The organism is Streptomyces sp. NPDC002734 (genome assembly GCF_040295685.1).
Lineage (GTDB): Bacteria > Actinomycetota > Actinomycetes > Streptomycetales > Streptomycetaceae > Streptomyces.
The window spans coordinates 1-57,671 of record NZ_JBEOVU010000041.1 but is presented as its reverse complement, the minus strand read 5'-3'; the positions used below and the strand labels follow the sequence as shown (position 1 = coordinate 57,671).

36 protein-coding genes and 2 pseudogenes are annotated in these 57,671 nt (G+C 69.9%); 26 read left to right on the top strand and 12 right to left on the bottom strand.

Annotation, left to right across the window (positions count from 1 at the left end):
- The first annotated feature begins 98 nt into the window (after positions 1–98).
- Positions 99–1,772: a DUF262 domain-containing protein gene (locus ABT026_RS28335; RefSeq protein WP_351118014.1), complete on the top strand. Its 1,674-nt coding sequence runs from the start codon at positions 99–101 to the stop codon at positions 1,770–1,772.
- 76 nt (positions 1,773–1,848) lie between these two features.
- Here ABT026_RS28335 and ABT026_RS28330 read toward each other — a convergent pair whose 3' ends face one another.
- From ABT026_RS28330 to ABT026_RS28315, 4 genes are all read right to left on the bottom strand, one after another.
- Entirely contained in the window at positions 1,849–4,470 is a 2,622-nt protein-coding gene (locus tag ABT026_RS28330) for an ADP-ribosylglycohydrolase family protein (protein ID WP_351118013.1), read from the bottom strand.
- Between the two features lie 323 nt (positions 4,471–4,793).
- Positions 4,794–5,516, bottom strand: coding sequence for a DUF4839 domain-containing protein (locus tag ABT026_RS28325; RefSeq protein WP_351118012.1), 723 nt, complete (start codon positions 5,514–5,516; stop codon positions 4,794–4,796).
- 128 nt (positions 5,517–5,644) lie between these two features.
- Positions 5,645–6,301 carry a hypothetical protein gene (locus tag ABT026_RS28320; RefSeq protein WP_351118011.1) on the bottom strand — a complete coding sequence of 219 codons (657 nt, stop codon included), beginning with the start codon at positions 6,299–6,301 and terminating at the stop codon, positions 5,645–5,647.
- 172 nt (positions 6,302–6,473) lie between these two features.
- Entirely contained in the window at positions 6,474–6,980 is a 507-nt protein-coding gene (locus tag ABT026_RS28315; protein ID WP_351118010.1) for an Rv1352/Rv1906c domain-containing protein, read from the bottom strand.
- 372 nt (positions 6,981–7,352) lie between these two features.
- Here ABT026_RS28315 and ABT026_RS28310 point away from each other — a divergent pair, with 372 nt between their 5' ends.
- Genes ABT026_RS28310 through ABT026_RS28295 form a run of 4 tightly spaced genes read left to right on the top strand, consistent with a single transcriptional unit; the run spans position 7,353 to position 15,556 of the window.
- Entirely contained in the window at positions 7,353–9,491 is a 2,139-nt protein-coding gene (locus ABT026_RS28310) for a hypothetical protein (protein ID WP_351118009.1), read from the top strand.
- Between the two features lie 17 nt (positions 9,492–9,508).
- Positions 9,509–11,131 (top strand): class I SAM-dependent DNA methyltransferase, encoded by a 1,623-nt coding sequence (locus ABT026_RS28305; protein WP_351118008.1) that lies wholly within the window; start codon positions 9,509–9,511, stop codon positions 11,129–11,131.
- Complete coding sequence (locus tag ABT026_RS28300; RefSeq protein WP_351118007.1) at positions 11,124–12,296, top strand: restriction endonuclease subunit S; 1,173 nt, start codon at positions 11,124–11,126, stop codon at positions 12,294–12,296. The genes ABT026_RS28305 and ABT026_RS28300 overlap by 8 nt, the downstream gene beginning before the upstream one ends.
- Complete coding sequence (locus tag ABT026_RS28295; protein WP_351118006.1) at positions 12,293–15,556, top strand: type I restriction endonuclease subunit R; 3,264 nt, start codon at positions 12,293–12,295, stop codon at positions 15,554–15,556. The genes ABT026_RS28300 and ABT026_RS28295 overlap by 4 nt, the downstream gene beginning before the upstream one ends.
- Before the next feature lie 57 nt (positions 15,557–15,613).
- Here the strand turns inward: ABT026_RS28295 and ABT026_RS28290 are convergent, their stop codons facing one another.
- Positions 15,614–15,838, bottom strand: coding sequence for a DUF397 domain-containing protein (locus ABT026_RS28290; protein WP_351118005.1), 225 nt, complete (start codon positions 15,836–15,838; stop codon positions 15,614–15,616).
- The gene (locus ABT026_RS28285) at positions 15,835–16,758 is read right to left on the bottom strand and encodes a helix-turn-helix domain-containing protein (protein ID WP_502968073.1); all 924 of its coding nucleotides are present in this window, start codon (positions 16,756–16,758) and stop codon (positions 15,835–15,837) included. Before ABT026_RS28285 ends, ABT026_RS28290 begins: the two co-directional genes overlap by 4 nt.
- A 138-nt stretch (positions 16,759–16,896) precedes the next feature.
- Here ABT026_RS28285 and ABT026_RS28280 point away from each other — a divergent pair, with 138 nt between their 5' ends.
- The 4 genes from ABT026_RS28280 (at position 16,897) to ABT026_RS28265 (ending at position 21,251) form a co-directional block, all read left to right on the top strand.
- On the top strand, positions 16,897–17,373 hold the full coding sequence (locus ABT026_RS28280) for an ATP-binding protein (protein ID WP_351118004.1): 477 nt from the start codon (positions 16,897–16,899) through the stop codon (positions 17,371–17,373).
- Between the two features lie 380 nt (positions 17,374–17,753).
- Positions 17,754–18,212 (top strand): hypothetical protein, encoded by a 459-nt coding sequence (locus ABT026_RS28275; protein WP_351118003.1) that lies wholly within the window; start codon positions 17,754–17,756, stop codon positions 18,210–18,212.
- 25 nt (positions 18,213–18,237) lie between these two features.
- Entirely contained in the window at positions 18,238–20,541 is a 2,304-nt protein-coding gene (locus ABT026_RS28270) for a hypothetical protein (RefSeq protein WP_351118002.1), read from the top strand.
- A gap of 29 nt (positions 20,542–20,570) precedes the next feature.
- Positions 20,571–21,251, top strand: coding sequence for a hypothetical protein (locus ABT026_RS28265; RefSeq protein ID WP_351118001.1), 681 nt, complete (start codon positions 20,571–20,573; stop codon positions 21,249–21,251).
- 204 nt (positions 21,252–21,455) lie between these two features.
- Here the strand turns inward: ABT026_RS28265 and ABT026_RS28260 are convergent, their stop codons facing one another.
- The gene (locus ABT026_RS28260) at positions 21,456–22,778 is read right to left on the bottom strand and encodes a DNA sulfur modification protein DndB (protein ID WP_351118000.1); all 1,323 of its coding nucleotides are present in this window, start codon (positions 22,776–22,778) and stop codon (positions 21,456–21,458) included.
- A 299-nt stretch (positions 22,779–23,077) separates the two neighbouring features.
- On the opposite strand from ABT026_RS28260, the gene ABT026_RS28255 reads away from it, so the two are divergent.
- From ABT026_RS28255 to ABT026_RS28245, 3 genes are all read left to right on the top strand, one after another.
- The gene (locus ABT026_RS28255; protein ID WP_351117999.1) at positions 23,078–25,504 is read left to right on the top strand and encodes an AAA family ATPase; all 2,427 of its coding nucleotides are present in this window, start codon (positions 23,078–23,080) and stop codon (positions 25,502–25,504) included.
- Positions 25,504–25,980: a hypothetical protein gene (locus ABT026_RS28250; RefSeq protein ID WP_351117998.1), complete on the top strand. Its 477-nt coding sequence runs from the start codon at positions 25,504–25,506 to the stop codon at positions 25,978–25,980. Before ABT026_RS28255 ends, ABT026_RS28250 begins: the two co-directional genes overlap by 1 nt.
- A gap of 241 nt (positions 25,981–26,221) precedes the next feature.
- Positions 26,222–29,557: a type ISP restriction/modification enzyme gene (locus tag ABT026_RS28245; RefSeq protein ID WP_351117997.1), complete on the top strand. Its 3,336-nt coding sequence runs from the start codon at positions 26,222–26,224 to the stop codon at positions 29,555–29,557.
- Between the two features lie 16 nt (positions 29,558–29,573).
- Here ABT026_RS28245 and ABT026_RS28240 read toward each other — a convergent pair whose 3' ends face one another.
- Positions 29,574–29,990: a hypothetical protein gene (locus ABT026_RS28240; RefSeq protein ID WP_351117996.1), complete on the bottom strand. Its 417-nt coding sequence runs from the start codon at positions 29,988–29,990 to the stop codon at positions 29,574–29,576.
- A 319-nt stretch (positions 29,991–30,309) separates the two neighbouring features.
- Between ABT026_RS28240 and ABT026_RS28235 the strand changes: the two genes are divergently transcribed.
- The gene (locus ABT026_RS28235; RefSeq protein WP_351117995.1) at positions 30,310–31,371 is read left to right on the top strand and encodes an EcsC family protein; all 1,062 of its coding nucleotides are present in this window, start codon (positions 30,310–30,312) and stop codon (positions 31,369–31,371) included.
- Positions 31,372–31,724: 353 nt separating this feature from the next.
- Here ABT026_RS28235 and ABT026_RS28230 read toward each other — a convergent pair whose 3' ends face one another.
- Positions 31,725–32,495 (bottom strand): hypothetical protein, encoded by a 771-nt coding sequence (locus ABT026_RS28230; protein ID WP_351117994.1) that lies wholly within the window; start codon positions 32,493–32,495, stop codon positions 31,725–31,727.
- A gap of 451 nt (positions 32,496–32,946) precedes the next feature.
- Between ABT026_RS28230 and ABT026_RS28225 the strand changes: the two genes are divergently transcribed.
- The 4 genes from ABT026_RS28225 (at position 32,947) to ABT026_RS28210 (ending at position 40,396) form a co-directional block, all read left to right on the top strand.
- On the top strand, positions 32,947–35,022 hold the full coding sequence (locus ABT026_RS28225; protein ID WP_351117993.1) for a DUF262 domain-containing protein: 2,076 nt from the start codon (positions 32,947–32,949) through the stop codon (positions 35,020–35,022).
- A 1,260-nt stretch (positions 35,023–36,282) separates the two neighbouring features.
- The gene (locus ABT026_RS28220; protein WP_351117992.1) at positions 36,283–36,519 is read left to right on the top strand and encodes a hypothetical protein; all 237 of its coding nucleotides are present in this window, start codon (positions 36,283–36,285) and stop codon (positions 36,517–36,519) included.
- A 347-nt stretch (positions 36,520–36,866) separates the two neighbouring features.
- Positions 36,867–37,394, top strand: a complete 528-nt coding sequence (locus ABT026_RS28215) for a hypothetical protein (protein WP_351117991.1) — start codon at positions 36,867–36,869, stop codon at positions 37,392–37,394.
- A complete protein-coding gene (locus tag ABT026_RS28210) occupies positions 37,391–40,396 on the top strand; it encodes a M56 family metallopeptidase (protein ID WP_351117990.1) in 3,006 nt (1,001 codons plus the stop codon). Before ABT026_RS28215 ends, ABT026_RS28210 begins: the two co-directional genes overlap by 4 nt.
- Positions 40,397–40,554: 158 nt before the next feature.
- On the opposite strand, the pseudogene ABT026_RS28205 reads toward ABT026_RS28210, so the two are convergent.
- Both ABT026_RS28205 and ABT026_RS28200 read right to left on the bottom strand, forming a co-directional pair.
- Positions 40,555–41,232 (bottom strand): annotated as a pseudogene (locus tag ABT026_RS28205) (IS481 family transposase); the annotation flags it as partial.
- 1,225 nt (positions 41,233–42,457) lie between these two features.
- Positions 42,458–43,816 carry a COG1470 family protein gene (locus tag ABT026_RS28200; protein WP_351117989.1) on the bottom strand — a complete coding sequence of 453 codons (1,359 nt, stop codon included), beginning with the start codon at positions 43,814–43,816 and terminating at the stop codon, positions 42,458–42,460.
- 272 nt (positions 43,817–44,088) lie between these two features.
- Here ABT026_RS28200 and ABT026_RS28195 point away from each other — a divergent pair, with 272 nt between their 5' ends.
- From ABT026_RS28195 to ABT026_RS28180, 4 genes are all read left to right on the top strand, one after another.
- On the top strand, positions 44,089–44,760 hold the full coding sequence (locus ABT026_RS28195) for a helix-turn-helix transcriptional regulator (protein ID WP_351118020.1): 672 nt from the start codon (positions 44,089–44,091) through the stop codon (positions 44,758–44,760).
- A 197-nt stretch (positions 44,761–44,957) separates the two neighbouring features.
- Positions 44,958–48,158 (top strand): hypothetical protein, encoded by a 3,201-nt coding sequence (locus tag ABT026_RS28190; protein WP_351117988.1) that lies wholly within the window; start codon positions 44,958–44,960, stop codon positions 48,156–48,158.
- Positions 48,155–48,862, top strand: a complete 708-nt coding sequence (locus ABT026_RS28185; protein ID WP_351117987.1) for a Pvc16 family protein — start codon at positions 48,155–48,157, stop codon at positions 48,860–48,862. The genes ABT026_RS28190 and ABT026_RS28185 overlap by 4 nt, the downstream gene beginning before the upstream one ends.
- Positions 48,859–51,156: an AAA family ATPase gene (locus ABT026_RS28180; RefSeq protein ID WP_351117986.1), complete on the top strand. Its 2,298-nt coding sequence runs from the start codon at positions 48,859–48,861 to the stop codon at positions 51,154–51,156. Before ABT026_RS28185 ends, ABT026_RS28180 begins: the two co-directional genes overlap by 4 nt.
- Positions 51,157–51,180: 24 nt before the next feature.
- Here ABT026_RS28180 and ABT026_RS32215 read toward each other — a convergent pair whose 3' ends face one another.
- Positions 51,181–53,136 (bottom strand): eCIS core domain-containing protein, encoded by a 1,956-nt coding sequence (locus tag ABT026_RS32215; RefSeq protein WP_502968072.1) that lies wholly within the window; start codon positions 53,134–53,136, stop codon positions 51,181–51,183.
- A gap of 248 nt (positions 53,137–53,384) precedes the next feature.
- On the opposite strand from ABT026_RS32215, the gene ABT026_RS28170 reads away from it, so the two are divergent.
- From ABT026_RS28170 to ABT026_RS28150, 5 genes and pseudogenes are all read left to right on the top strand, one after another.
- The gene (locus ABT026_RS28170) at positions 53,385–54,926 is read left to right on the top strand and encodes a phage tail sheath family protein (protein ID WP_351117985.1); all 1,542 of its coding nucleotides are present in this window, start codon (positions 53,385–53,387) and stop codon (positions 54,924–54,926) included.
- Between the two features lie 47 nt (positions 54,927–54,973).
- The gene (locus ABT026_RS28165) at positions 54,974–55,414 is read left to right on the top strand and encodes a phage tail protein (protein ID WP_108952828.1); all 441 of its coding nucleotides are present in this window, start codon (positions 54,974–54,976) and stop codon (positions 55,412–55,414) included.
- A complete protein-coding gene (locus ABT026_RS28160; protein ID WP_351117984.1) occupies positions 55,411–55,911 on the top strand; it encodes a hypothetical protein in 501 nt (166 codons plus the stop codon). Before ABT026_RS28165 ends, ABT026_RS28160 begins: the two co-directional genes overlap by 4 nt.
- The gene (locus tag ABT026_RS28155) at positions 55,908–56,066 is read left to right on the top strand and encodes a DUF6760 family protein (protein WP_164540787.1); all 159 of its coding nucleotides are present in this window, start codon (positions 55,908–55,910) and stop codon (positions 56,064–56,066) included. Before ABT026_RS28160 ends, ABT026_RS28155 begins: the two co-directional genes overlap by 4 nt.
- A gap of 1,300 nt (positions 56,067–57,366) precedes the next feature.
- Positions 57,367–57,671, top strand: a pseudogene (locus ABT026_RS28150) (hypothetical protein); the annotation flags it as partial.

Here is a 57,671-nt window from a genome sequence, read left to right as displayed (position 1 = left end):
GGAGGACGGCGGTGGCCGACCGCTGGTACTGCAGGATCTTCGGGCAGTTGAGGTGATCGAGTGACGCGAAGCGCCGTTATTCAGACATCATCGACTGTATGCAGAAGCTCGAAGCGCACGAGATGCCCTTGCACAAGGTGTTCAGCAGTGATTACGACTTCCAGATCCCCGATTACCAGCGTCCATACGCATGGCAGGAGGAGCAAGCGGTCCAGCTGCTGACGGACCTACGGGAAGCTCTGGACAGGAGGACGGACGAGCCGTACTTCCTCGGGTCCATCGTGCTCGTCAAGAGCAGTGGAGTCCCGAAGGCTGACGTCATTGACGGCCAGCAGCGCCTCACAACCCTGACGATCATCCTTTCGGTCCTGCGTGACCTCACGGCGGAGCCCGAACTTCGCGACGAGTTGGACCGGTTGGTGATGGAACCTGGTGCCAAGATCCGCGGACTGGCCCCGAGGCCCCGGCTCACCCTGCGCAGTCGCGACGCTGACTTCTTCGAGAAGTTCGTTCAGACCAAGGGCGCGGTGGACACCCTGCTCACTCTGAAGGAGGAGGCCTTGCGCACGGATGCGCAGAAGGCCGTTCTCCGTAACGCCACCGTTCTGCACCACAGTCTCACCGAGCTGAGCGAGGAAAGCCGCCTCGAGCTGGCGCAGATGCTCGCAGGCCGGACCTTCTTGGTTGTCGTCAGCACTCCCGACCTCGAGAGCGCGCACCGCATCTTCAGCGTGATGAACTCCCGCGGCCTGGACCTGTCACCGACGGACATCTTCAAGTCACAGATCATCGGTGATCTTGACGCCGAGGCGTCCGAAGCGTGTGCCATCGTGTGGGAGGACGCAGAGGAGATGCTGGGGCGGGACGGCTTCGCCGAGCTCTTCCTGCACCTACGGATGATTTACGCCAAGAAGCGAGGAGAGCAGGAACTGCTGAAGGAGTTCCCCGAACAGGTGCTCAGCCGCTACCTGCCCGACGGGGCCGAGGTCTTCGTCAACGAGGTGCTACAGCCCTACGCCGAGGCATACGCTCAGATCCGGGAGGCTCGCTATGAAGCCGCCGTCGGCGCCGAGTCGGTGAACGCTTGGTTCAGGAGGCTCCAGCAGCTGGACAACAACGACTGGCGCCCTCCGGCTCTGTGGGCACTGCGTCACCACGACGGTGACGTTGAGTGGCTCAACGCCTTCATGCGTGCCCTGGAGCGGTTGGCCGCCAGTATGTTCGTCCGCCGCGTCTACACGACACCCCGCGTCACACGCTACGCGGAGCTGCTCCGCCAACTCGATGACCGCCAAGGCCTCGACTCCCCGGCTCTCGAGTTGAAGGACGACGAGAAGAGGGATACCAAGGCAAGGCTCGACGGTGATCTCTATCTGGTCGGCAAGATCCGCAAGTACGTCCTGCTCCGTCTCGACGAGTTGCTGGCTCGTGGCCAGGGTGTGACCTACGACCATCCCCTCATCACCGTTGAACACGTCCTGCCGCAGAACCCGAAGGCGAACTCGCAGTGGGTCGAGCTGTTCGACGAGGAGCAGCGTACGCACTGGACACACCGCTTGGGCAACCTCGTACTGCTCAACCGCGCCAAAAATTCAGCGGCGCAGAATTACGATTTCGCCCTCAAGAAGGCCAAGTACTTCACCGGTCGTGGGGGAGTGGTCCCTTTCGCTTTGACCAGCCAGGTACTCCAGCACAGTGAATGGACCCCCGCAGTACTCAAGGCCAGGCAGGACGAACTCATGGGGGTGCTGTCCAAGGAGTGGTGCTTGTGATTTCCGGACAGCTCCCGGGTGCGTCCGGAAGCGTCCTGGCCTCACGTGCTCGACACGGTGATTTTCTGGCGAAAGCTCACCAACCGGGATAGTGCTCGGACCAGTAAGGGTCCCACCCCGAGCTGTACCCGTCGCCGGCGGGCGAGTCGGCGAATTGAGTGAACAGGTCGCCGGCCAACCGATCCAGGGCCCATACGAGTTCGTGGCGGCTGACCAGGTCGACAGGCAGTGCCTCGAAGCCGTGCGCCGCGCCGAGCAGTGCGCCGGTCACGCAGGCGACGGAGTCCCCGTCCGGTGCTCCGGCCGCGAAGCGCAGGGCGGCGGCGACCTGGTCCCGGCCGGAGAAGGAGGCGGCCGCGTAGACGCCCCCGAGCAGGGCCGACGGGGCGGTCGCGTCCGGGGCGAGCTTCGCGAGCCGTCCTGGGTCGGCGGGATGGGCCTCGGTGCTCTGCAGCGCGGTCTCGAGCTGGTCCAGCTCATGGCCGGTCAGGCAGCCGTCGGCCTTGACGAGCCCTCGGATGCCGGCCCACAGCGCTTCCCGCACCCCGCCCCGCTGGTTGTAGGCGGATTCGCCGGCGTGAATCAGACAGTGGCCGACCAGCACGACCGCGTGGACGGTGGCGGACTGGGCCGCCTGGTCCCCGTGGGTCAGACCCGCGATCTCCCGAGCCAGCTCGGCCGACGTACCCAGACCCTTGGCAGCGTGGACGACGGCGACGGGGAGAGTACGGGTGAGCGCGTGACACCCGCGGCTGGCCGTCGGGGCACCATGCTTGATCTTGGACAGCGCCTTTACGGTCGAGGGCGCCGAACCGCGCCGCTCGGCCAACGCGGGCACCTGGGCGAGCCATCCGTCCGGCCACACCTTCTCGCCGTGGGCCCACCGCTTCCGCATCCGGTCGACCTCGAGTCCCTGCAGAGCCATCCACCGACTGTAGGCGTGCCACACCACGGACGGCGGGTGACAGACGCCTCGCATCTCGCCGCGTATCCACGCCCGGATGGTGCCTTCGGCGGTGAAGCAGGCCAGCTGAGTGCTCACACCGGCCCGTAGAGGCCCCTCGTCGGGCAGCTTTCCGCCCGCAGCGCCGAGCGTGTCGCCCAGTGCGAGCCCAAGCATCATTCCGCGGACCCGGGAAGCCGCGTCCTTCCGCCGCACGAACTGCGTGGGCTCCACCGGCTCCAGATCCAGCAGTTCCTGCCGCTGCCCGGGAGCGGTGTCACGCGAGGTGACGGCCCGCTCGGTCGCCGATCGCCCGAGCGCGGCGTATCCGGCGGTCAACTCGTGCACCGCCTCCTGCATCTCCGGGTGGTACGACAGTGTCCAGCCGGCGTGCAGCGCATCGCGCAGGTCGTTCAGCGCGGACGTGGAGTCGGTGCCGGTGGCCAGGCAGCTGTACAGCGCCGCCACGGCCGGCGTACGGCTCTGCCCGGCGAGGCAGTGGAGCAGGACCCGCTTGCCCTCCTCGCGCAGCCGCAACACCTGGCGGGCGGCCTGGTCCAGTACGTAATGGAGGTTGGCGTTCTCTCCCTGGCTGTCCACCAGCCAGACACGAACATGCTCGACGTCGTTGCCGGGCAGCACCGGGTCCGTGCCGACGCGGCACAGCGAGACCACGGCGTCGACGGAGACCGGCTCGGCCCCCTGGGCCAGGGCCAGGTTCCCCAGCACCACCCCGGAATCGTGCGGGTGGGGGACGGCGAAAGCGGTGTGAGCGCCCTCGGGCATCCGCGGCACCGAGGGCCACCCCTGCGAGTCGTCGGCGCCGCCCCTGGCGGTGCGGACCGCGAGCCCGATCAGGTCGGGCGCGGTGAGGCCGGGCCATCCGTTCACGTCCTGCTGCCACTGCAGCGGAATGCCCGAGCAGCCCCAGCGCGCGCCGAGCAGGGCGCCCGCGATTGCCGCGACGGTGTCGGTGTCGTTGCCGGCCCGCACCGCCGTCTCCAGCGCCAGGCCGAAGTGCTGGGCGGGGAAGCTGCCCTTGCCGGGATCCAGCTCCGGCACGGGAGTACGAGTGATCGCCGACCAAGCGGCCTGGAGCGCGTGGACGACCCAGCCGTTGCTGGAGAAGTGGTGCGGCGGATGGGCCTCCGCCTCGTCCAGCCGGAGCGCCCACATCTCACGGCGCTCGGCCGGTATCAGCTCCAGTCCGGCGCGCACGCCGTCGAAGGTGCCCTCCAGCACCGCGGTGCGAATCCCGGAGCACCACAGCACGCACGCGTCGGCACAGTCCGGGTCGGGGTGCGTGAGCGCGCTGACCGCGACGGCGGCCTCGGCCATCGCGGCGGCGTCACCGGGGTGAGTGAGCGCGACGATGCCGGTCCGCATGAGCGAGCCGTTCCCGGCACTGTTCTTGTGGGCGGCGGTGTGGAGACGGGCCGCCTCGAGCAGCGCCTTGCCCGGTGCGCCGGACGCGCCACGGACGGCGCCGAGGACCGCGCGGGTCTGATTGCCGACGTCACTGGCGCCGCCGCGCAGCCACTCCAGGAAGTTGACGGTGATCGCGTCGAGCGCCTCCGGGGTACGCAGGTCCGTTCCCTCGGCCGCGACCTTGGCGATGCAAACCTGCATCTGCGTGTCGTCGGAGTACTCACCCGGCTTGTACGGCCCCAGACCGCCACCGATCATCCGCGGCGGCTGGTCCTCACCGAGCGTCGCCGACCCGAACTCGTACGGCACGCCCAACGCGTCGCCCACGGCAGCACCCAGGAGTACACCGGCGGCCCGGTCTGTGGCTCTGACGTCCAGGCGGGACGGGGGGACATGGGGCATGAGGCTCTCCAACAGGGATGACCGCCGACGGCATTGCGCGTGTGTGTGGTGGCAGCAGTCGACGCGTTGAGCGGCGGGAGGGCCTTCGGAGTCGACGTGGCGTCAGCTTGGCAGCCCTCACGGTTCTCGTCAAGATGACAGTAAGTGGAGGTCGGCGGATGGCTGGACGTGGCGCGCGGTCGCCAGGCCCTCGAGGACGGCGTGTTCCGCAACGGAACGGTCGGCAATGGGATGAGGGCCGGTGTCGGTTACCGGACCTCCGTCGAGACCGGCGACAGGTAGAAGAGGCACTGAGCAGGGTTGAACTCGACCACCTCGGCGACGAAGCGGAACTTGTCGCCGACACCGATGGTGGGCGGGATGTCCTTGCCGGTCAGGTTCAGGTCGCCGGTGTTGACGTTCTCGTACTTGAAGCCGGGGCCGTCCGTTGGATGTGCAATCTCGGCATCAGTGCCCAGGAGGAAGTCGTAGCGGGTCTCGTAGTCACCGTAGGGGGCCATGTGCCTGATCGAGCCGTCGAAGGCGACCCTCTGCCCCTCGTGCTTGGCCGCGAAGTCCACGTTCTCGTCGCCGCACGAGTCTGCTTTCAACAGCGCCGCGAATTCAGGGTTGTTCTGGGCCGTGATCACCTCAGAGGCAGTCGGCTCTGCCGCTGGCGGCGTCGGCGTTGAGGACGGGGCCGGGCTCGCGACCGTGGAATCGGCTGACGCGGCCTCCTCCTCGTCTCCGTCGCCGAGCGCGACGCCGGTGCCGATGACGGCGGCGAGGAGCACGAATGCCGCCGCCCCGGCCCCGATCAGAGACCACGGCAGCGGCTTCTTCGGCCGACGGAAGTTGAGGGTGGTGCGCAAGGTGCCCGGACGCTGCTCGACAAGCTCCCAGCCGTCTTTCTGCATCCGCGAGGTCACCAGACCATCGGTGCCGCGAACTGTCTGCACAGTCCTGTACTCGTACTTGATCTCATCTGCCATGCTGCTCCCCCACCCCTGAAATAGCCGGTCGAACCAACCGCTTCCTGCGTCCCTCGCTGCGGCGACTGCGCGTCCAGCCTCAACGACTTGCTGATCATCCCAGAAGCTGTTGCCGGCGAACTGATCAGTCAGTCGCTGCCGAGGGAGAAGGCGAGACCGCCGGCGCGGAGGTCCTCCTCGGTCTGCGTGAGGCCGCCGCGATGGGATACCTCGACCGTGTAGAACTTCGAGCCCGGCGTGATGTCGTCGACGGTGAACGCGAACTCGCAGCCCGCCTCCGTCTTCTCGCCGAACAGCAGCATGCCCATCGCGACGAGAGTGCCGTCCGCATCCGTGACGGTGACCTGCGTTCCCAGATGGATGTCGTCGTAGCCACCCGTTCCCGAGCAGACGTCCCCGATCTTCACTCCCGCGCCGGCGTTCGTGACGGTGAGCGTGCCGTCGGTGCTGAACGGCGTCGACGTTTCCTCCGCGTCCTTGGCTTTCTCATCCTGGCCGGCCGCCGTAGGAGGGCTGGTCTGCGAGCCCTTGGTGGCAGTTCCCCCTTCGGCCTCACTGGTCCCGGTCAGGGCCACGAGCATCCAGCACAGTCCCACAGCGGCGGCACCCATCCCGGCGCCGACGGCCATGGCGGCGTTTCGCGACAGGCTCGCCCAGCGCGAGACGGGAGCCGGACCCGGCGGTTGCTCCGGCAAGGGGGGCACGGGCGGCAGGGGCTGAGCATCCGGCTGCGGCTCGGGCTCTGGCTGCTGGGGCTCGGGCGCTTGCTGCTCCGGTGCGGACATCTCGAGGGCTTCCTCTCGGGTGCGGGTGGAAAGGGGAGGGAGATTCGGGCGGGAGATTCGGGCGGGAGCGCGTGGCGCGCAGGGGTGGCCCGGTAGTCGGGCGGGCCGCCCCTGCGGCCTTCCGCCGCATCCCCCCACGAGCGCGGCGGAGCTTGTGGCGGCTGCCGGAGCGTCAGCCGACCTTGGTCCACTTCTGGCAGCCGTTGGTCTCGAAGTACTCGCCCTTGTTGAGCGTCACCCGGCCCTGGCCCTGCAGGTTCTGGTTGGCGATGATCGCGTCGAACTCACCGGACGCGTCCTTGTGGCGGGCCCAGTAGCAGTTGTCGACGAAGCCGCTCTTGTCAGGACCGGCCGTCTTGTAGGTGCCGGCCTTCATGTCCTCGCCCACCAGGTACTGCCCGTCCCCCGGAACGCTGGCGGGCGGGCCCGGCTTCTTGCTCGGCTTCGGGGGCTTGGTGGGCTTCGGCTTGGCCGTCTCGGTGACGGTCACGGCCGGCTCCGGCTTCGCGTCAGCCGTTTCGGTCACGGTGACCCGCGGCGCGGGCTTGGCCGCGCTGGCCTTGCCCCTCGAGTCGCTCTCGCCGTCGCTGCCCATCCCTATGCCGATCATCAGGGCGAGGAACGCCGTGCCGCCATGGGTGAACCACTTCTTGCGGGTCGACGGCTTCTTCGGTGGCATCGGCGGCTGCTGCCCTGGCCAACCGGGCGAGGTGTACGGACCCGCCTGCGGCGGCGGTACGGCGCCTGCCCCCGACGTGGTGTGGGTGGACGCCCACTGCGGTCCGTCGGGCGGTGTCGGGAACGTTTGGCTCATCGAGGGAACCCTCCGGGCTGGTGTGGACGCCGTGGCGCTTGGTCCCCACAAGGTGCCTGCGATTCCCGATTGCGGCCTCAGGCTTACCTGATAACCCCTATTATCAGAACCGCTTCGATTGAGCGAAGATCATCACGGTACAGTGCTCACGCCTGCCCGAATCAACCGAGGGGCGGCCCTGATGCCGGGATCTCGAGCCGGCCGGAAAGCGTGCACAGGGGAGGGGGAGCGCCGACAGTGCAGACAGCGCCCGAAGCCATCCTGCCCGAATCGCCGGCCTGGCGGATCACCTACGCCGAGATCGCCGCCCTTGCGCAGGTCAAGCGGCCCGTCCCCACGACCTGGGCCCGCCGCCACGCCGACTTCCCCGAGCCCATCGCCCAGGAGGACGGACGTCCCCTCTTCGACGCCCGTGCCGTCGTCGACTGGCTGACGGCCACCGGCCGCGGCAACACCGACCCCGGCCGCCTACGCGCCGAGCTCGCCCTGCACACCCTCGCCGCCTGGCGCACCCCGGCCCTGCCCGGGCCTGTCCTGATCGGCGCGCTGACCGCCCTGATCTGCCTGCACCAGCAGCTCGACGCCCCGGTCGCCGACGGCCGCCCCTGGCAGAGCCTCCTCGATCGGGCCGCCGACCTCGACCACGAGGACTCCTTCCTCCTCTCCGAACTGCGCGCTCTCCCCGATCCCGAGCACACCGGCCCGGCCCTCGCGGAGCTGGCCGACGAGCTGGTCGAGGCCGCCTACACCCCGCTGCAGGCCTTCGACTGGATCCTCCAGGCCTGCCCCCGTCTCGGCTGCCGCGACCTGAACGCCGACGAACCCGCCCCCACGGTGGTCCGGGCGCTCGCAGCAGTCTCCGGCGTCCCCACCCTCGCCGAGGGCTCCACGATCGCCGTCCCGCATGCCCGGACCGGCGAGCTGCTCGCCGCCCTCCGCGACAAGGCCGCCGATGACGCCGGTCACTTCTACGTTGCCGCCGACCCCGACCCGGACCGCGTCCGGCTCGTCCGACGGCGCATGCTGGTCCGCGACGTGTACGAGTTCCAGCTCGAGGTCGCCCAGGGCGAGTACCTGGACGCCGACGAGGGGGACTGGGGCAGCCCCGACCTCCTCCTGTGCGCCCTGCCCTACGAGGCGGCCGAATCCCGCGACCCCAAGGCCGTCCTGGACCAGGTCCACGCCCTGACCGACTACCTGGACATCGGCGCCACCGCCGTCGTGCTCGGCCCGGCGGACGTCCTCACCGGACCGCTCGACCGTCACGGCGACGCCGACCGCCTGCGCCGGTCCTTCCTGGAGCCCGGCCTCCTCAAGGCCGCGATCAGCCTCCCCGACGGCGTCTTCCCGTCCCGTCCCGGCTACCGCACCGCCGTTTGGGTCCTCGCCCGCGTTGCCAAGGAAGAGCGCACCGGCCTCGTCCTCCTCGCCGACTACTCCGCCCAGCCGCTCACCGAACCGGTCCTCGACCGTCTGGCCGAGGACATCGCCATCTGGCGCGCAGCCGGCTGGAAAGCCGACCCGCGCCACGAGCCCCGGCACGCCGCCATCGTCCGCGCCGCCGACCTCGACGGCCGGCCCGGCACCCCCTTCACCCCGCAGCACCGCACCCGCGCGACCCGGCACACCCGGACCGTCGCCGAACGCCCGGCAGTCATCGCCGACCTCGAGCGCCGTCTCACCGAACTGCACGAGCGTGCGCAGGCCCGTGCCCCGCACCCCGCCGCCCAGGCGGTGATGCGCCCGGAGAGCGACCCGGTCCGCCGCACCACCGTCATGCAACTCCTGCACGCCCGACGCCTCCGCCGCCGCCCGGGCCACCGCTTCGCCGCCGAGCACCTCACCGAGCGCGGCCACTACACGGTGCTGACCCCGGAGGAAGTCCTCGGCACGGCACGCGTCGGCGGCCGCCGGCTCGACCGTGGCGTGCTGCTCACCGCCTACGAGCACGCCCAGTTCACCGAGCCGGGGGACCTCGTCGTCACCGCGCACCCGCGGTTCGGGGTGTACGTCGACATGGAGGGCACCTCCCTGGTCGCCGCCCCGGCCCGCATCCTCCGAGTCCACCCCGACGCGGACCCGCCCGTGCGGCCCCGGGTGCTGGCCGCGCAGCTGCGCGCGGCCGCCGCGGAGCACGCCCGCACCAGCGGGGCGGTGCGCGCGTCCCGCGCCATCGAGGACCTCCTCATCCCCGACCTGAGCGCGGCGGAGGCCGACCTCTACGAGACGGTTCTGGCCCAGATCGAGGGCCGGGCGGCCCTGCTGCGTGAGCAGACCGCCGCCCTCGACGACCTGTCCCGGGTGCTGGCCGCCGGCATGGCCGACGGCACGCTCACCGTTCAGCACCTGCCCGAAGTTTCTGCTGACATCCACTGAAGGAGACGGCCCACCCGATGCCTCCCCGTAAGAAGAAGCCCACCGACCAGGCGGAGCTGTTCACAGCCTCCACCCCCAAGGAGATCCAGGACCTCCTCTGGAAGGCGGCCGACAAGCTCCGCGGCTCCATCGACGCCGCCCAGTACAAGGAGTTCGTCCTCGGCCTGATCTTCCTCAAGTACGTTTCCGACGCCTTCGAGGAGCGCCGCAACCAGCTCGCCAAGGAGCTCACCGAGGAGGGCATCGCCGAGGACCGCCTCGACGACTTCCTCGAAGACCGCGACGAGTACACCGGCGCCCACGTCTTCTGGGTCCCGGAGAACGCCCGCTGGTCCTGGATCGCCACCCACGCCAAGGCGCAGGGCGTCGGCAAGCTCCTTGACGATGCGATGGACGCCATCATGCGGGAGAACGCGTCCCTGACGGGCGTCCTCCCGAAGATCTTCAACCAGGACCGCGTCGACCAGAAGCGCCTCGGTGAGCTCGTCGACCTCATCAGCGACGCGCGCTTCGGCGGCAGCGAGGACAAGCCGGCCCAGGACCTTCTCGGGGAGGTCTACGAGTACTTCCTCGGCAACTTCGCCCGCGCGGAGGGCAAGCGTGGCGGCGAGTTCTACACGCCGAGCTCCGTGGTCCGCCTGATCGTCGAGATCCTCGAGCCTTACGAGGGGCGGGTCTACGACCCGGCCTGCGGCTCGGGCGGCATGTTCATCCAGGCCGCCAAGTTCATCGAGGCCCACCGCGGCCGCGGCCACAAGAGCGACCTCTCCATCTACGGCCAGGAGCTCAACGAGCGCACCTGGCGCCTTGCCAAGATGAACCTCGCCATCCACGGCATCGACGGCAACCTCTCCTCCCGCTGGGGCGACACCTTCGCCGACGACAAGCACGCGGACCTCAAGGCCGACTTCGTCATGGCCAACCCGCCCTTCAACGTCAAGGACTGGCACCGGGACGAGTCCGACCCCAGGTGGAAGTACGGCACCCCGCCGAAGAACAACGCCAACTACGCGTGGCTCCAGCACATGATCTCCAAGCTGGGCGAGAAGGGCACGGCCGGCGTCGTGCTGGCCAACGGCTCCATGAGCTCGCAGTCCAGCGGCGAGGGCGAGATCAGGCAGGCCCTGATCGAGGCTGACCTGGTGGCCTGCATGGTGGCGTTGCCTCCGCAACTCTTCCGTACGACGCAGATTCCGGCGTGCCTGTGGTTCCTCTCCAAGGACAAGTCCCCGCAGGGCCCACGGCGGTTGGACGATCGGCGCGGCGAGATCCTCTTCATCGACGCTCGGGGCATGGGCGAGATGGCCGACCGCACGGAGCGGATCCTTCCGGAGACCGACCTCAGGAAGATCGCGGACACGTACCACGCATGGCGCGGCACGGCGTCGGCACGTGAGGCTGGGCTGTCATACGAGGACACGCCCGGCTTTTGTTACTCGTCCGACCTTGAAAGGGTGCGGGAGCACGGGTATGTGCTGACGCCTGGGCGGTACGTGGGGGCCGTTGAGAGTGAGGGTGAGGATGCGGAAGCCGTGGCAGAGCGGATCAGCAAGCTGACTGCGGAGTTGTACGAACTTTTCGGTCAATCTGATGACTTGCAGCGAACGGTGCGCGAGCAGTTGGGGAGGACCCATGCCTGAGTGGCAGCGCCGCCAGCTTGGTGATCTGTGTACCCGACTCACCGTGGGGCATGTCGGGCCCATGGCTTCCCGTTACAAATCCTCAGGTATCCCCTTCCTGAGATCTCTGAACATCAAGCGCGGCCGGGTTGATCTCTCTGCCGTCAAATATATCGATGAGAAGTTTCATTCCGAGCTGGCTAAATCCCAGATCAAGCCTGGGGATCTCGCTATCGTTCGCACGGGCGAGCCGGGAGTAGCGGCGATAATTCCCGACACATTGCCGGTAGCGAACTGCTCTGACCTGGTGATTGCCACACCAAAACCGGATGTTGACGGACGCTTCCTCTGTTACGCCATCAATGAGACGGCGCAAGATTTCGTGAAGGCGCATACGGTCGGAGCTGTTCAGCAGCACTTCAATGTAAAATCCGCGAAAGTTCTTGAGATCAATCTACCCCCACTGCATACCCAGCGGGCGATCAGTGAACTTCTCGGAGCGCTGGATAACAAAATCGCCGTCAACGAGCGCATCGCCAGGAAGGCCGACGAGCTATCCCGAGAGATATTCCAGCAGGCCTTGCTGGCTTCTCCGGCTAACTTTACGGACTGCGCCTTGTCCGAGGCTGCGGAATTCATTAACGGTCGCGCCTTCACCAAGGATGCCACCGGAACCGGTCGCATGGTGATCAGGATCGCAGAGATCAATAGCGGTCCTGGAGCCTCCACCGTGTATAACGATATCGAAGTTCCGGACAAGCATATCGCGCGACCGGGTGACGTCCTTTTCGCCTGGTCCGGCTCGCTGACGGTGGCCCGGTGGTACCGCCCCGAGGCCATCATTAATCAGCACATTTTCAAGTGCATTCCTAGGGTTGGGTATCCAGACTGGCTCGTAAGCCAGCTCTTGCACGGGAAGATCGATGAATTCCGCGCCATTGCCGCGGGCAAGGCGACCACCATGGGACACATTCAGCGTAAACACCTGGATGATCCCGTCAGTGTCCCTGAGTCCGAAGAACTAGTCTCGCTGGACAGGCAAATCTCCCCTCTCTGGGACAGTGCCCTGCTTGCAGAACGCGAGTCCCTCACCCTCGCCACTCTCCGCGACACCATCCTCCCCCAATTGATGTCCGGCCGACTCCGTGTCAAGACCGCCGAGAAAATTGTCGAGGACGCCACGTGACGACGCACTACGACGGCGGCAGAACCCACCGTCGCCCCACCGAAGCCGACTGGGAACTGCTCGCTCTCGACGAACTCGTTGAGTTGGACTGGCCGAAGGCCCCCGGCAACGAGTTCGCTCCCGGCTCCGGCCACCGGAAGTCCTGGGACGATCTCATCCTCTATCCCGACCTCCATGAGGCCGTCGAGCGCCTGAACCCCGGTCTCCCCGCAGACGTCGTCCGCGAGGCGGTCACGGTCGCGGCAACCCCCGCCTCCCAGGACACCTACGAGGAGAACCGCACCGCCCACCGTCTCCTCACCACCGGCATCCGCTCCGTCACCTACACCGACAACTTCGGCGCCGAGCACACCCCTACCATCCGCCTGGTCGACCTGGCCGACCCGGACGCGAACACCTACCGCGCCCTGAACCAGGTCACCGTCATCGACGGCGAGAAGAACCGCCGCTTCGACGTGGTCCTCTACATCAACGGCCTCCCCCTCGCCGTCCTGGAGCTCAAGCGCGCCGGCGACGAGGACGCGACGCTCCAGACGGCGCACTCCCAGGTGTCCCGCTACGTCGAGGAATTCCCGACCGCGTTCCGTCACAACGCGGTCGTCCTCCTCTCCGACGGCATCACCGCCAAGTACGGCACCCCGTTCACCCCCTACGAGCACTTCGCCCCGTGGAACACCGACGAGTGGGGCGCCCGCGTCGACCCGCTCACCGCGGACGGCTTCGCGGAGTCCGGGCAGAACTTGGCCATCCATGGCCTCTTCACCCAGTCCCGGTTTCTCGAGCTGGTCAGCTCGTTCATCAACTTTGTCCCCTCGAAGCGGATGAAGCGGATCGCGAAGCCGCACCAGTACCACGCCGTCGTCCGCGCCGCCGAAGCCGTCCGTACCGCCGCGGCCAGCGACGGCCGGGCGGGAGTCGTCTGGCACACCCAGGGGTCCGGGAAGTCGGAGGAGATGGTCCTCACCACCACCATGGTGATGAAGGACCCCGCCCTGCTGAACCCGACCGTGGTCGTCGTCACCGACCGCAACGACCTCGACGACCAGCTCTACTCCACCTTCCAGGAGAGCGAGATTCTCCCGGAAGCACCCCGCCAGGTCCTGACCCGCGCCGAACTGAGGGAGGAGCTCGCGGCGAAGAGGACGGGAGGGATCCTCTTCACCACGCTCCAGAAGTTCGGCAAGACGAAGGAGGAGCGGGAGTCGGGCACCGATCACCCGATGCTCTCCGAGCGCCGGAACATCGTCGTGATCGTCGACGAGGCCCACCGCAGCCACTACGACGACCTCAACGGCCTCGCCCGTCACCTGCGCGACGCGCTCCCGCACGCCACGCTGCTCGCCTTCACCGGTACCCCCATCTCGGAGGCCGACCGGAACACCCGCGAGGTCTTCGGCGACTACATCGACGTTTACGACCTCAAGCGGGCCGCCGACGACGGCGCGACCGTGAAGGTCTACCACGAGAGCCGTGTCATCCAGCTCGTGCTGGACCGCGAGATCGACCCGGACAAGATCGACGAAGAGGCCGACCGCATCACCGAGGGCCTCGACGACACCGAACGCCGCAACGTCGAGCAGGCCGTCGCCACCATGAACGCCATGTACGGTGCGCCGGCCCGTATACGGGACCTCGCGGCCGACCTGGTCGAGCACTGGGAGGCCCGCCGCGAGCGGATGAAGCCGTTCGTCGGTGCCTCCGAGACCGGCGGCGCCCCTGGCAAGGCGATGGTGGTCTGCGCGACCCGGGAGATCTGCGTCCGCGTCTACGACGCCCTGCGCGAGCTGCGCCCCGAGTGGCACAGCGACGAGTTCGACAAGGGCGTTATGAAGATCGTCTTCTCCTCGGACACCCGCAAGGACTCTCCCGAGCTCCTCGCCCACGCTCTGCGCGACAGCCGCCGCAAGGCGGTCATCAACCGGGCGAAGAACCCCGAGGACGAGCTCGAGCTGCTCATCGTCAACAACATGCTGCTCACCGGCTTCGACGCCCCGCCGATCCACACCATGTACCTGGACCGGCCGCTCAAGGGCGCCAACCTGATGCAGGCCCTCGCCCGCGTCAACCGCCGCTTCCGCCGCAAGGAGGACGGCCTCCTCGTCGGCTACGCGCCGCTGACCGAGAACCTGCAGAAGGCCATCGCCGAGTACACGGACGCCGACCAGCGTGACCGCACGCTTGGTCAGGACGTCGAGCGGGCCCTGGACGAGCTGCGCAACGAGTACGACATCATCACCGGTATTCTCCGCGGCTTCGGCTGGGAGGCCCTGCTTGACCGGCCCGGCAACAAGGCCTTCGTCGACGCGGCCCTGCGCACCGCGAACTACCTGCGGGACCCGGTCACCCCTGGCAACAACCCCGAGCAGCTCGACGACCCCCGCCAGACGCTGGGGTGCCGCTTCCGCGATCACGCCTATCGGCTCGAGCGGTTCTGGGCACTGGCCGGCAGCTCCAAGGATGTCGGCGACCGCTTCGCGGACCAGCCCGCCTGGAAGCGGCACATCCAGTTCTTCGTCGAGGTCCGCGCCTACATGGCCAAGCTGGACGCCATGGAGCGCGAGGCCCGCGGACTGCCGGTGGCCCGTGACATCGAGCTGTACCTGTCCCAGCTCACGTCCTCGGTCGTCGAGACCAGCGGCGTGACCGACCTCTTCGCCGAGGCCGGCCTCGAGACCGCCGACCTGACCCACCTCAACGATGCGCTCGTCGCTCAGCTGCAGAAGAGCGACACCCCGCACCTCGCGGCTGAAGCGCTCCGGCGCCTCGTCGAACGCAAGATGCGTGAGGTCACCCAGCACAACATCGTTCGGCAGACCAGGTTCTCGGAGCGCCTCCAGGACCTGATGGTCAAGTACATGCGCCAGCAGTACACCAGCGCCGAGCTCATCGCGAAGCTGGTCGAGATGGCCAAGGAGGTCGCCGCCGACGCCCGCCGCGGCGAGAAGTTCGACCCGCCGCTGAACTGGCGCGAGCTCGCCTTCTACGACGCGGTCGCCGACCACGGCACGGCACGTGCCGTGATGGGCGACGAGGTCCTGGCCGGCATCGCCCGCGACCTCGTCACCGAGGTCCGGCGCCAGCTCAAGCCGGACTGGATCGCCCGCGAGTCCGTCCGCGCCCGCCTGCGCAGCACCATCAAGCGGCTCCTGGCCCGCAACAACTACCCGCCGGGCCAGCAGAAGGAGGCCATCGACCTGGTCCTCCGCCAGATGGAGCACTTCGCCAACGAGTGGTCGGTGAAGGGCACGCTGGACAACTGATCCGCAGATGCGAAAGCCTGGCCAACCTGCTCAAGTTGGCCAGGCTTTCGTGACTCGTCAGGTGGGGCAGGAGCTCGTCTCGGCTGAGGCCAGCCCCAGGAAGCCGGCCCAGGCATCGCGCGACACCGTGACCACGGGCCCGCGGGCGGCCTTGGAATCGCGGATGTGCACGGCTGACGTGCCGTCTGCGACTTCTACGCACTGGCCGCCTTCGGCCCCGCTGTAGCTGCTCGTGAACCAACGCAGGTCCGAGGTCGTGATCGAGGACTCATTGGAGCTCATAGTGATCTCAGCAACCCTTCGATGAACGCCAGCGACTCTCGCGGATTGAGTGCTTGCGATCGGATGATCCCATAGCGTGATGCTGCGAGAGCAGCGCGCGGGGGGTCTGATTCCAGGGAACTGGTCCCCTGCGTCTCCGCGTACACGAACTGCTTGCCGTCCTTCCTGACAGCGACGGTGAACGGACCGTCCACGCCGGCGCACTCCGCCGAGGACAGCGGCATCACTTGAAGCTGCACGGTGCGCTCCTGGCCGACCCGCAGCAGGTGTTCCAGTTGCTGTCGCAGGACGTCAGTGCCCCCGTACGGACGCCGCAGGACGGACTCGTCCATCACGAAGCTGAGCAGCGGCGCCGGGTCGCGATCGAGGACCTGCTGGCGAGCCAGGCGTGCCACCACCCGCTGCTCGATGACGTCCTGCTTCAGCGGCGGACGCCGTATCGTGAGCAGCGCGCGCATGTATGCCTCGGTCTGCAGCAGACCGTTGATTACTAGGGTGTCGTAGACCAGGAGTTCCATGGCCTCCTTCTCCAAGGCGGCCATCCCCTGGAAGAAGGTCGGGTACTGCGCCCGTTCCACCTGCTCCTTCCAGAGGCAGAGCAGGCCGTCCGCCCGAAGGACCTCGTCGGCACGCTCGATCGTCCGGGGCGTCGGGATCCTCCTCCCCTGCTCGAAGGCCGCGATGGTGGACGTCGAGTAGCCGAGGCGCTTGCCCAGTTCCTCGCGCTCCATCCCCTCGCGAACGCGCAGCGTCTTCATCGCCCGCCCGAACGCGGTGACAACGCCCTGCCCGGTGTCGCCGTCGGTCTGGCGGCTGACTCCGCTGCCGCTGGCCGGGCCGTCGGCGGACTCCACATCCGTGGTGCCCGCGTCCTCGGTCGTCAGGTCCTCAAGGCCCATGCCCTCCACCTTGTCCACCATCTCCTCCCGTGCCAACGCCCCCGCCCGGAGGCCGTCACGCCGCACAGCGCCTACTCACGCGCACACCCCGCGTACAAGCCGCCCGTGTCACTGCGTCACTACTGGTCACGCTACGCGACGGACGGGAGCGTGGACGGCATGACGACGAAACCCGGCAGCTCCGCCCTTCGTGTCGGCTCGGACGCCGACCAGGCACTCGAGCCCACCCTCGACATGCGTTTCACGTCGACCCCTCGGGGGGCCCGTCTCGCCCGGCGCCTGGCAGCCGTCAGGCTCGACGCCTGCGGCATTCCGTACGGCTCGGACGCCCACGACGCGATCGTTCTGATCGTCGCCGAACTCGCCGCCAACGCCGTACGTCACGGCTGCGTTCCCGGGCGCGACTTCCGCCTGCGCGTCCACGCCCCTGCCAGCAAAACCATCGTCCGCGTCGAGGTGACCGACACCCGCGCCGAATGCCTGCCCCGACGCCCGTCCCCATCACGAGACGCTGACGCGGAGGAGGAGAACGGCCGCGGGCTGATCCTGGTGTCACACCTGGCAAGCGAGTGGGGCTGGCGCCCTCGGCTGAGCGGCCCTGGCAAGACCGTCTGGGCCGACTACGTGATCGCTTGAGTGGCGTGCGTACCCGGAGACTCAAGCCCTTGCACGGCTGTCGAGCAGCACCACGGACTTCACTGCACCAATCGTCCTTTCGCCAGGCTGATCTCCAGCCGCTGCCGCCATCGGTGGTTTCAGACAAGTCTGCGTGGCCAAGGAGCCCGACAGTCCGCGCAAGGAGTGGCGTGCGGACGATCGACCGATGCCCCGTCACCCAGCTCAAAGGACAGCGCTTCACGCACGGCAGTTGCTGCCGGGCAAAGCAGCCCCGAGCGAATCTCGCCACCGGCTACACAAGCGGTGAACGCCCAGCCCGCGTGACTGCTACGACTGATGTGACTGACTGTTCAGGCTGGGCCGGTGCCGGCTAGGTCTCTCGGGGAGGACGTACGGTCGTGGCGTGGGACGAGTGGGCGAAGCTGAAGGCCGAAGCCGCAGCGCGCACGGAGCCGGGGATGCGGCTCAACCAACTGGATGCCCCTGCCGGCGGTGGAGGCGGCACCGGCGGGGAAGACCTGGTCGTTCACGACGATCAGCTGGGAAAGCTCGGCAACATGGCCTTCGAACTGCGCGAGCGCCTGCACCGCGACGGCGACTTCGCCCGCCCTGCCACCTTCCGGGCGTCCGTCGACATGGCCAATGACGGCCTGGACACCGGTTCCGCCCTGACCGAGGTCCACGACGCGTGGAACACCCAGCTCCGCACGCTGCTCGAGGCATGCGCCCACATCTCCAACCACCTGGACTTCTCGCGTACGCAGCACGCCAAGGACGAGGACCACGTGGTGACGGGCATGCGGGACGCGGGCGGCGGGCTGATGTCGGTGTCACGGATCAACGACTACTTCGAATAAGCGCCGGCGAGACGGAGCAACCGACATGGGGGACAAGCTGACCGCGGAAGAGCTGGGCAACCTGCGCCTGGGCACACTGAAGGCCGCGGTGGACGACTGGAAGACCATGCTGCACCGGCTCCAGCTTCTCGCCGACGGCGGCGCAGGTGGAGTGAGCGCGACGGATCTCGCGGCCAGAGCGGAAGCTGCGGAATGGAAGGGCGTCAACGCGGCTGTGTCCCGTGCCTTCGTCACGAAGACCGCTGCTCAGTTCGACGACGCGACAGCCCAGGCAAAGAGCGTGTTGGGCATCCTGAAGGACGTGCACACCCGGCTCGGCAAGCATCAGACGGAGCTGCGTGACCTGACGGATGAGTTGCTGCGTCGCAAGATGATGGTCGCGCCGAGCGGCACGGTCAGTTACGTCGGGCCGTCCAGCCCGGTGGTGGACACGGGAGAGGCTCCCGAGGTCCCTAACCGTGAAGACATCGCCCTGGCGCAGGAGAGGGTCGATCGCATCCTTGGTGACGCCGCGGAGGTGGACCGGATCGCCGCACGTGCGCTGTGTGCCCTCGCAGCCGCCCCGCACGACTTCACCGACAAGGGTGCGAAGACCCTCGCGGAGGCCGACCGGCAGCAGGGCGCAGCCGATGCCGCGAAGTGGGTGAAGGAGATCAAGGCGGGGGGTGTCGAATCGTGGAGCGAGGAGAAGATCGCCCGCTTCAACGCGATGCTCGAGTACCAGCGGGACAACGGCGGCTTCACCGAGCACTTCGCCACCAGCTTGGGAGCCGAGGGAACGCTGCAGTTCTGGCGCGAGCTGGCCGCGCCGTCCACCGGTTCGCGTGACGGTGAGAGTGCCAAGTTGCTGGCCCAGGTGCAGGACAACCTGAGCATGTCGCTGGCCAACGCGACGCACGTCGACAGCCCGGCCATGGATGCCTGGAAGAAGGACCTGATTGCGGCCGGCGGCAAGTCGTTCCCGCTCAGCGGCACGGCTCCGGTGCCACTGGAGACGACGCTGACCTCAACCAACCCGACAGGCTTCCAGATCATGAGCAGCCTGATGCACGAGGGACGGTTCGAGTCAAAGTTCCTGCGGGACTACGGCACAGCGCTGCTCACGAGCGAGCGCGGGGGGAGCGGCCTGGACCCCGACCAGATCTGGCTCGACACCTCGTCGCTCGATTATCCCGAGCCCAAGGCTCTCAGGTCCAACGACCCACTGGTCGGCTATCTGGAGGCACTGGGTCACAATCCCGAGGCGTCGCTCGATTTCTTCCAGGGCAGCACGGGCAAGGGCGATGACAAGCTCGACAACTTCGAGTACCTGATGGGCGACGGCACGGACTCCCGCGAATGGATCAAGACGTTCGACCGCAAGCACATCGGCTACGACAGCCTGGGTCACGCCCTCGAATCGGCGACCCTCGGCTACGGCTACGACGAGTCGGAGCCGAAGATTCCCCCGTTGGATACGGCGGCGCAGAGGGAAGCGCGGGAGGGACGGCTGAATCTCCTCCAGCAGGTAATGGCGACGTATCCCTCGGCAGACGCGGTGGAGAAGCACGACGGCATCGCGGACAGTCTGGGACGCATCGCCGCAGGGCACATCGATTCCCTCAACTACTCCATGGCCAACTTCGGGGACGCCGGGGACCTCGCCGACCGGGACGGGTTCTTCAGGGCGGAACAGAACGGACTGCGCGACCTCGGCGAGGGCTACGCGACCAACTTCCTCAGGGCCGTCGCCGCAGATGAGGACGCCCACGGGTCTCTGGCGGCCGCGCAGCAGATCTATGGTGCCAGCCTGATGGCAAGCCAAGGGGACAACCACACCGCCGTGGTGAACGCCGGCATGCACAGTGTGATGATGCACGGCATGTTCGACGGCGCACGAGCGGAAGCCATCGCCGGCGACTTCGCGGACGAGGAGGAGAAGCAGGCGATGGCCCTCGAGAAGCAGGCCAATTGGCGGGAGTTCGGCGTTGGCGCGTTGGTGGGAGCGACCGTGGGGGTGGGATCGGCAGTGATGGTTCCCGCCGCAGGCGCGGCCGCGATCGCCGTTCCGATCGCCTATGAGACGGCTGGCGGCGCTGCTGAGACGATGATGAGCAACCACATGGTCGACTGGCTCAAGGAGAACGAGTTCAAGAACGATGTGCAGGCCATCGCGTCGGTGCAGAGTGCCCTGTTGTCAGGTCAGGACAGCGCCATGATCCCACTGAAGAACTACATGGATGAGCAGCGCATGCCCTCGGACGACGGCAGAGCGTTGCTGCGCGAGGCGCGCGGCGTGTACAACGACGGCGTTCAGGCGACCGCCACGACCATCGTGAGAGTGGGCTGAGGATGCCGAGGTCCTGGACGAGAACGGCGGTGGCCTCCACCGTCCTGCTGGCCGCCCTCACGGGGTGCGACGGAAGTGGCAACGGTGGCGCGACCACCCCTCGCAAGGCACTGTCGGCCTGTGAAACGTTGATCGGTCGGGAGGGCGTCAAGTGGGCTGAGGCCGCGGCGTCGGTTCCGGTTGAGGAGTTCACCAAGGACCGTCTGGACCTTGCGAAGGCCGAGCGGTGGTACCAGTCGAGTGCCTATGCCTGGGACCCGTCGAAGGCCGAGAAGATGCACCTGTCGATCGACCCTCCCCTGTGTGAGATCGGCCCGGTTGGTGCGAAGGTGGGAGCGCGATCGGTGGAAATCAGTTACGGGGGTTCCATATCCGGGTTCGACAACCTCACATCCGGTTCGGAGCATCTGGGCAAGGGGGTCCAGGTGATCTCCGTGAATCAGGACGTCCGTCTCGTCCTCTGGACGGAAAGGAACGGCGAGACGCAGCGCTCGGTCCACGTCAGGTGCAAGGTTCCTCAGACACCCAAGGGCCAGGAGGACGGCATGCCGCTCCAGGGCATGATGAGTGACTCCTTGACGAACGACCGGGACGACAAGAACCGTCTCACCTATCTTCTGCGTTCCGCCCACGTCGTCGTCGAGGCGTTCGACTGCGAGAACCATCCCACCGTCCCCACGGAACTCCCGGACGGCTGGCAAGCGGAGTGACCCGCCAACAGGATGCGGTCTGACGTCCGTCGGCGCTCCCTTGACCAGAAGTGATCTGGTCAGGATGGACGAGGCCCGTGACCTGGCTCGGGCGCGGGTGCCCGGGAATCGCTGAGCCGACAACGGCGCGTCGGCCCCGCATGTCAGCGTCCGTCCGGAGGGCCTGCCACGAGTCGGGGCAGGCCCTCCGGACTCACTTCACGTTCAGACGGGCGAGGAGAACGCCTCGCCAGTGGCCACCCCGCCCACGGCCTGGCCCGGGATCTCGGCCGGGGCCTCGGCCTTCTCGAGGACCTTCGCGTTGTAGTCCAGCCCCAGCGCGCGCTTGACCTTCTCGACCGCGATGTTCACCGGGCCGCGGTTGGTGGCGACCTTGCCCTCGGCGAGGATCACGTTGCCCTGCCAGATGCCGGCGCTGCGCCGCCAGTCGATCTCGGTGGCCAGGGCCTGGTAGAGCCGCTCGCGCTCGGCGGGGTCGGTCACCGTCTTGTTGATGTCGTGAGCGACCCGGCCGATCACCTGGAGGCCACTGCCGGTCAGGTTAAGGTACTGCTCCCGCAGTTCAGGGATCTGGTTCGCGGCGTCGCCGCTGACGGGGAAGGTGACGATCGTCGTCCACGGCCCCATGTGCCGGCACAGGGCGTCCGTCAGCACGAGGGCCTTGCGGATCTCGTTCTCCTGCTTCGCGGCCGTGCCGATCACCTCGACGCCGCGAGCGGAGACCTGGTCCTCACCGAGCGCCGCGTCGCCGAACAGGATCGCCTTGACCATCTGGCGCACCTGGTTGAGCAGGAAGGCCTTCTGCGACTTCTTGGGCAGCGCCGTCGACGTCATGTCCACGCGCTCGTGGAAGACCGGGGTGCCCTTGACGATGTCGTTGAGGACCCGGTTCATGGGCTCGCGCATGTTGTAGACGGCGAGCATGGAGGCCGGGATCGCCTTGGTCTGGGCGGCGTCCGCGAAATCCTGGTGGATCCGCTCCAGGTCACCCTCGACGACGATCAGGACGGCCATGCTGTCGTTCTCGAAGCGCTCGTTGACGTCGAAGATCCGGGGCACGCCCGCCTTCCCGTCCTGTCCGGTGATGGCGGTCAGGCGGTGCTGGCCGTCGGTGACGGAGAACCGGGTGTTGCTGTAGATCACCAGGAACGCCAGGCTCGGCGCTCCGCTCCACCCGCGGACGACGTGGACGGTGGCCTCGGCGACGTTGAGCGTGACCGGCGGCAGGAAGTAGTCGTCGGGGTTGTTCAGCATGTAGTGGTGGATCGACTTCACGTGGTCCGGGATCTTCGGCCGGTTGTGGGCCTGCGCCGGGTTGCTGCCCTTGGTGGCCGAGTGCATGCGGACCTTGGTCGAGTCCGCGAGGAACAGGAACGGCAGCGCCGTGGAGATCATCGTCCGCTCGCCCTGCTTGAAGATCGTGCAGGGGATGTGGGTAGAGCCGGCCATGGCGATGGACTGGCTCACCGCCTCGGCGAGCGCCTTCTCCACGCTGTCGTGCTCGATGAGGTTGATCTTGGAAGACATGGCGGGTCCTTCCCGGGTGGCGGTGCCGTAGGCGATGACGGCATGACAACTGGCCGCGGATCACCGCGCGTTGTTGCCTCGTCAGCGGCGCGACCTGCTGCGTGAGCAGGCTAAGGCCCTTCAAGCGAGATCACGTAATGTTTTCTCATGTTCCCCTGATAACCCGGGTTATCAAGTGATTGAAGGTATGTTAACTCCCAAGTCTCCTACGGTGCTTTCGTCGACAGGCATCCACCTGACGCTCAGCCACTCCGCCTGTCGGCGCTCGTCCGTTCGCCCATCACCACGGGAGGCATCGCATGACCACGACCGACCCGAGCGCCTCGCTCCCTCTGCCCGACCTGGTCGGGACCCGGCTGGCCGGAGACGCGAAGCTCACCGAGCCGGTGAAGGACCTGGTCCGCCAGGCGCTCGGCGACTCCGACAGCACCGACGCCTCCGCCACGCCCGCCGGCCCCGTCTACCTTGGCAAGGTCAAGGTCACCGGCTTCCGCGGGATCGGCTCGAAGGCGGAGTTGCATCTGCGCCCCGGCCCCGGCGTCACCCTTGTCGTCGGCCCGAACGGGGCCGGCAAGTCGAGCCTCGCCGAGGGCATCGAGACCCTGTTCACCGGCACCAACGCGAGCTGGGCACAGGGCAAGGACCGGGTCGCCAAGTGGCGCAACCTCCACAACGACGAGCGGTCCAGCGTCGAGGCGCAGCTCGTCGTCGGAGACGACCGGTCGCGGAGCACCCTCACCCGTACCTGGGCCGGTGAGACGTTCGCCGACTCCGAGACCGTGTTCAAGCGGCCTGGAAACGACCCCGTTCCTCTCGAGCAGGTCGGCTGGGACGCGGCCATGCGGAACTACCGTCCGTTCCTGTCGTACGTCGACCTCGGCAAAATGATCAACGGCAGGCCGATGGAGATGTACGACAACGTCGCCGCCATCCTCGGCCTCGAGTACCTCAACGAAGCCTCTCAGCGGCTGTCGGCCATGAAGAAGGAGATCGACGCCGTCGAGACGGCGGAAAAGGCGAAGCGGCCGCTCCTTGAACGCGCGCTCAACGCGGTCGGCGACGATGACCGGGCACTCAAGGCCCTCATCGCCATGGACGAGAAGGGCGGTGGCCCCGACTACGCGACCCTCGACGCGCTGATCGCCGGCGTTTCGACGGCCGACGAGGGCCGGCTCTCCGAAGCACGGCGGGAAGCCGAGGCCGAGGCACTGGCGCCCGCTCTCGACGAGGTAACCGCGCGGCTGGACGCCTTGCAGCGGGCCGTCGACGACGTCGAGGCCCTCAAGGGGACCGCCGCCGAGACCGCCAACACTCGCGCCGAACTGCTCACGGCAGCCCTGCGTTTCAGCGAGCGCCACGCCGATGACGTGACCTGCCCGGTCTGTGAGTCGGAGCGGATCCTGGACCGGACGTGGGCCACGCGCGTCGAACGCGAGATCGCCGCGGCGCTCCAGGACGCGGCGGCGGTGCGCAAGGCAGACTCCGACCGGCGCGTCGCCCTGGCCGCCCTGCACGACATGATGATGGTCCCGCCGCAGGTCCCTGTCGCGCTCACCGAGCCGTGGCTGGTGTGGTCCGACTGCCGGAGCGTCAGCGACCCCGCCGAGCTCATCCCGCGTGCACGGCAGGCCGCCGTGACCCTCGCCGACGCCTCCGAGGCCGTCGCGAGGAAGGCGCGCGAGGCGCTGGCCGCCATGGACGAACGCTGGCGCAGGGTCGTTGACCTGCTCGCCGAGTGGGTCAAGCTCTCCCGCGAGGTCCAGGCCGCCAAGCCGCGCAAAACGCAGGTCAACGCCGCGCTGAAGTGGATCAAGGCCCACACCTCGGAGGTCCGTGACAGTCGGGTGGACGCCTTCGGCGACCGTGCTCAGCACATCTGGGGGATGCTCCGCCGGCAGAGCAGTGTCGGCATCAAGAAGCTCGGGCTGCACGGCACCGAGAAGGCCAACATCCGCAAGCTCATCATGGACGTCACCGTCGACGGCACCGAAGCCCCCGCGCTCAGCGTGATGAGCCAGGGCGAGCTGCACTCCCTCGCGCTGTCCCTGTTCCTGCCCCGCGTCGCCACGGCGGACAGCCCGTTCGGGTTCGTCGTCATCGACGACCCGGTGCAGTCCATGGACCTCGCCAAGGTCGACGGCCTGGCCCAGGTGCTCGACGAGCTCGGCCGCGAGCGGCAGGTCGTCGTCTTCACTCACGACACCCGGCTCCCGCACGCCTTCCGCAGCCAGGGGCTGCCGGTGACGGTGCTGAAGGTGGCGCGGGGCGAGCGGTCCAAGGTGAAGGTCGGTACCGAGACCGACCCGGTCAAGGAAGCCATCGACGACGCCATGGCGCTCGCCCAGACCAAGGACTGTCCCGCCGAGGTGCACCGGAACGTCGTACCGTCGCTGTGCCGCGACGCGCTCGAGCGGGCCGTCATCGAGGCGGCCTGGGCGCGCCGGCAGCGGTCGGGGCGGTCGGCCGAGAGCCTGCAGGCCGCCATCGACGAGACCGACCGGTTGATCCCTCTCGCCTCCTTCGCCCTCTTCGACGACGGTGTCGTCCACTCCGACGCCGAGGTCATGGAGCAGCTCCGGCTCCACGGGCCGAAGAGCCCGAACCTGGTCTCGATGTGCCAGAAGGGGGCCCATCCCGGTGGCGTCCTCCTGGACGATGCCGTCGAGTTCGTCCGTGACGTCGAGAAGCTCGTGGAGAGCCTGCGCAAGTCCGGAGGGCGGGCCTGATGCCGACGACCACGCCGATTCCCTCGACCGCCGACCGGATCACCCGGCTCCTGGTGACCGCGGACAGCCTCCTCACCAACCCCTTGGGCGCCCAGCTGACCACGGCAGGCCGTCACCGGGGCGCCGCCTACGCCCTCCGGATCGCCCTGGAGCTGGCCATCGCCGCGGCGCTCAAGCCGCGGAACGCCAAGCTCCCCGAGCTGAACATGCGCGCGCAGCGGCTCTGCCTGCGCCACTACGCGGGCCACGATCTCGCCTACCGGGTCGACGCGCTGTACGCCCAGCTGTGCCGGGGGTGCAAGTACCACCACGACGAGCTCGGGCCCAGCGAGGCGCAGGTCAGGGACTGGGGGGAGGAGGTCGCCGCTCTCAGCAGGGAGCTGGCCGGGTCCGTGGCCGTGCCTTCGTTTCCTGCCCAGGCCGGCCCGGACAGGACCGCGGCCGCCGATGCCGGAGTTCAACCCTCGGCGGGCTGATCCGCCCGGCACCTGCCGATCCGTCAGCGGCCCGGACACATGGTTCTGCCGACCATGCGCCGGGCCGCCCGCTGGAACAGCAGGGCGGACTTCGCGAACGCCTTCGAGGCGGCGAAGGGCCCAAGCCCTGCACCTGCCCACCGCGTGAGGCCATGGCCACGACGCGGGGGCGAAATCTTCGCCACGCCCCTGATACAACCACGGTTGATCTTGGGCATTTGGACGCACCCTGGGGGGAACTGTGTCGCTCAGCCCGTACAACTGGCTCCGTGAAGCCGTCGCGGCCTTCGGAGCCGCCTGCAAGGTCAAACTCGCGGGCGGAGGCGGCCCCGAGGCCGCCATCCGCAGCCCGCTCGAGCAGCTGCTGGCGACGGTCGGCCGGCACCACTCGCTCGCCGAGGTCAGCTGGCACGACGAGGTCGCCATCCCCGAGCTGGGGGTTCGGCCCGACTACGCGGTGCAGGTCGACGGGGTGGTGAACGGCTACATCGAGGTGAAGAAGCCGGGACTCACCGTCGACCCGGGGACCTTCACCGGCCGCAACAAGGCCCAGTGGGATCGCCTCCGTGACCTGCCCAACCTGCTTTACACCAATGGCACCGAGTGGCGCCTGTTCCGGGACGGCGTCCAGGTCGGCGAGACGGTCCGGCTCACCGGCGCCCTGAAGACCACGGGCGGCAAGCTCGTACCGGACGACCCGGCAGCCCTGGACTCGCTGCTCCAGGCCTTCCTGCTCTGGGCGCCCCCGCCGATTCGGCAGGTCACCCGCCTCGTGCAGCACGTGGCGCCGCTGTGCCGACTGCTCCGCGGAGCCGTGCTGGAACAGCTCGCGGCGGAGGCCCGGGCCCCCGAGGAGGAGGGCGGGGCGCAGGACCGGCCGTTCACGGGGCTCAAGAGCGACTGGCGGAAGCTCCTCTTCCCCACCGCGGACGACGCCACCTTCGCCGACGGCTACGCCCAGACCGTCACCTTCGCGCTGCTCCTGGCGCGCAGCGAGGGCATCGACCTCACCGACGCCAACCTCCACGACATCGGCCGCCGGCTGAACGACGGGCACGCGCTGATGGGCAAGGCCCTGCAGTTGCTCACCGACAACGTCAACGAGCGCTTCGAGGTCACCCTCAAACTGCTGCTCCGCACCATCGACAGCGTCGACTGGCCGACCATCCGCCGCGGCAACCGCGACGCCTATCTGCACCTCTACGAGAACTTCCTCACCGTCTACGACGCCGGCCTGCGGCAGAAGAGCGGCTCCTACTACACGCCGCACGACGTGGTCCAGGAGATGGTGCGCCTCACCGAGGACGTCCTGCGCACGCGGCTCGGCAAGCCGCGTGGCTACGCCGAGGACGACGTGCGGATCGTCGACCCGGCGATGGGCACCGGCACCTTCCTCCACACCGTCATCGACCGGGTCGCAACCGAGGCCGCCGAACACAGCGGGCCCGCCATGGCCAGGGACGCCATCGCCCGCCTCGCCGGCCGCCTCTACGGCTTCGAGCTGCAGATGGGCTCGTTCGCCGTCGCCGAGATGCGGGCCTCCGACCTCCTGAAGCACCACGGCGTGCCCCTGCCCAAGGGCGGCCTCAACCTCTTCGTCACGGACACGCTGGACAACCCCTACATCGAGGAACAGGAACTGGTCTCCACCTACGAGGTGCTCTCCACCTCACGCCGGCGCGCCAACCAGGTGAAGGGCAACATCCCGGTCACCGTCGTCATCGGCAACCCGCCGTACGACGACAAGGCGGAGAACCGCGGCGGGTGGGTCGAGAAGCGGCCCATGGGCCAGGAACCGCCGCTGCTCGACACGTTCCGGCTGCCGGGCAACGGCCGGTACGAGCACGTCCTGAAGAACATGTACGTCTACTTCTGGCGCTGGGCGACGTGGAAGGTCTTCGACGCCCACGACGCCGACCGGCACGGTGTGGTCTGCTTCGTCACCCCGTCCGGCTTCGCCACCGGCCCCGGCGGCCGCGGCATGCGCGACTACCTCAGGCGCACCTGCGACGAAGGCTGGATCATCAACCTCACGCCGGAAGGGCAGCGACCCGAGGTGAACACCAGGATCTTCCCCCAGGTCGCCCAGCCGCTCGCCATCTGTATCTTCGTCCGCCGCGCGGACACCGACCCCGATCAGCCGGCTCGCATCCACTACCGGGCGGTGTCGGGGAAGCGGCAGGAGAAGTTCGACCAGCTCCGGGCGGTGCGGCTGGACGACGATGGGTGGCGCGACACGCACGAGGAAGATGTCCGGCCCTTCACGCCCCTCACTCAGTCCGGGTGGGAGGACTTCCCCGCGCTGGACGATCTTTTCCCGTGGGGCAGTCCTGGGGTGAAAGCCAACCGGTCGTGGGTCACCGCCCCTCACGGGGACATCCTTCGGCGCCGCTGGTCGCGGATGGTGCGGGAGACCGATCCGGAGGCGAAGGCCGAGCTGTTCAAAGAGACCGACGCCCGTAGCCTGGACCGCACCATGCCGCCCTTGCCGGGCCAGCCGTCGCGTCCTTCGTCGCTGCGCGAGGAGACGCGGACGGCACCGGACATGGTCCAGGTCGCTTTCCGGAGTTTCGACAGGCAGTGGCTGGTGTCCGATCACCGCGTGCTCGATCGTCCGCGCGCCGACCTCTGGGACGCCGTGCAGGAGACGCAGGTCTTCCTCAACCAGCAGTCATCGCACGTCATCGAAACCGGCCCCGCCGTCATGGCGACCGCCCTGATCCCCGACACCCACCACTTCAACGGCCGCGGCGGAAGGAGCATGCCGCTGCTCCACCCCGACGGGACCCCCAACGTCCCCACCGGTCTGCTCGCCCACCTGACATCCGCCATCGGCCTGGAGGCGGAGCCCTCGGTGCATGATCTGGCCGCCTACGTCCTCGCCGTGGCCGGACACACCACCTTCACCGAGCGGTTCCCCGAGGAGTTGCTGACACCTGGCGTTCGGCTTCCCCTCACGCGGACCCGCGAGACGTGGGAGAAGGCGGTCGCCCTCGGCACCGAGGTCCTGTGGGTCCTCACCTACGGCGAGCGTGGCGTCAGCCCGGAGGCTGGCCGACCGGCTGGAGCCGTTGGGTTCCCCCGGGGCGACGCACGGCAGGTCCGCTACCTGACCCACATCGGGGACACGCTGCCGGCGCAGATACGGCACGACTCCGAGACCCAGACCCTGCACGTGGGGGAGGGATCCTTCGGGCCGGTTCCCGAGGAGGTGTGGAACTTCGATGTCGGCGGCATGCCGGTGTTGAAGAAGTGGTTCGGCTACCGAAAGGCCTCTCCCAACAGCAAGAGGACGAGCCCACTGGACGACATCCACGCCACCAACTGGCCTGGCGAATGGACGGAGGAACTCATCCGGCTGCTCTCGGTCCTGCGGCGCCTGGTGGACCTGCGGTCCGCGCAGCGTGACCTGCTGACCGAGGTCCTGAGCGGCCCCGTGATCACCGAGGAGGACCTCACGACAGCGGGGGTCCTGCCCGTGCCCGGGACGGCGCGCAAGGCCCGCGCAAACCCCTCGCAGCCCAAACTCTTCACCGACACCGACACGGACACCGACGGCGGGGTCGGCACCGATTGAGGTCGTCGAAGGAGGATCAGGCGGTGGCGCCGGTGACCCCGGCCGCTCTCACAGTGCCGACGGCCTCCTCCAACGCTGCGCTGCCCTGCGCCAGTCGGCGCAGGGCGCCCGGGACGCGCTGCCACTCGGTCCCCGCCGGCGCCTCCGCCTCGAGCGCATCGGCGAACGCCGCGATCTCCGCGAGGCGGCACACTGCCTTCTCGTGCTCGGCACGGTGATGGACCGCCTCACCCGCGGGCGTGACAGCGAGGTCCCCCTCCTCGGACTCCTGAATCAGGCCCAGCCAGAGGAGCCCGGGAGCCGCTTCGGAGATTTGCTCGGCGGAGACCGGGCGGCCGGACTCCTCCGCAGCCAGACGTGGCAGCGTCGTGGCCATGAGCTCCGCGAGCAAGCCGCGCTGGGTGGGTGTCAGATCGATGTGCGGGATGGCCATGCGCTATGACTAGCACGCACGCGGGCATCTTGTGGGCCCCTGGCCGTCCGCCTCCCGGCGAGCCTCTCAAGAACTGCCCCGGAAGCCTCCCCCGGGCGAGGCGACTGCGTATTCTGCGACGTGATGAAGATCCCCCAGGGGGCAGTCGGCGCCACATGCCGAGCCGGCTGTACGGGGGATCCGCAGCGGCCACCGTCGCACCGCGACTTATTGAGTGGCGAAACCTGCGGCGCACAACCGACCACAGTCCCGCGTCCGACGCAAGAACAGTCGCGACGTCCGGGACCGCTCACGACATACCCAGACTGGGGGCACCAAAATGACTCTCTCTGCTTACGAACAGAAGGAGTGGGACCGGCTCCAGAGGCGGAAGGAGGACGCCCTCGGCAAGCAGACGCGGCAGCTCATTCCGCAGCAGGCCAGGGAACGTCTCGCCGCGCTCGGGGAGAAGGCCAAGAACGTCCCGGGCGCCGACAAGGTGACCGCCGCGTACAACGGAGCGGCGAGAGGGGTCGGCAAGGCCGTCGGAGACACCGCGAGCCGGACGGTGAGCAAGAAGCGTGTCATCGCCCAGTACCAGCGAGCCGGACATGAGATAACCGAGCTTGACGAGATCCGGAGCCTGGATCTCCGAGTGGTCGACGCTGTGACGAAGCAGAACTTGGTGCGATACGGCCACGCCCTCTCGGCTGCCGCGACCGGCCTCACCTCCGGCGCCGTCGTGACTGGTGGTGAACTGTTGGCCGGCGCCGGGTCGGTGGCCGGAGCCGGTGTGGCGGCCGCGCCGGGAATCGGCACGGTGGCTGGTGCGATGGCCGCGGACGCGACGCTCATGCTCGGTCTATCGACGCGGACAGTCTCTTCGACAGCACTCTGCTACGGCTATGACCCGCGTGATCCCGAAGAGGAAGTCTTCGTGATGTCCGTGATCGCCCTCGGCCTCTCCGTGGGCACGTCGGCGAAGGTCGCCGCCTATTCGGAACTCTCCCAGCTCACCCAGATGCTGGTGAGAAACGTTCCTTGGACCAAGCTGAACGAGAAGGTGCTCGTCAAGATCGCCCAACGCTTCGCCGAGAAGTTCGGGCACCACTTGGTCAAGAGGAAGCTGGGTCAGTTCGTCCCCGTCGCCGGCATGATCGTCGGCGCGAGCCTGAGCTACAAACTGATCGACGAGATCGCCGTCGCGGCGCGTGACGCGTACCGCGAACGCTTCCTCGTCGAGAAGTCGGGTGGCGACCTGACCATCGATCTCGACTTCGACCCGGCCCGAGACGCCGAGGACGACGACCAGGAGATTCGCGTGATCCAGCTGCTCCGTGAGGAGGACGCGCTGCCGACCTCTTCGCCGTCGTCCGACGACGAGGACGAGTCGCTCGCCTGAGTCCGCGCGCACCATCACTGGACCGGGTCTTCGGCTTCGGTGACGGTGTGCCAACACTTGCTCGCCCGTCGCAGGTGCAGCAGCACCAGCGCATGGCTCACATCGAGGTGGACCAGTCGCAGCAGCATCAGGGTTACGTTGCCGCCCTGCTCAGGTTCAGCACAGCCGTTCCGCCGTGTCGATCGTGAAGCTCTGTGGGGTGAGCCATCGGCCACTACCCGGGCAGACGGGAAACTCCATCAAGATACGGTCAGGACGTCTGTGACCAAGTGAAGAAGCAGGCGGCTGGGCCCAGTACCTCGGCAGTGCAGAGCTGACTGGGTGATGCGCCCGTGTCAACGCTCCCTGGATGCTCAGCGAGGGAGGTCCTGAAGCCTGCTGAGTACAACACCGGCATCATCGGCTGTCCGCCTCAGTCGAGGGTCAAGCCTGGTGGTGTTCTCCAACACCACCACCGGACGGAGCTCAGTCCGCGAACGTGTGGAGCGGATCGTCCGGCTGATCTGGAGGGTGGCCTCTTCCAGTCGGCGTGTGACTACTTCACTGTCCGCCGGCTCCGGGGCCGCTACCCATGCGCCATAGGGAGTCTGTCCATCGATCCAGCCGATGTCGAACTGAGGACCTCGTCGAGCCGGGTGGCGCAATTGGATGGACGGCCGCCCCCGCTTCAACCTGACCAGGTCCGTCAGTAGCTTCTTGTGTCGCTCGGAGCCGTAGCCGAACGCGCGGTAACCGGACTGGCCAAGGCCCCGCTTGCGTTGCTCAATCCGCTCGAAGGGGCCGCCGAGAATTCCATCGCCGACCTCGGGCATCACCGCTACGTGAGGGCCTTGCATCTGGAGATCTCGGCACTTGGCCGGGGCTTCGAAGAGGAGATCCGAGAAGCCCGCGGCGTCGACCACGTGCACGTGCTGGCCGGACTTGCGTTCCTGGATGACCCGCAACAGCTTCTGGCTGAGTCCTCGGTCGGCATCCTTGACGTTGCCGGCCAGCTCTCCGTGTACGACGAGAGTCACGCTTCGCGAGAAGCTCTCCAGACACCTGGCTCCTAAGTGTCGGGAACGAGCCATGCAGTCCTTCCGGACGGTCCACACCCCATCGATGAGAGTCTTGCCGGTGAACACGATGGTCTGGCCCTTGAGGTCGGGGATCCATCCGGTACATCGTCCGGGCACTTCGCGTCAGCCTCCCCTTACCGCTTGTTGCCGCTGCTGCACGGCGCGTTGGTGTACTGCCCTAGAAGTCCCCATGCTCGAGCTCTCCCATGCACCCGATCGCGTTGAGGCCTCGGCCGCGTCGCCAGACGTGTCACCCGGTACGAGGGGTCAGCGGTCTCTCACATGCGGAACAGAGGGTCGGCACGTCCTGCTGCTTGCCGCAGCCTCTCGCTCGTGACGTCGTGTTGACAAGAGAGCAGCGCCGCGAGTGTTGACTTGAGTCGGCCACGGAGCATTGGAGGTCCAGGTCGTTGCGCGCACAGTCGAGGTGTGCGAGATCGGGGTGCACGGTGCGCATTGGGAGCAAGCTGGGGAACAGCTCTTGCGAGGTGCACCGGGAACGGAGTAAAGATTACTGGTGGACGCCAATCCGATGAATTTGTATCAGCTGTTCGGGCAGGACCAGCGACTCCTGGTTCCGGTCTTCCAGAGGCCGTACGTCTGGACGGAGGACAGAAACTGGCGTCCGATGTGGGAGGACATTGTCTCTCTGGCCAACCGGAAACTTGCCGGCGACCAGGTGTATCCGCACTTCCTCGGTGCGGTGGTGTTGGACCAGATGCAGACGGCAACAGGCGCCATGCCCGCTCGCCAGGTCGTCGACGGGCAACAACGCCTGACCACTCTGCAGGTGCTCCTTGCCGCGGTCCGTGATGTTGTGCAGGAACTGGAAGTACAGGCCAAGTACGTCAGGGCACTCGTCAAGCTGACCGCCAACGACGACGAGATGACGGACGACCCGAACGCGGTCTACAAAGTGTGGCCCACCAACGCCGACCGAGATTCGTTCCGAGCGGTGATGGACGGTCGGCTGCGTCGTGCCGTGGAGGCCGTAGTCGCGACCGGTACTGGTGATCCGGCCCTCGTTCAGGCCTATCGGTTCTTCCGCAACCGCACACTGGGCTGGGCGCAGGAGCTGGGCTACGAAGACCGTCTGGAAGAAGGCTTCGACGCGCTCGTCCGCGTGCTGCGGGAGAAATTCGAGCTCGTCGTCATCGATCTCAAGCCCCACGACAACGCCCAGGTCATTTTCGAGGCGTTGAACGATCGTGGCACGCCGTTGCAGGCGTCCGACCTGGTGAAGAACCTCGTCTTTCAGATGGCGGAGGAGCAGGAACTGCCGGTGGAGGCGCTTCACCGGGATGTGTGGTCGCACGTGGAGACGCCGCATTGGCGCCGGGAGGTGCGGCAGGGGCGGTTGAAGCGCCCGGCGTTGGACGTCTTCCTCACCCAGTTCCTCACCTGTGAACTCGCGGAGGAGGTACAGGCTCCCGAGCTGTTCCTGATGTTCCGCAGGCTCCTTCGTGAGACTGGAACGGGCTTGCCCTTGCTGGTGCGCCACATGGTGGACCAAGCCGCGGTGTATCAGCGGCTGACCGCTGAAGAGCAGCCGGAGACGCCCGAGGGGCGCTTCTTGAGCGTCCTGCGTGTGCTGGACGTCAACACCATCGTTCCCGTCCTCCTGTGGCTGGTGACCAGGTACAGCGAGGACGATCGTGCTGAGGCGATGGCCGCTCTGGATTCCTACCTGGTTCGGCGCATGGTCTGTCGACTGACGACGAAGAACTACAACCGGCTATTTCTTGACCTGCTGCAGGAGCTCAAGAGCAAGGACGATCCGAGAGTAGTGGAGGCGTTCCTGCTTCGGCAGGACGCGGAATCCGGATTTTGGCCTCGGGACGAGGACGTGCGGTACGTCCTGCGCTCGCAGCCCCTCTACAAGCAGCTCACCAGGGCGCGTCTGCGGCTCGTCCTTGCCGAGCTGGAGAGCACGTCGTACACGGGCCGGACCGAGCGTGTCGTCCACCACGGAAAACTGACCATCGAGCATTTGATGCCGCAAAGCTGGGAAGAGCACTGGCCAATGCCTGACGGCCATGACCACAGCGAGTCAAGGGAGCTGCGACAGGCACTGCTCCATACGGCGGGCAACCTGACCTTGCTCACCCGAGTACTCAACCCGGCAATATCCAACGGCCCGTGGACACAGAAGCGCTCCGCGATTCTGCTCCACAGTGCGCTGACACTGAACCGGTCCTTGCCTGAGCTCTGGGATGAGGCAAGTATTCTGGCCCGGGCCGATCACTTGTTCCAGGTCTTTTGCCGACGCTGGCCGCGGCCGGCAGGAGGCGAGGCGCCTCCTTCGCTCGGGATCGGCGTTGGCACCGAGCGGAGGGCTGAGACTCCTACCCGTGCGGTGCCCAGGACGTTGGGGCCGCGGAGGGATGTAGCCCAGCACATACAGGAAGCCTTCGCCGGCCTGCCGCAGGGAGCCCAGCTAACAGTGGCACAGATTGTTGCGGTTCCCAGTAGTCAGTATCGGGCCGGAGAGATCAGCCCCGGCGCCGTGGCGGCGCGGCTTCGCGCCGACAACGTCCCACATGTCAGGGCGGTGCCCGGTTCCAGCCCTCTGGCTGCGCGTAAAGTCAGCTGAAAGGGCGCATCCACCGTCGGTTGCATGCGTTCGGCTTCGTCAGGCGAGCTCTTCAGAGCTCTAGCCATCCTTGTGCGACCACGAGCGTATCGTTGGTGGGCGACTCACCCCTCGGACACGCACTCCAACGATACGCATGTGAGGGCCTCGACCTGACGGTCGCGGTCCTCGTCGCGTTTTCGTAGCGGACAGTGATGCCCAGGGCTTCGTAGAGTGCCGCTGTGGCCTTGGCTTCGGCGCTCTGTAGCCGTTGTGTCATCTCCGAGGTTCGTCGCGATCTCGATGATCTCGTTCTCTGTGAGCGGCTTCCCGATCCTCAGGTTCCTGTTGGCGCCACTGGATGCGCTCGTCTGCGGTTCTGCGGCTTCTTTGAGTCTCGCGCGGGCGGTGCGTTTGTCGTTCCGGGCGTCGTTGATTCATTGGGTGGCGACGGTGGGGTGGGCTCCGGCGGCGAGTGCGGCCCGGTAGCGGGTGAGGCGTTTGTCGCACTCCCTCAGGGTCTGCCGTGCCTGGTCCTCTTCCGGGTGCCGGAGGCAGCGGCCTTGGCCGCGGCGGCGTGGGTCAGCTGCGCCTGCCGAGAACCTCATCCGGCGAGGTCAGGCGGCATGGTGGTACTCGTGGAGGATGCCGCCGAGGCGGTCGCGTCGTCGGATGTTGAGGTGGGTGCTCTGTTCTGGATCGCTGATCGAGGTCGGTAGTGCCTGTAGTGGTTCGGGTGTTGGCGAAGCCTTGGTGGGGACGGAGTGAGTTGTAGAAGTCCTGGAACTCGTGCGGGGCGCGGAGCAGGTGTTGCTGGTTTCAGATGATGGTGCGGTCCAGCAGCTCGCGGCGGCGTTTGTACCCACCGTTCCATGATCGAGTTCATCCGGGGCATCCTCACCCTGGTTTGTGCAACCTCGATGCCCTCGCCAGCGAGTACGGCGTCGAACCCTGCCGGGTAGCGTAGGGATCCATGCGGCACGGCTAAAACCTCACGCGAGCCCGGGGAGGCCCGCTGCCGCTGCGGCGGTCACGGCTGGTGGCACTCCTCGCCAAGCTGCTCACGGTCGTCGCGGCCCAGTTCGTGTTCGCCCCGGCCCCGGCTCATGCCGATGCCCTGAGCTGCGCGAACGCTCCGAGCCCGGCGACCTGCGACGGCGTGGACCCGGCTGCGAACGGCGGCGTGTGCCTGCGAGGCTCCTGGGTGGTGAGTGGCTACCCGATCACGCCGACGTACAACCGCTACTACGGCAGCGGGCCTGTCGCAGCCAAGGTCGAGCTGTGGTGGTCGCCGACCTGCCGGAGCAACTGGGCCCGCGTCGTGTCCACCGGATACTCCGGATATGCGAGCGTCACGGTGATACGTCGGACGGTGTCGACCAGACGTACTTCAACTACCTCAAGGCGTCCGGATACTGGTCCGCGCTCTACACCGGCATGCTGTACACCGGCCCCATTCCGGCCATGGCGAAGGCGGCGGAGCACGGGTACTGGTTCGGTGACGGCCCGTGGGTGTAGAAGCTCCTGGGCTTCCGTCCCAGGCTCGTTCCCGCTCGGACAGGTTGTTGCCCGACCGGGCCGGCTCAGCCGTCGCCCGCGCGTGAAGGAGAGGGCCTCCCGCGGCTCACGGTGATCGCGGCTGGAGCGGCAGGAGGCCCTGTCCCGCGCGCCGACGAGCACTCGTTTCGCCCGTTGACCGCAGCGCTTGCAGCAGCTTCCGGCGGCTTACCCGACGGGGCCGCTTGCCGCTGCCGCTGAATCCCGACGGGCGGGATGCGGAATCACCGTACGTGCCGAAACCGGTGCAGGTAGCATCGACGACCCGGAAGGCATGGCTGACGAAGCGTCAGTACGCGGAGGTGGGGATGACAGACACCGAACTCGGGCGGCCCGCTGGGGCCCTGGTACGTGATCTGGTGCGGGAGGTCGTGGCCGACTGCGCGCCGGAGGAGACGGTCGTGGTCGAAGGGCTGCTCCGCTACAGCGACGCCCAGGTGGTGGCCCGGCTGCGGCGGCGCAGACACGGGCGCGACCAGCTCGGCTTCGGCATCGAGGACGTCGTGCCGCTGGTGGCCCCGGTGCTGTGGCTGACTCTGGAGGTCGCCCGGCAGAGGCTGGCCGAGGCGGCGGTGATCAGGGCGGAGCGCGGCCTGGCGTCGCTGTGGCGGCGCGTCCTGCGACGCGGGACAGAACCTGAGGCCATCCCTCCCCTCACCGCGGAACAGCGGACCATGGTCGAACGGATGGTGCTCGACGCGGCGGCCGAGGCGGAACTGCCGGCCGACCGGGCCCGCCGGATCGCCGACAGGGTCGCCGCCGCCCTGCCCGCCGCCGAATCCGAAGGGCCCCGGGGAGATGCCACGGAGCTGGAAGGTCCGGACGGGTCGCGGTGACCACCGTCGAGTCCCCTCGGGCCCCTCGCACCCCTCGGGCCGGACTCGACGAGCGGATACTCGGCGCCGGCACCAACGCCCGGTTCGGCCTGCTGCTGCTTCTCATCGTGGCCGCGGGCGGATATCTGCCGGTGCCGGTCCTGCAAACCCTGCACACCGGTGACTACAACGGATGCGTCTGGGCTGCGGGCGCGGACTTCGACCCGGCGCACCAGATCGCCTCGGCGGCCCGCGAGATCGGGCAGGCACTGGCCTTTCTGCCCTGCGTGGCCCACTATGCGCCACGTCCACCGCTGTGGGAGCTCCTGGTCGGGCCCGTTGTCGTCGTCGCGGCGGCGGCACTGGCCACCGTCCTGCTGCCGCTGTGGAAGCAGCGCCGGAGACGCTGCGTCCGCCTGCGCCTCGTCGCTGGCGGCCCGGAGGTCGCCGCCCACGTCGGGGAACTGGCCGCGGGCCGGATCGGGAAGCTGCCGGAACTGTTCGTCGCGCCGGCCGTACTCACCCGGAGCGCCTCGGTGTTCGGCACCAACCGCCGCCCACGCCTGCTGCTGAACGGTGGACTGGTCGCCTGCCGCACTACCGACCCGCGGACCTTCGACGCCGTCGTCCTGCACGAACTCGGTCACATCGCCAACCGGGACCTCACGGCCACCTACGGCACCATCACCCTGTGGCGGTCGTTCCTCGCCCTCGTCACCGTCCCCTATCTGCTCTGGTGGTCCGGGCTCGGGCTGTTCGGGCTTCCCCGCGGCGCGGGGCCGGCCTTCACTCCGTTCGAACTGCGCAACCTGGCCGTTCCGGTGGTCGTCGGACTCGTGATGTACCTGGTCCGGGCGGACGTGCTGCGCAGCCGTGAACTCCACGCCGACCTGACCGCCGACCGGTGGGGCGCACCCCTGGCACACGTCTGGGCGACGAGGTCCGCGCAGGCCGGGCACCCGTATGGAGACCGCCCTGGGGTGTCCGGCCTCCTGCACCGGATCCGCCACCACCATCCGCGGTGGGACGTCCGCCGCGACGCCCTTCACGATCCGGAACCGCTCTTCACGGTGAGCCCGCTGCTGATGCTTCTGCTCGGCACAAGCGCGACGCTCATGAACCTGCACCTCATGGGCTATGTCTCGGCTGACGTGTCCCGTCTGAGCGACTGGCTCGGCCAGGGACTCGCCGCCGCCCCGGCCGCCATGGTCGCCGCCGCCACCGCGACCGTGCTGTGGCGGGCCACGGCCCGCGCAGCGGCGCTCGGCCGGCGGCCGCCCACCGGTGTCCGCCCCGGGATCTGGCTGGGCCTGGGACTGGCCGCCGGATCACTGCTGAGCGGCCAGAGCAGCATGGGCCAGTGGTTGCCCGGCAGTCCGGGCCTGCTGGTCCTGTCCGTGGCCGCGGGGGTCGCCTTCACCTGCTGGACCACACAGTGCGCCCGTCTCGCCACCGCCTCCTGGCCGGGGCGGACGCTGCGGTGGCCGCTGGCGCTGTGCCTGACCGGCGGCTGGCTCATCCTCTCGGCCTGGTTCGCCTGGTGGAACTACTTCGGGTCGCTCTACGCCGTCGGATTCTGGTACGAGCTGGACGGCGTGCTACAGAACCTGGCCAACGCGTTCCCCGGACCGGGCACCGTCGACCCCGACACCGGTACCGCCGTGGCCGCGACGTACGCGGTGCTGCGGAACGTCGCCTACCAGCCGCTCGCGCCCCTCGCCTCCGTCGCGGCCTGGACCGTGCCCCTCGTGCTGTGGGCCCGGGGCGCCACCGGAGGCCGCCCGGGCTGGCTCCGCCCATCGGCCGCGGCCGTCCCGGCCGGTACCGCTGCCGATGCCCCGGCGGCCGGCTCGCTGCCGTTGCCGCGGCAGGCTCTCGTCCCCGCGCTGCTGGGCACCGCCGTCACCGCGGAGGCGGTCGTCGCCGTCCAGGCCTGGCTGCACGCCGTGCACGCCGCGCCGGGGCAACGCGGCGGCCTGTACGCCGTCAGCTATGCCGTCTGGGCACTGTGGGCCATCGCCGCCGGAGCCTTCGTGGCCGCCTTGATCGCGGCGGCCACGCCCCGGTTCCGGCTCCTCACCGCGTTCGTCGCCGCGGGCATCTGCGCGCTGCTCGGTCTGGCTGCCGCGACGGCGCTGATGTCGTTCGACGGGTGCGTCGAGCCGCTCAGCGTCCTCAACGACGGCTGCGCCTGGCGCCCCGCCTGGCAGCAACTGGAGAACGGCGGCATCTTCGGCTTCATCGTCCACAGCGCCCTCACGCTGGCCCCGGCCATCGCCGTGGCGGCCACCGCGCCGGTGGCCCTGCTGCGCGCCGCCCGGCGGGCCGGCCTCACGGTGGCCGCCGGCCCGGCCACCGTCGTGTCCGCTCCCTGGACACGTCGGCGGTACGTCACCACCGTGCTGCCGGCCATCGCCGCACCCATACCGGCCCTGGCACTCGTGGCCGTACTGATGGTCGGCGACGCCCATGTGCAGCTCACCCCGAAGGCGCGGCTGATGTCGGTCACCGCCCAGGCCGAGTTCCAGCGGGCGGCCGGCCTGCCCCTCCTCGCCGTACCGGAAGAGATCCACTGGCGTCAGGTTCACGCCTGGTACCGGCTCGGCGGCCGCTATCTCTTCGAGCACGCCCACACCAACATGGCCACGATGGCGAGACTGGCGCGGCCACAGGTACGCGGCGACCACATCGAGGTCACCACCGAGCTGATGACCGCCATGCGGCCCGTCTGCCAGAACACCTTCAACGTCACCACCTGGGAGCCCGTCTACTTCCAGATCCCCGACCAGGTCGCCCAGACCGCCTGGCACCAATTCGCCCTCACCGCCGGGGCCGCGGGCCGGGCCTGCCTCCAGGCTGTCGACCGCCACGACACCGCGGCGTTCCACGCCGCCATGCTCGACCTGCTGACCGCCGCACGCGACGTACGCACCGCCTCCGACCGCGTCAAGGCCATCATCGACGACCCGGCGGACCCCGTCTACGAGGGCCGGCCCACGCAGCCGCTTCAGCCCCGGCTGTGAGGCTGCATGAGGAAAGGGCTGCGGGGTCTGCACCTCCTGCCTGCCTCGTGTGGGCCGGAGGCAGGTGCTTCCGCATCCGGGAGCAGACCTCGCCTGATGGGCCGGGGCGAGCTCAGCCGATGGCCTGTGGGGCCCCTTTGACGCACGGGTGAAGTCGGCTAGGTGTATTGACTCGCAGCGTTGTTGACACGGCTGATGGGCGGCTGGCCTCCGAGTGCGGTGTGGCAGCGATGGTAGTTGTAGCTGTGGAGGAAGTCGTCCAGGGCCGCGGTGCGTTCATCGTTCCTGGCGTAGGGCTTCAGGTAGGCCCACTCGTCGAGCAGGGTGCGGTTGAAGCGTTCGACTTTGCCGTTGGTCTGCGGCCGGTAGGGCCGGATCTTCTTGTTGGCGATGCCGGCCGTGGTGAGCGTCTGGGTGAACAGCTTGGACTTGTAGCAGGACCCGTTGTCGGTGAGAACCCGTTCGACGGTGATGCCGTGGGCGGCGAAGAAGGCGTTCGCCCGTTGCCAGAAGCCGGCCCCGGTTTCCTTGCGCTCGTCGGTGAGGACCTCGCTGTAGGCCAGGCGGGAGTGGTCGTCGACGGCGGAGTGGATGTAGCTGTAGCCGATCAGCGGCGTGCAGCTCTTGCGGTCGGTGGTGGTGGTCTGGCGGTTGCGGTCACCTGCCGCTCTGCCGACGGTCCGCCAACCGCCGCAGTCGGGGATGTTGCCGAGCTTCTTGATGTCGACGTGGACCAGCTCGCCCGGCCGGGCGCGTTCGCAGCGGCGGATCGGCTCGCCGGTGGGCCGGTCGAGCCATGCCAGGCGGTTCAGACCGCGTCGGGTCAGAATCCGGTGCCGCCCGTGCAGGTCACGACGAAGTTGTAGAAGGACTGATAACGCTGGGGGTGCACTCCTTCGGCAGAGCCTGTGTGGTGCTCGCACCGACGCCGACGAGGGTGAGCGCGGCCATGGTGGCCGCGGTGAGTAAGGCGGAGATGCTTCTGCGCATGTGGGGCTCCTTCGTGGGGGTTCTGCCGCCCGGACGGACGGCGGAGCTGAGGCGCTGTGCCGCAGTGTCGCAGGGGGAGGCACAGCGGACAACGGGGCGTGACGTGGCCCGCGTGCCCTCCCGCTGAGCCGCCCCTCCCTCATCCCGTACGTGTTGCTGCGGGGCAGCCCCCCCGTACGGCGGCGGCGGGCTCTCGGCACGGTCGCTTCTTGCGGATGTCGAGGGGACGATCGGATCGGATGCGGAATGATGCCAGGAGTGAGGCGAAGAGGGAGCGGCGCGTCCGCGAGGACCTGGCCTCGGGGGCAGGCTGCGTGATCGGGAGAGCTACCGCCCCGCAGAAACGGCTGCCCGTGGACTGAGGTTGAGATGTCCTTGTGTGACCACGAGCGTGTCGTTACCGGGCGAGTCAGACCTCGGACGCACTCCAGCGATACGCATGCGAGGACCGCGACCTGACGGTCGCGGTCCTCGTGCCGTTTCGTGGCGGACAGTGATGCCCAGGGCTTCATCGAGAGCCGCTTTGGCCTTGACTTCGGCGCTCTGCAGCCGCTCCGCAGCCGCTGTGCGGCATGCCCGAGGTTCTTGGCGATCTCGATGATCGCACGTCGCACCGCTTGGTGTCGGGGGCAGGAAGGGCTCCACGAGCCCAGCGTCGAGCGGTATCCCGCTCAGAGCGCCCGGAATGTCGTACGCCTGCTCCCGCTCGCCCCCGCCGGAGCAACCTGTGAGGGCGAGGGCGCCGAGAAGCTGGTCACCTCCACGGCCGCCACTGCCATCGCTGCCCCACCGCACTCGGAGGGCCACCGCCCATCAGCCGTGTCAACGACTCACAGGGCGATTCACCTGGGCCGTCGTGCGGGGTGAGCGGGCACGGCGTGGCGCGGGGCGGTCCGGAGACGCAGGTCGTCGCGGAGGCGTGCCGGGCGGAGAGGGGTCGCTTCGGCCCCTGGCCGGGGGCCGAGGTGTCGCTTTCCGGACCCATGCTGATTGTTTCCGGTCGGAACAAGAGTCAACTCTTGAGAGTTACAGGGCATTTCGTCCGACAATGCTTCAGGGGTGGGACCGGAGTCACTGTGTGGTGCGGCTGAGAACGCCGCTCACGTTCAGAACCTCGTGGCACTCCTTCGCCTGTTGGCCGGACGCCGGTGTCCCGGGTTTCCCGCAGGTCACTTCGATGGTCACGGTCTCGTTCTCGGCGATCTTGATGGGGGTCACCCAGTGGTAGTCCTGGTTGCGGAAGGTTTCCAGCGCGATCGTGGTGATCTTGCGATCGCCGAAGGTGATCGTCAGCAGCCCTTCGTCACCCTGGAAGTTGGCGACAACGATGTCCGTCACTCCGAGGACACTGCCCGCGGGGACCTGGTACGTACCGGTCTTGGTCTTCCCGCCGGCCGTCTGCACGTCGATGGTCTCCGAGATCTGAGGGCCGCCGACGACCGTGGCGCCGTTCTCGACCGAGGTGCCGTCGCCCGCTCCGGAGGACGCGCCCGTCCCCTGGGCGTCGGTGCCGGTGCCCGACCCGGTGCCGGCACCCTGGGACTGTCCTCCCGCTCCCTGCTCCCCGGCGGCCGACGGGCTCGGCCTGACTGCCTCGGCGGCGGCCTCCTTGGCCGCGCTGCGTACCGCCGGGCGGACCAGTGTGAACCAGGCGAGCAACAGGGCGAGCAGCGCCGCGAGCACCACGAGCAGCCACCGTGGGAAGACCGGGATCTGGACGAACTCGGCGTCCAGCGGCGTCCGGACGGCCGCATCGTCGTGCCGGGGCTCCTGGTCGCCGGACTCCGCGGTGTCCGTGGTGTCCGCGGTGGCCGTGGTGTCCACGGTGAACGGCCACACCACGGGGGCGCCGAACCACACCGGGGTGCCGGTGCGGACACGCAGGCCGATCTCCGCCGACTCGCCCGGATCGAGCTTCCGTTCCGCCGGAGTGAAGGTGAAGCCCAGCTCCTCGCCGGCCTGGGCGGCGGTGAAGCCCACCTCCACCGGCGAGTTGCCCCGGTTCTGCACGGCCAGCCGGTAGCGGCCGCGCAGCCAGCCGCGGCGACGGCGGGGGGCCAGCTCACTGTGCAGCTCCCGGAACTCCTCCACGTGCACGGTGGTTTCGAGCACCCGCACCGCATCGGGATGTTCGGCGGGAAGGACCCGCACACCGAGGGGCAGCTCGCCGGCCCGGACCTCCGGGGAACGCGGCGGGGCCAGCCGGACGGTCACCGTTTCGGACGTGCCGGGATAGAGCGAGACCCGAGCGGGTTCCACGGTGGTCCAGGAGGCGCAGTCCCCGACGATCTCCAGGCTGTACGCCTCGACGATGTCGCTGTCGTTGCGGACGGTGAGGCTGGTCGTGGCGGTGTCACCCGGTGCCACGGTCACTTCCGGGATGTCGAGACCGGGCGTGCCGGAACGGGAAGAGGCTGCAGAAGGCGTCACGCCGCCACGCTAGGGCCGTGCCCGTGCCGTCACGACGGGCGCGGGGGCAAACCCCGGGCAGTCGCGGTGCCCTGGCGGTCACGCACGTCCCGCGCCGGGAGCCGGCCGTCGCCACGGTCCGGTACCGCGCGGGCGCCGCCCTCCCGTGCACGCCCTCACCACCCCGTACCGCCGTACGACCTCACCCCCCTCACGTCAGACAGGTAGCCGTCATGCCCACCACAGTGAAGGCCGCACCGGCCGACTCGGCCCTCAGGCCCGCCCCGACACGTATGCCCGCTCAGGCCTGGACCATGCGGAGCACGTCCCGCCCCGAACGCCCCGAGCGCGTGACCGTGGGCGTCTACGCCGCGGACCCGGTCCTGCGCCTGGGCGTCGTCCAGCAGTTGCGCCAGCGCCCCGAGGTCGATCTGGTCGCCGACCTCGACGCCGAACTGGCGGAGGTGTCGCTGGTGGTCGTGGACCACGTCGACGACGAGGTGGCCGCCCTGCTGGACAAGTTGCGGCACAACTCCCGCACGCGTACCGGCCTGGTGGTCGCGACCCTCGGCCCCGGCTCGCTGCAACGCGTCATCGAGTGCGGTGTGGCGGCCGTGCTGCGGCGCGCCGAAGCCGACCAGGATCAGCTCCTGCGCCTGGTCCTGGCCATAGCCAACGGCGAGGGTGTCCTGCCCGGCGACCTGCTCGGGAAGCTGCTCACCCACGTGGGCAGTCTCCAGCGCTCGGCGCTCGACCCGCGGGGCGTTTCCCTGTCCACGCTGACCGCGCGGGAGGCGGACATGCTGCGCATGGTGTCGGAGGGCCTGGACACCGCGGAGATCGCCCGCAAGACCGCCTACTCCGAGCGGACCGTCAAGAACGTCCTGCACGAGATCATCACGCGGCTGCAACTGCGCAACCGGGCTCACGCGGTCGGCTACGCCCTGCGCAACGGCTTGATCTGACGGACCGGCACGTCCAGCCCGGCACGTGAGGCCCTGCACGTGAGACCGGGCACGTCCGGCTCGGGAAGGGGCGCTGCCCGAAAGCGCACCGCGCGCTTCCCCCGGGTATGACCCCGCCGCCCTGCCACCCTCGCGCGAGGTGACGCAGGGTGGCGGGGGCACATCCGGATGCCGCACAGACTGCTAGGGAGACCGTGATGAGAACCGCTGGCCCCGGCGGGCGGTACCGCCTGGGGCGGTTCGGCGTGGCGTCGCTGCTGCTGCTCCCGCTGCTGGGGGTGACCGCGGCGTCGGGGCAGGACGACGCGGCTTCCGCGTCGCGGGTCGCCGCGGCCGCCGCCACCCGCGACGCCGCTTCCACCCGGGTCGCCTACGCCGGCACCCGGCACCGCAGCCTCGGCGAGGTGGACACCACCACCTCCAGCGTCCCGCTGTCCGGCCCGGGACCGGCCCACTTCGACGCGCAGCCGTCCGCCCTGGGCGACCGGCTGGTCTTCGCGAGCCGCCGCGACGAGAAGAACCCGCAGGTCTACCTGCGGTCCGCCGACGGCTCCGTACTCCGCCTCACCCGCGGCATGAACGCGGCACACCCGCGGCTGACGCCGGACGGTGGGGCCGTGGTCTTCGACTCGGCCGGACCCGGCGGCGCGGACGGCGGGAGCCAGCGCGACCTCTGGCTGATCCGCACCGACGGCACCGGACTGACGCAGCTGACCGACACCCCCGCCGACGAGGAGTGGCCGACGGTCTCCCCGGACTCCCCGGACGAGCGGCGCCTGGCGTACTCCACGGACAGCGACCCCTCGGTCGGCCGGCAGATCCACGTGCGGCCCCTGGCCGGCGGAGACGCCGTGCGGGTCACCGACCCCGCGAGGGGCACGGCCACCGAACCGGTGTGGAACCCGGTCGACGACGACGAGCACCGGGATCTCATCGCCTACACCTCCACCCCCGCCGCTTACGGGCAGAACGGCCCCCGGCTGCGGGTGACCGACGGGACCGACGGGTCCACCGACAAGCCGCTGCTCGGCGGCGCACGGGCCGAGTGGCGGGCCCACGGACCCGCGTGGCTGCCCGGCGGGGACGAGGTCCTGTTCCTGAGTCCGGAGATCACCTGCGAGTGCGAGGGCGACTGGGACCACGTGTTCCGGACGCCGGCCTACTCCGACGCCACTCCGGCGCTGGTGCTCAACGAGGACCGCGAGGTCCTCTCGCCCACCTGGCTCGGCCCGCTGGACGGGGGCCGCGCGGTCGTGGAGCGCACCACGGCATCCGGACCGCACGTGGCGACGCTGCAGGACGTGCGCCTCGACGGGGCCGATCCACGGGACCTGGGGCACACGGTCCTGACGGAGGACCCGGAGGCGGACACGAACACCGACCCCGCCAAGGATCCGCTGTTCCGGCCGAGGGCCGGATACGACCCGTGGACCGAGCGGCAGAACTACACGCCCGACGGCCGCCGGATCGTGTTCACCCCGTTCGAAGGCGCCCAGGACCGCCGGACCGAGCGGATCCGCATCGTGGACGCGGACGGCGCGAAGCCGGAGTACCTGTCACTCGACGAACGCGGCCCGGACGACTGGGACACCGACCCGGCGTTCTCCCCGGACGGCAGGCGGCTCGCCTTCACCCGGGTGTCGCCGGGCGGCGTCGGCGAGGCCGCGGGGACCAGCCGCATCCTCATAGCGGACGTGGCCAGCGGCGAGATCACCGGCCGGATCGTCCCGCCGTCCGACGCGCCCCAGGACCAGGACGCCCAGCCGTCCTGGTCCCCCGACGGCACCACCCTGGCCTTCACCCGCAACCACGAGATCGACGGACGCGGCGGCAGCAAGCACATCTGGACCGCGACCGTGGCCACCCCGGTCGAGCAGCACGACCTGAGCGAGGAGAACTGCCCGGGCGCCTGCGAGGTCATCGACGACAGCCCCGCGTTCTCCCCGGACGGGCGGAGCATCGCCTTCAACCGGAAGAGCGGCGGCGGCCGGATCGACGAGCGCAACGGCATGCTGGTGACGTCCGTGTCGGGTGACGCGTGCCGGGTGCTGCTGCCCGCCGCCGCCAGCGGCCAGGCCGGCACCTGCGGCCGGGACCTGCCGGACACCACCGGCCCGCACCAGCCGCGCGACGCCGCCTGGACGGCCGACGGCGCGGGCCTGGTGTTCAGCGCCCGCGCCGGGGTCGCCGCCAACAGCCCCGAGAGCATCAAGTTCCTGGACATCGCCTCCGGCGACCTCGTCTCCCTGACCGGCGCCCTCCCGGGCCGCCAGAAGGAGCCGAGCGTCCAGCAGTCCGTGGACCTCGCGGTCCGGGCGCCCGGCGGCGTCGGCGAGGTCACCGTCGGCCGTTCCGTCACGGTCCGCGTCGACGTGGTGAACAACGGCCCCGCCGCCTCGCCCGGCACCCGGTTGACCGTCGCGCCGCCGGCCGGCGTCGCGATCACCGCCATGACCTGGCCCGGGGACGACTGCGACGCCGCCTCCCTCCGGTGCGACCTCGGCGTGGTGCCGCCCGGCACGACCGTGCCGGTCGATGTCACCCTCACCGGGCTCGTCCCCGGCGACGCGCCGGTCGGCTGGTCGGTCACCGGCACCGTCCTCGATCCGCGGCCCGGTGACAACGCGGGCCGGACCGTGGTGCCGGTGCGCGAGGCCCCGCCGACGCCGACCCCGTCGCCCACGCCTACGCCGACCGCGCCGCCCACCACCGCGCCGCCGGCCACCGTGCCCCCGGAACCGCCCGCGCCCGCGGCCGGCCCCGGGGTGCGCGTCACCGCGCAGCCGAACCCCGGCTACGTCGGCGGGCGGGTCGTGGTGACGTACACCGTGCGCAACGGCCGCAACGCGCTGGCGACCGGGCTGCGGCTGCGCGTCGGACTGCCCGCGGGCATCCCGGCCGCCGGGCGGCCGCCCGGCTGCGACGCCTCGTGGTCGTGCGCGCTGCCGGACCTCGAGCCGGGCGCGAGCACCGTCGTCCGGGTCGTCCTCCGTCCCGACAAGGCGTTGACCGGCCGGGTCACCGGCGAGCTCACCACCACCGGGACGGACGCCGACCGCGGCGACAACACCGCCCGGCAGCGGCTGCGCATCCTCCAGCCGCGCATCGTCGCGGTGCCGGACATCGGCAAGCCCGGTTTCGTCACCTCGGTGCGCGGCGAGGACTTCCCGCCCGGAGCGCCGGTGCGGTTCGCCTGGAAGCCGGGCATCACCGCGGCGGCGGCGCCCACCGTGCCGAAGCCGGACGGCACCTTCACCGGCCAGCTGCTCGTCCTCGCCAAGGACCAGACCGGTCCGCGCGTCATCACCGCCCGGGGCCCCGGCTTCTCCCCGGTGAGGACCGACTTCCTGGTGGTCACCGGCAGCGTGCAGCCGCCCGACGAGGTGACCCGCCGGTGATCCACGAGGTCGACGAGGGGCTGCGCCGGCTGCTGGGGGAGTCGGGCCTGGAGGCGTCGGGCGTCGAGGTGGTCTTCGACGCGCCCACCCGGGACTGGGCCGCGCGGCGCAGCGCGCCGACGGTCTGCGTATTCCTGTACGACATCCGCGAGGACGTCGTCCGGCGTGGCAGCGGCGCCGGCGAGGTGTACGACGCGGACGGGCACCTCGTGGCGCGGCGCACGCCGCCCCGGTGGTTCGAGCTGACGTACCTCGTCACGGCGTGGGCGAGCCGCCCGCAGGACGAGCACCGGCTGCTCTCCGAGGTGCTCACCTGCCTGGTGGCCACCGACACCCTCCCCACGCGGCTGCTCACCGGCACGCTCGCGGAGCTGGGCCTGACCGTCGCCCTGGACACCTCCGGAGCGGCGGCCGACGTACCGGCCGCCGCCGACGTGTGGTCGGCGCTCGGCGGGGAGCTGAAGGCCTCCCTCGGAGTGCGGGTGCGGGCGCCGCTCGCCGGGGCGACCACGGCCACCGCGCCACCGGTCACGGAGGGACTCGTCGTGCGTTCCGCCGCCCGGCGCGAGGACGGGGAGACGGAGCCCGGGCGCCGGCTGCGCTACCTGGAGACGGGCGATCCCGGTCCGGAGGGCTTCGCCGGCCCCCGCGAGCGGGCGGCCGCCCCCGCCCGGCGCCGCCGTCGGGGGGACCGCCAGCCATGACGCACGCCGCCGACCCCCCGCTGCGCGACCACCCCGACGCCGGAACCGCGACCGAGCCGGAGACCGGGGCCGTGATCGGCCCGGGGGCCGGGAACGCCGCCCGGGCCCGGTCCACCACTCGACGCGCCGACCGGGGGGCGGACACCGGTCCGTCCGTCGCCCGGTCCGGTGCGGCAGTCGCCGCCCGGGCCGCCGGCACGTCGCCCGCCGGCCCGGACGGCGAAGGCGAACCCGCCTCGGCCGAGACCGACCCGCTGTGGGCGCGGCTGCGCGCCGTCGAGGAACGGGTGCGGCACGCGGTGGCGGTCCGGCGCGCCGCTGACCCCGACCCCGGCGACCCGTACCGCGGGCAGTACCTCACCCCCGAGGCGGTGGCCCGCATCCTGGACGAGCCGGGCGGTCTCGGCCTGCCCAGCCACGAGCCCTGGCAGCCGCCGGCCGGTTCCGTCCTCGGCGGGCTCGCCGCGCGGTTCGGGCTCTCGCCGCTGGAACTGGACCTGCTCCTGGTCGCGGTGGCGCCCGACCTGGACGCGCGGTTCGAGCCGCTCTACGGCTACCTCAACGACGACCTGACGCGCCGTAGGCCCACGGTCGGGCTGGCCCTAGAACTGTGCGGGCTCTCCTCCGCGGGGCCCGGCAGGTTCCGGCTCGCCGCAGGAGCGCCGCTGGTCGACGGCGGTCTGCTGACGGTCACCGAGCCGGAACGGCCGCCGCTCTCCCGTGTCCTGACCGTCCCCGACCGGGTCACCGCGCACCTCCTCGGCGCGGCGCGGCCCGACGCCCGGCTCGCCGGCCTGCTCGGCGAGGCGTACGGGGACCCGGCCGCCGACCCCGCGGAGGTCCACCGGGCCGCGGCCGCCGCGGCCACCGGCAGCGGTCTCGTCCACCTGCGCAGCCGGGGCGGCGACGCGGAGGGCCTGGCCGTCGCGGCCCTGCGCGCGGCCGGGCTGCGCCCGCTCGTCCTGGACGCGGCAGCGCTCGCCCGGCGTCCCGGCGACGCGCCCGAGGTGGCGCGGCTGACCGTCCTGGAGAGCCGTCTGACGGGGGCCGGTGTCGTCCTCGGCCCGCTGGAGGCGCTGCCCGGGGAGCCGGCCGAACGGACCCGTACGCTGCGGGCGCTGTGCGCGGCGCTGCACGGCATTCCGCTCCTCACGCACGGCGCGGGCGGCTGGGATCCGACCTGGGCACCCGGCAGCCCCGTGGTGCTGACCGTGCCGGCTTCCTCGCCCGAGCGGCAGGCCACGCGCTGGCAACACGCCCTGGTCGCGGCCTCTGGCGCCGGTGAGGCCGGTGACGTCGGTGACGTCGGTGAGCTCGCCCGGGCGGTGGCCGCCCACCGCCTGGACTCCGCCCAGTTGCGCCGCGCGGCCGACGTCGCGGTGCGCAGCGCCACCCTGGCGGGCCGTCCGGTCGGCCCCGACGACCTGCGCGCCGCCGTGCGCGCCCAGAACGGCGCGGGACTCGACCGTCTGGCCCGCCGGGTCGAACCGGGGGTCGGCTGGGACGACCTGGTCCTCCCGCCGACGACCCACCGCCGCCTGCGCGAACTCGCGCTGCGCGCCCGCCACCGCGACCAGGTGCTCGGGCAGTGGGGCATGCGGCCCGGCGGCGGCCGGGGGCGCGGCGTGATCGCGCTGTTCGCGGGGGAGTCGGGCACGGGCAAGACCATGTCGGCCGAGGTCGTCGCGGCGGACCTCGGCATGGACCTGTACGTCGTCGACCTGTCCACCGTGGTCGACAAGTACATCGGTGAGACCGAGAAGAACCTGGAGCGGATCTTCACCGAGGCCTCGGCGGTCAACGCCGTTCTCCTCTTCGACGAGGCCGACGCGATCTTCGGCAGGCGATCCGAGGTGAAGGACGCACGCGACCGGCACGCCAACATCGAGTCCGCGTACCTGCTCCAGCGCATGGAGTCCTTCGACGGCATCGCCGTGCTGACCACCAACCTGCGGGCCAACCTCGACGAGGCGTTCACCCGCCGCCTGGACGTGGTGGCCGACTTCCCGGTGCCGGACCCGGGTCAGCGCCTCGCCCTCTGGGACCGCTGCCTGGGCGACTGCCTGCCCCGGGCCGACGATCTGGACCTCGCGTTCTGCGCGGACCGCTTCGAGCTGGCCGGCGGCTCCATCCGCTCCTGCGCGGTGACCGCGGCCTACCTCGCGGCGGAGACCGGCACCCCGCTGACCATGCGCCAGCTGATCACCGCAGTCGCCCAGGAGTACCGCAAGCTGGGCCGCCTGATCCTGCCGAGCGAGTTCGGACCCCACCTGGCGGCGGCCACCGAGGCCTGACGGCCCCGGTCCTCTCCGGGGCGGTCAGGCGTACTCGATGTGCCGTTCCTCCACGTGGACCGGGCCCGGCACCATGGCCTGGGGGCGGATCACGTCCTTGAGGAGGAAGAGCAGCAGGTCCCGCGCGTTCTTGGCGCGCAGCACCTGCCCCGCCTTCGGATCGACCTGATCGATCCGGTTGACCTCGGCGAGGGTGCGTTCGACCAGGCCGGGGACGATGTCCGGGCCGACCAGCAGGTTCTGGTGCAGCAGTTCGGGGCGCTCCACCTTGGCGGCCGGCTCCCTCCCGACCTTAGGGCCGGTGTACACCTGCCTGCCCTTGGCCTCGTCGCCCAGCTGGCCCCGCACCTTGTTCCACTCCGTGCGGCGTTCCCGGGTCACGTCCTGCGGCGCCGCCGGCCCGCCGACCCCGTCGCGCTTGTGCTCGCGCAGTCTGGCGAAGCCCTTGTTGTTCTTGATGAAGTGGTTGACGTTCTTGGAGACGCTCTTCAGCTCGACGGCCGGGTCGCGCTTCGCCAGCAAGGTCGGGAACTCCCGTGCCGAGAAGTCGCTGAGCATGATCCAGCCCTTGCTGAGCAGGCCCGACTCCTCCAGGCCCAGGGTGATGCGGGTCTTGCGCCCCTCGTCGCCACCCGCGCCGGGCCCGGTGAAGCGGGATTCGCGGAACGCGGCGTCGGGCGCCTCGAGGTAGAAGAAGACGAACCCCGTGTTGGCCAGGACGTGGACGTCGTAGGGGTCCGTGTTGTTCTCGCCGCCCTCGTGGTACGCCTCGAGGCCTGCCCGGGACTGCATGCCGTCGCCGAGGAGGCCCTTGACCCTCTTCTCCGGGGTGTAGTGGCGGACGACGAACGTGCGCAGCTCCTGCTCCAGTAGGCCGCGCATCCGTCCGTACCACTCGGCGTCGGCCGGGTCGGCGTTCTCCGCCTGCAGACCCTCCAGGTTCGCCGCCGACAGCGCCGCGAAGTAGGGGCGCCCGGTCAGTTCCAGGGCGTCCGTGTTGTACGGGAAGCCCTCCTCCGTCCAGAGCAGCCCCTGCTGGGTCATCAGGTCGTAGGCGCCGTCCTCCCCCTGCAGGGTCGTCCGGAGGGCCTCGAGCTCGTCGGTGACGAACCGCAGCTCGCCGGCCACCGTGTCCCTCACCGGGCCCGGCGCGTCCGGGAGCAGCGCCTGGATCGCCCGCAGTTCCTGGATCTGCCGCTGCAGGTCGAAATCCTTGAGCTTGTCGTAGCGCGCCACGGCGGTGGACACGTCGGCCGTGACCCCCTCGTCACCGATCTGGTCGGCCAGCGGGGTCGCGGAACGGCGCTGGACGGCGGGACCGGCACCGGCGGTCGCCGTCCGCGCGGCCCCGTCGTGCGATGACGGGGCCTGTGGCGTCGGGCCGGCCATCACCCGGTGCGCGTTCGCCTCGGCCTCGCGTTCGAAGCGGTCCGACGGGTCGGACACGGAGAGGCCCGCGCCGTTGTCCGTGCCGGAGACCGGGCCCTGACGCTGCTGGACGACGTGGGTGAGCTCATGGGCGAGGGTGTGCCTGTCGCCGCCACCGTCACCGATCACCACATGGCTGCCCGAGGTGTACGCGCGGGCGCCGATGGCGCGTGCCGAGCGTGCGGCGGCGGGGCCGGTGTGCATGCGGACGTCGGAGAAGCCGGTGCCGAACCGCGACTCCATGTCCTTGCGTACCGGCGCCGCCAACGGCCTGCCGGGCGAACGCAGGATGTCGTGCACCCCATGGTCGTGCACCCCATGGTCGTGCACCCCGTGGTCGTGCTCCTCCTCGGCCCTCCCCGGGCGGGCCCGGCGGGCGATCATCGCGGTCACCGCGGCGTTTCCCGCGCCGCGCTGGGCGGCGTGGAGGGAGTCGGCGGTGAGCGGGGGCGGTACGGCGGCGCCGCCCGGGGACGCCTTCCGGCCGGCTGCCGGAGCGGCGGCTGGCCGCTCGTCGCCCTTCTGCTCGGCGCGCGACCTGGACGTCCGCATCTGCTGCCTCCTCGTCGACGCACCCCGGGTGCGGCCTCCAGTGGAACGCGCGGACGCGGGGGACGTCCATGCCCCGAGGGGCAGAACAGGGGCAGGCCCGAGGGGCGAGCGGGCGGTCGTCGCGTGCGGCCGGGGGGCAGCGGCGCTGCCTCCGGCCAGGTCCGCACGGCCCTGTCACCTGGTGGTTCCGCCCCGCAGACTCGGCCTGGACACAGGTGACAGAACCGCCAGGAACCGAAGGAGCGAGCATGCCGACGTACCTCACCCCGGGCGTCTACGTGGAGGAGGTGCAGTCCGGTGCCCGGCCCATCGAGGGGGTGGGCACCGCGGTCGCCGCGTTCGTGGGGTTCGCCGAGACCGGCCCGTTCCACACGCCGACGCTGGTCACCAGCTGGGACCAGTACACCCGGACCTTCGGCGGCTTCACCGAGGGCACCTACCTCGCCCACTCCGTCCACGGCTACTTCGCCAACGGCGGCGGCACCGCGTACGTCGTGCGTGTCGGCGGCTCCCCGGAGGACGCCTCCGCTCCGGCGGCGCAGGCGGCCGAGGCGGCCCGGCCGGCCGAACTGGGCGGCTTCCTGGTCGCGGCCCGGCCGGGCGTCACCGGCGTGTCGGTGGAGATCGCCGACGCGGACGGTGAGAACCCGCCGGAGGACCGCTTCAAGTTCCTGGTCCGCCGGGGCGACCAGGTGGAGACGTACGAGGTCTCCACCCGGAAGAACGTCAAGGGGTACCTGGTCAACCAGGCGCGCGCCTCCAAGCTCGTCGAGGTCACCGAACAGCAGGGCGCCCCGCAGACCAGGCCCGCCAACCAGACCGTGACGCTGGCCGACGCGCCGGCCGCACCCGCGACCTCCGGCTCCGGCGAGGTGGCCCGCCTCGGCGCGGCCGAGTACGTCGGCGACGCCGGTGACCGCACCGGCTTCGGCGGCCTGGAGGCCATCGACGAGATCACCATGGTCGCGGTGCCGGACCTGATGAGCGCCCACCAGCGCGGTGACATCGACGCCGAGGGCGTGCGCACCGTGCAGCTCGCCGTGATCTCGCACTGCGAGCAGATGGGCGACCGGGTGGCCGTCCTGGACACCCCGCCCGGGCTGACCGCCCAGCAGGTGCGTACCTGGCGCAACGACGAGGCGGGCTACGACTCCCGTTACGCCGCCCTGTACTACCCGTGGGTGCGGGTCTTCGACCCGGCCGCCGGCCGCAACACCACCGTCCCGCCGAGCGGTCACATCGCCGGCGTGTGGGCCCGCAGCGACGCCGAACGCGGCGTGCACAAGGCGCCCGCGAACGAGGTGATCCGCGGCGCGGTCGACCTGGAGCTGCGGCTCAGCAAGGGCGAGCAGGACCTGCTGAACCCGATCGGCGTGAACTGCGTCCGCGCCTTCCCCGGCCGGGGCATCCGGATCTGGGGCGCCCGCACCCTCTCCTCGGACCCGGCCTGGCGCTACCTGAACGTGCGCCGGCTCTTCAACTACCTGGAGGAGTCGATCCTCCTGGGCACCCAGTGGGTGGTCTTCGAGCCGAACGACGACCGGCTCTGGTCCAGCATCCGGCGCAACGTCACGGCGTTCCTCACCGAGGAATGGCGCCGGGGCGCGCTGTTCGGCCGCACCGCCGAAGAGGCGTTCTACGTGAAGTGCGACCGCGACAACAACCCGCAGGAGTCCATCGACCAGGGCCGCGTCGTCTGCGAGATCGGCGTCTCCCCGGTCAAGCCCGCGGAGTTCGTGGTGTTCCGGCTGGCCCAGTTCTCCGACAGCACCAGCCTCATCGACGAGTGATCCCGGGGACCGGGCAACGGCTCCGCAAGGAAAGGTGACAGACAGTCATGGCAACGGGCGATGCTCTTTCCACCCACGTCTTCGGCGTGCAACTCGGTGGCTACCTGGTCGAGTCGATCCAGGAGATCAGCGGGCTGACCGTCGAGGAGGACGTCGTCGAGATCAAGCAGGTCAGCGCCGAGGGCAAGCAGATCATCCGCAAGCAGCCCGGCGGCCGGCAGGCAGGCGAGATCACGATCACCCGGGGACTCGACCAGAGCAGTGAGTTCACCAACTGGATCAAGGAGACCCTGAACAACGGCGCGGTCAACGCCGCGCGCCAGAACATCACCATCGAGATCAAGGACACCGAGGGCAGCACGGTCCGCCGCATCCAGCTGATGCAGGGCTGGGCCTCCAAGTGGGAGGGCCCGTCGCTGAAGGCGGGGGAGTCCTCCCACGCCACCGAGACCGTGACCATCGTGTTCGAGGAGATCGTCGTCGAATGAGGCGCCGTACGGTGACGGCGGGCAACCTGGAGGAGATCCTCCAGGTGACGGCACCCGCCCAGGCGACCGAGCAGCCGGCGGCACCGCCCGCCGCCGCCCCGCCCCCGCCGCCGAGGGAGGACCACGGGCTGCGCACCGAGTTCGAGTTCGAGCTGCCGCGCGGCTACGTCGACGAGGCGGGAACCGTCCACCGGCACGGCGCGATGCGCCTGGCCACCGCCCGGGACGAACTGCGGCCCCAGATCGACCTGCGGGTCAAGGAGAACCCCGCGTACCTGAGCGTGGTGCTGCTGAGCCAGGTGATCACCCGTCTCGGCTCCATCACCGACGTGCATGCCGGGATCGTGGAACGGATGTACGCCACCGACGTCGCCTTCCTCCAGGACTTCTACCGCCGCGTCAACAGCGAGGGCCACACCCGGGCGGCGGTGACCTGCCCGCACTGCGAGGGCGGCTTCGAGGTCGACCTCTCGGGCGGGCGCCTGGGGGAATCGTGACGTACGCCCTTCCCCGGCTCCGGGAGGAGATCGCGTACGTCGCCTATCACTTCCACTGGCCCCGCGAGGAGATCCTCGACCTGACCCACGACGAGCGCCGTCAGTGGGTGGCCGAGATCGCCCGCATCAACACCCGCGTGAACGAAGGCGGTTGAGCGCATGGCATGGCGGGACAGGCTGCGCCGCCGGGCCGCCGGACCCACCGCCGCGGACCCCGCACGGCGCACGGAACGCTCCGTGACCGCAGCGGGCGGCCCCTCCGGCGCGGCCACGGACCGGAGCGCGCCCGACGCCGGGGTCCCCTCCGTCCCCGGCGACTGGGACGGCGGCTGGCGCCGGACCCCACCGCCGCGGCTCACCGTTTCCCGGGCCCCGCTCGGTGTCAGTGACGGCCTCGCCTTCCGGGCGGACCTCGCCGCCTGGCAGAACCCCTCGTTCGACTCCGGCCTCGGTCACGCCGTGCTGCCCACGGCGCCGACCGGCCTGGTGCGCGGCGTCACCCGCCCGGCCGCCCCGCAGGCCACCCGCACCGGCGGGGGGCCGCTGCTGCTGCGGTCGCTGCGGGTGGAGGGGGCCAAGGGGCCGCAGGGCGGTGCGTCGGACGCGGGAGCGGTCGACGCACGCGTCCGTGATGCCGGGACCTCGGGCGGTGCGGCACGGCCGTCCGCCGACCGGGCTCCACAGGTCGCGCGACGGACGCGGCCGGGGGAGCGGGCGTCCGCCACGGCTTCGTCCGCCGAGGCCACGGCCGCGTCCGGTGCGGTCTCGTCCGGTGCGGTCCCGGCCGGTGCGGCTCCCGTGGAGGCGCGTCCCGGACGTGCCGGCGCCCCCGGCAGCGGAGGTACGGGCGACGCTCCGCGCGAGCGGGGTCTGATGCCCGCGACTTCACCCGCCGTGCTCTCCGCCCGGCCCTCGTCCGCGCCTCCCGCCGTCCAGCGGGCAGCGGAGCCGGGCACCGGACCGGTCGTGCCGCCCGTCGACGCCGGCCGCGGGCCGACCGCGTCAGAGATCCCGCTGGTGCGACGTGTGGTGCCGGCTCCGGGAGTGGCCGCCGGCGGCGCCCCGGCCCGGCCCGTAGCCGACGGTCCTGCCGCGCCGACACGGTCCGCCCCGGGCGGGCCGGACTCCGGACTCGCGTCCCGGTCCCCGTCCGGTACCGGTGGGCGAGCGCCGCGGAGCGCGGGCGGCCCGGACTCCGCTGCCGACGCGCCACGTCCCTCTGTCCGGCCCCACCAGGCTGGGCCCTCCCTGACCGTTGCCCGGCGCCCGGCCGGACCGGTGCGCCGCGTCCCCGCTCTGCGGCCCGTCACCCTCCCGGATGCCGCCACCCGCTCCACCACGACCGCGCCGGCCGGGCCGGAAACGCGCCCGGCCACCCCGGTGCGGGGCGCGGTCAGCCGTGCGCCGCTCGGCGCGCCGCTGAGTGAACTGCCTGCCACGGCCGTTCCGTTGGCCATGGCCGCCGCCGTCCGGCCCACCGCGCCCGGCGGCCGGGGTGTGGCCGGCCCGGTGCTTCCTGTCGTCCAGCGCCGCGCCGACGACGCGAGCGGCGGCGAGGGCGCCTCGCACAGCGGCGCCGGAACGGACAGGCCGGCCCTCGGCGGCCCCGTCGCACCGGACGGCACGCCGCACCGGCCTTCGGCCCGCACCGGCGCACGCGCGCGCGGCGGCCTGGGCGCACCGCTGCCCGCGCTGCCGCCGAGCGCCAGGCCGTCGTCCGGTTCGGTGAAGCACAGGGTCATGCCGAACGGGCGGTACGC

Bases quoted from the DNA above. Each gene is read 5' to 3' on its own strand.
- ABT026_RS28235 (WP_351117995.1), top strand. From the start codon at position 30,310: ATGACTCTCTCTGCTTACGAACAGAAGGAGTGGGACCGGCTCCAGAGG.
- ABT026_RS28215 (WP_351117991.1), top strand. From the start codon at position 36,867: ATGACAGACACCGAACTCGGGCGGCCCGCTGGGGCCCTGGTACGTGAT.
- ABT026_RS28280 (WP_351118004.1), top strand. From the start codon at position 16,897: ATGACGACGAAACCCGGCAGCTCCGCCCTTCGTGTCGGCTCGGACGCC.
- ABT026_RS28255 (WP_351117999.1), top strand. From the start codon at position 23,078: ATGACCACGACCGACCCGAGCGCCTCGCTCCCTCTGCCCGACCTGGTC.
- ABT026_RS28180 (WP_351117986.1), top strand. From the start codon at position 48,859: ATGACGCACGCCGCCGACCCCCCGCTGCGCGACCACCCCGACGCCGGA.
- ABT026_RS28170 (WP_351117985.1), top strand. From the start codon at position 53,385: ATGCCGACGTACCTCACCCCGGGCGTCTACGTGGAGGAGGTGCAGTCC.
- ABT026_RS28315 (WP_351118010.1), bottom strand. From the start codon at position 6,980: ATGCCACCGAAGAAGCCGTCGACCCGCAAGAAGTGGTTCACCCATGGC.
- ABT026_RS28190 (WP_351117988.1), top strand. From the start codon at position 44,958: ATGAGAACCGCTGGCCCCGGCGGGCGGTACCGCCTGGGGCGGTTCGGC.
- ABT026_RS28320 (WP_351118011.1), bottom strand. From the start codon at position 6,301: ATGTCCGCACCGGAGCAGCAAGCGCCCGAGCCCCAGCAGCCAGAGCCC.
- ABT026_RS28300 (WP_351118007.1), top strand. From the start codon at position 11,124: ATGCCTGAGTGGCAGCGCCGCCAGCTTGGTGATCTGTGTACCCGACTC.
- ABT026_RS28260 (WP_351118000.1), bottom strand. From the start codon at position 22,778: ATGTCTTCCAAGATCAACCTCATCGAGCACGACAGCGTGGAGAAGGCG.
- ABT026_RS28305 (WP_351118008.1), top strand. From the start codon at position 9,509: ATGCCTCCCCGTAAGAAGAAGCCCACCGACCAGGCGGAGCTGTTCACA.
- ABT026_RS32215 (WP_502968072.1), bottom strand. From the start codon at position 53,136: ATGCGGACGTCCAGGTCGCGCGCCGAGCAGAAGGGCGACGAGCGGCCA.
- ABT026_RS28290 (WP_351118005.1), bottom strand. From the start codon at position 15,838: ATGAGCTCCAATGAGTCCTCGATCACGACCTCGGACCTGCGTTGGTTC.
- ABT026_RS28325 (WP_351118012.1), bottom strand. From the start codon at position 5,516: ATGGCAGATGAGATCAAGTACGAGTACAGGACTGTGCAGACAGTTCGC.
- ABT026_RS28160 (WP_351117984.1), top strand. From the start codon at position 55,411: ATGAGGCGCCGTACGGTGACGGCGGGCAACCTGGAGGAGATCCTCCAG.
- ABT026_RS28250 (WP_351117998.1), top strand. From the start codon at position 25,504: ATGCCGACGACCACGCCGATTCCCTCGACCGCCGACCGGATCACCCGG.
- ABT026_RS28165 (WP_108952828.1), top strand. From the start codon at position 54,974: ATGGCAACGGGCGATGCTCTTTCCACCCACGTCTTCGGCGTGCAACTC.
- ABT026_RS28285 (WP_502968073.1), bottom strand. From the start codon at position 16,758: ATGGTGGACAAGGTGGAGGGCATGGGCCTTGAGGACCTGACGACCGAG.
- ABT026_RS28240 (WP_351117996.1), bottom strand. From the start codon at position 29,990: ATGGCCATCCCGCACATCGATCTGACACCCACCCAGCGCGGCTTGCTC.
- ABT026_RS28270 (WP_351118002.1), top strand. From the start codon at position 18,238: ATGGGGGACAAGCTGACCGCGGAAGAGCTGGGCAACCTGCGCCTGGGC.
- ABT026_RS28195 (WP_351118020.1), top strand. From the start codon at position 44,089: ATGCCCGCTCAGGCCTGGACCATGCGGAGCACGTCCCGCCCCGAACGC.
- ABT026_RS28335 (WP_351118014.1), top strand. From the start codon at position 99: ATGCAGAAGCTCGAAGCGCACGAGATGCCCTTGCACAAGGTGTTCAGC.